This window comes from Phormidesmis sp. 146-20, assembly GCF_052939475.1.
Window position 1 is genome coordinate 1 of sequence record NZ_JBJPHT010000056.1, and the last position, 47,987, is coordinate 47,987.

At 48.1% G+C, this 47,987-nt stretch carries 36 protein-coding genes; 27 read left to right on the forward strand and 9 right to left on the reverse strand.

Translation table 11 applies throughout. The features are described from left to right. Positions 1-132 precede the first annotated feature (132 nt). On the forward strand, positions 133-504 hold the full coding sequence (locus ACKFKH_RS28295; RefSeq protein WP_446861701.1) for a hypothetical protein: 372 nt from the start codon (positions 133-135) through the stop codon (positions 502-504). Between the two features lie 174 nt (positions 505-678). On the opposite strand, the gene ACKFKH_RS28300 is transcribed toward ACKFKH_RS28295, so the two are convergent. Then, on the reverse strand, positions 679-2,928 hold the full coding sequence (locus ACKFKH_RS28300; RefSeq protein ID WP_446861702.1) for an SLC26A/SulP transporter family protein: 2,250 nt from the start codon (positions 2,926-2,928) through the stop codon (positions 679-681). Between the two features lie 590 nt (positions 2,929-3,518). Here ACKFKH_RS28300 and ACKFKH_RS28305 point away from each other — a divergent pair. The 7 genes from ACKFKH_RS28305 to ACKFKH_RS28335 all read left to right on the forward strand — a co-directional run bounded on the left by ACKFKH_RS28305 (position 3,519) and on the right by ACKFKH_RS28335 (position 12,922). Next, the gene (locus ACKFKH_RS28305) at positions 3,519-3,986 is read left to right on the forward strand and encodes a chemotaxis protein CheW (RefSeq protein WP_446861703.1); all 468 of its coding nucleotides are present in this window, start codon (positions 3,519-3,521) and stop codon (positions 3,984-3,986) included. 16 nt (positions 3,987-4,002) lie between these two features. After that, positions 4,003-5,157: a CheR family methyltransferase gene (locus ACKFKH_RS28310; RefSeq protein ID WP_446861704.1), complete on the forward strand. Its 1,155-nt coding sequence runs from the start codon at positions 4,003-4,005 to the stop codon at positions 5,155-5,157. 154 nt (positions 5,158-5,311) lie between these two features. Continuing rightward, entirely contained in the window at positions 5,312-6,952 is a 1,641-nt protein-coding gene (locus ACKFKH_RS28315) for a methyl-accepting chemotaxis protein (protein WP_446861705.1), read from the forward strand. A gap of 4 nt (positions 6,953-6,956) precedes the next feature. After that, positions 6,957-7,631, forward strand: coding sequence for a chemotaxis protein CheW (locus ACKFKH_RS28320; RefSeq protein ID WP_446861706.1), 675 nt, complete (start codon positions 6,957-6,959; stop codon positions 7,629-7,631). Next, positions 7,631-10,435: a hybrid sensor histidine kinase/response regulator gene (locus ACKFKH_RS28325; RefSeq protein ID WP_446861707.1), complete on the forward strand. Its 2,805-nt coding sequence runs from the start codon at positions 7,631-7,633 to the stop codon at positions 10,433-10,435. Before ACKFKH_RS28320 ends, ACKFKH_RS28325 begins: the two co-directional genes overlap by 1 nt. Next, positions 10,432-11,424, forward strand: a complete 993-nt coding sequence (cheB, locus tag ACKFKH_RS28330) for a chemotaxis-specific protein-glutamate methyltransferase CheB (RefSeq protein WP_446861708.1) — start codon at positions 10,432-10,434, stop codon at positions 11,422-11,424. The genes ACKFKH_RS28325 and cheB overlap by 4 nt, the downstream gene beginning before the upstream one ends. A gap of 7 nt (positions 11,425-11,431) precedes the next feature. Beyond that, complete coding sequence (locus ACKFKH_RS28335; protein ID WP_446861709.1) at positions 11,432-12,922, forward strand: adenylate/guanylate cyclase domain-containing protein; 1,491 nt, start codon at positions 11,432-11,434, stop codon at positions 12,920-12,922. A 480-nt stretch (positions 12,923-13,402) separates the two neighbouring features. Here the strand turns inward: ACKFKH_RS28335 and ACKFKH_RS28340 are convergent, their stop codons facing one another. Continuing rightward, positions 13,403-13,903, reverse strand: coding sequence for a single-stranded DNA-binding protein (locus ACKFKH_RS28340; RefSeq protein ID WP_446861710.1), 501 nt, complete (start codon positions 13,901-13,903; stop codon positions 13,403-13,405). A gap of 164 nt (positions 13,904-14,067) precedes the next feature. Beyond that, complete coding sequence (locus tag ACKFKH_RS28345) at positions 14,068-14,508, reverse strand: hypothetical protein (protein ID WP_446861711.1); 441 nt, start codon at positions 14,506-14,508, stop codon at positions 14,068-14,070. Positions 14,509-14,606: 98 nt separating this feature from the next. Between ACKFKH_RS28345 and ACKFKH_RS28350 the strand changes: the two genes are divergently transcribed. The 4 genes from ACKFKH_RS28350 (at position 14,607) to ACKFKH_RS28365 (ending at position 19,812) form a co-directional block, all read left to right on the forward strand. Continuing rightward, positions 14,607-15,572: a M48 family metallopeptidase gene (locus ACKFKH_RS28350; protein WP_446861712.1), complete on the forward strand. Its 966-nt coding sequence runs from the start codon at positions 14,607-14,609 to the stop codon at positions 15,570-15,572. Positions 15,573-15,791: 219 nt separating this feature from the next. Beyond that, the gene (locus ACKFKH_RS28355) at positions 15,792-15,992 is read left to right on the forward strand and encodes a hypothetical protein (RefSeq protein ID WP_446861713.1); all 201 of its coding nucleotides are present in this window, start codon (positions 15,792-15,794) and stop codon (positions 15,990-15,992) included. Between the two features lie 392 nt (positions 15,993-16,384). Next, positions 16,385-17,587, forward strand: a complete 1,203-nt coding sequence (locus tag ACKFKH_RS28360; protein WP_446861714.1) for a glycosyltransferase — start codon at positions 16,385-16,387, stop codon at positions 17,585-17,587. A 62-nt stretch (positions 17,588-17,649) separates the two neighbouring features. Further along, a complete protein-coding gene (locus ACKFKH_RS28365; protein ID WP_446861715.1) occupies positions 17,650-19,812 on the forward strand; it encodes a GumC family protein in 2,163 nt (720 codons plus the stop codon). Between the two features lie 257 nt (positions 19,813-20,069). Here ACKFKH_RS28365 and ACKFKH_RS28370 read toward each other — a convergent pair whose 3' ends face one another. Together ACKFKH_RS28370 and ACKFKH_RS28375 are read right to left on the reverse strand one after the other, a co-directional pair. Next, positions 20,070-20,846, reverse strand: coding sequence for a tryptophan-rich sensory protein (locus tag ACKFKH_RS28370; protein WP_446861716.1), 777 nt, complete (start codon positions 20,844-20,846; stop codon positions 20,070-20,072). A 77-nt stretch (positions 20,847-20,923) separates the two neighbouring features. Next, on the reverse strand, positions 20,924-24,028 hold the full coding sequence (locus ACKFKH_RS28375) for a plasmid replication protein, CyRepA1 family (protein ID WP_446861717.1): 3,105 nt from the start codon (positions 24,026-24,028) through the stop codon (positions 20,924-20,926). An 839-nt stretch (positions 24,029-24,867) separates the two neighbouring features. On the opposite strand from ACKFKH_RS28375, the gene ACKFKH_RS28380 reads away from it, so the two are divergent. From ACKFKH_RS28380 to ACKFKH_RS28405, 6 genes are all read left to right on the forward strand, one after another. Continuing rightward, the gene (locus ACKFKH_RS28380; protein WP_446861718.1) at positions 24,868-25,950 is read left to right on the forward strand and encodes a hypothetical protein; all 1,083 of its coding nucleotides are present in this window, start codon (positions 24,868-24,870) and stop codon (positions 25,948-25,950) included. A 215-nt stretch (positions 25,951-26,165) separates the two neighbouring features. Next, the gene (locus ACKFKH_RS28385; RefSeq protein ID WP_446861719.1) at positions 26,166-27,155 is read left to right on the forward strand and encodes an alpha/beta fold hydrolase; all 990 of its coding nucleotides are present in this window, start codon (positions 26,166-26,168) and stop codon (positions 27,153-27,155) included. 101 nt (positions 27,156-27,256) lie between these two features. Further along, positions 27,257-27,754 (forward strand): HNH endonuclease, encoded by a 498-nt coding sequence (locus ACKFKH_RS28390; RefSeq protein WP_446861720.1) that lies wholly within the window; start codon positions 27,257-27,259, stop codon positions 27,752-27,754. Positions 27,755-28,005: 251 nt separating this feature from the next. Continuing rightward, on the forward strand, positions 28,006-29,301 hold the full coding sequence (locus ACKFKH_RS28395; RefSeq protein ID WP_446861721.1) for a DHH family phosphoesterase: 1,296 nt from the start codon (positions 28,006-28,008) through the stop codon (positions 29,299-29,301). Between the two features lie 154 nt (positions 29,302-29,455). Continuing rightward, entirely contained in the window at positions 29,456-29,956 is a 501-nt protein-coding gene (gene sixA / locus ACKFKH_RS28400) for a phosphohistidine phosphatase SixA (protein ID WP_446861722.1), read from the forward strand. 84 nt (positions 29,957-30,040) lie between these two features. Beyond that, positions 30,041-30,997, forward strand: a complete 957-nt coding sequence (locus ACKFKH_RS28405; RefSeq protein ID WP_446861723.1) for a MarR family winged helix-turn-helix transcriptional regulator — start codon at positions 30,041-30,043, stop codon at positions 30,995-30,997. A 476-nt stretch (positions 30,998-31,473) separates the two neighbouring features. Here the strand turns inward: ACKFKH_RS28405 and ACKFKH_RS28410 are convergent, their stop codons facing one another. Then, a complete protein-coding gene (locus ACKFKH_RS28410; RefSeq protein WP_446861724.1) occupies positions 31,474-33,156 on the reverse strand; it encodes a peptidoglycan DD-metalloendopeptidase family protein in 1,683 nt (560 codons plus the stop codon). 566 nt (positions 33,157-33,722) lie between these two features. On the opposite strand from ACKFKH_RS28410, the gene ACKFKH_RS28415 reads away from it, so the two are divergent. The 4 genes from ACKFKH_RS28415 to ACKFKH_RS28430 all read left to right on the forward strand — a co-directional run bounded on the left by ACKFKH_RS28415 (position 33,723) and on the right by ACKFKH_RS28430 (position 38,774). Next, entirely contained in the window at positions 33,723-35,591 is a 1,869-nt protein-coding gene (locus ACKFKH_RS28415) for a hypothetical protein (protein WP_446861725.1), read from the forward strand. Between the two features lie 70 nt (positions 35,592-35,661). Next, positions 35,662-36,621: a glycosyltransferase family 2 protein gene (locus ACKFKH_RS28420; RefSeq protein ID WP_446861726.1), complete on the forward strand. Its 960-nt coding sequence runs from the start codon at positions 35,662-35,664 to the stop codon at positions 36,619-36,621. Positions 36,622-36,908: 287 nt separating this feature from the next. Then, the gene (locus tag ACKFKH_RS28425; RefSeq protein ID WP_446861727.1) at positions 36,909-37,961 is read left to right on the forward strand and encodes an amino acid ABC transporter substrate-binding protein; all 1,053 of its coding nucleotides are present in this window, start codon (positions 36,909-36,911) and stop codon (positions 37,959-37,961) included. Between the two features lie 90 nt (positions 37,962-38,051). Further along, positions 38,052-38,774, forward strand: a complete 723-nt coding sequence (locus ACKFKH_RS28430) for a Uma2 family endonuclease (protein ID WP_446861728.1) — start codon at positions 38,052-38,054, stop codon at positions 38,772-38,774. Between the two features lie 85 nt (positions 38,775-38,859). Here ACKFKH_RS28430 and ACKFKH_RS28435 read toward each other — a convergent pair whose 3' ends face one another. Continuing rightward, a complete protein-coding gene (locus ACKFKH_RS28435) occupies positions 38,860-39,528 on the reverse strand; it encodes a response regulator transcription factor (protein ID WP_446861729.1) in 669 nt (222 codons plus the stop codon). Continuing rightward, positions 39,525-40,739: a sensor histidine kinase gene (locus ACKFKH_RS28440; protein ID WP_446861730.1), complete on the reverse strand. Its 1,215-nt coding sequence runs from the start codon at positions 40,737-40,739 to the stop codon at positions 39,525-39,527. The genes ACKFKH_RS28435 and ACKFKH_RS28440 overlap by 4 nt, the downstream gene beginning before the upstream one ends. A gap of 219 nt (positions 40,740-40,958) precedes the next feature. On the opposite strand from ACKFKH_RS28440, the gene ACKFKH_RS28445 reads away from it, so the two are divergent. After that, a complete protein-coding gene (locus ACKFKH_RS28445; RefSeq protein ID WP_446861731.1) occupies positions 40,959-41,552 on the forward strand; it encodes a hypothetical protein in 594 nt (197 codons plus the stop codon). 756 nt (positions 41,553-42,308) lie between these two features. Continuing rightward, a complete protein-coding gene (locus ACKFKH_RS28450) occupies positions 42,309-42,668 on the forward strand; it encodes a hypothetical protein (RefSeq protein ID WP_446861732.1) in 360 nt (119 codons plus the stop codon). A 10-nt stretch (positions 42,669-42,678) separates the two neighbouring features. Here ACKFKH_RS28450 and ACKFKH_RS28455 read toward each other — a convergent pair whose 3' ends face one another. Then, positions 42,679-43,002: a formylglycine-generating enzyme family protein gene (locus ACKFKH_RS28455; RefSeq protein WP_446861736.1), complete on the reverse strand. Its 324-nt coding sequence runs from the start codon at positions 43,000-43,002 to the stop codon at positions 42,679-42,681. 293 nt (positions 43,003-43,295) lie between these two features. On the opposite strand from ACKFKH_RS28455, the gene ACKFKH_RS28460 reads away from it, so the two are divergent. Genes ACKFKH_RS28460 through ACKFKH_RS28470 form a run of 3 tightly spaced genes read left to right on the forward strand, consistent with a single transcriptional unit; the run spans position 43,296 to position 47,769 of the window. Continuing rightward, positions 43,296-45,425 carry a GAF domain-containing sensor histidine kinase gene (locus ACKFKH_RS28460; RefSeq protein ID WP_446861733.1) on the forward strand — a complete coding sequence of 710 codons (2,130 nt, stop codon included), beginning with the start codon at positions 43,296-43,298 and terminating at the stop codon, positions 45,423-45,425. Further along, complete coding sequence (locus tag ACKFKH_RS28465; RefSeq protein WP_446861734.1) at positions 45,422-45,859, forward strand: response regulator; 438 nt, start codon at positions 45,422-45,424, stop codon at positions 45,857-45,859. The genes ACKFKH_RS28460 and ACKFKH_RS28465 overlap by 4 nt, the downstream gene beginning before the upstream one ends. A gap of 5 nt (positions 45,860-45,864) precedes the next feature. Continuing rightward, the gene (locus tag ACKFKH_RS28470; RefSeq protein ID WP_446861735.1) at positions 45,865-47,769 is read left to right on the forward strand and encodes a response regulator; all 1,905 of its coding nucleotides are present in this window, start codon (positions 45,865-45,867) and stop codon (positions 47,767-47,769) included. The last annotated feature ends 218 nt before the right edge of the window (positions 47,770-47,987 follow it).

Genomic DNA, 47,987 nt, shown 5'->3' on the forward strand with positions numbered 1-47,987 from the left:
TACTACGTCTGCTTTGCGATGGGATCTTGAAAGGTTGGAATCAAGATCCTGCATATACTTCATACCCTGCGGGAGCGTTTGAAACGTCTGCGCTCCCATCCTCTTTGAACTAAACAGAGAAGACAAAACAACATGGCCGTTAGGAGACACCTTCCTGACTCGGTTTTGTTTAGCTTTGAGTTGCAATGCTCGTTAGTGAGACGATACCAAGTCACCGTTACGTTGGATTTGCAAGAGCGATTGATTTTTATGCCCTCTGGCATTCTCTCAGACGTGAGAGATTGTATTGAAGAGTTTGTTGAACAATTGAGTGAAGTTGCTTCAAATCAACTGGCCTATCTCAAATGGGATGGCACGAGCGATTTGACGACTGAATATCAAGTGATTCGCGTGTTATTGGGCTATCAAGTTCAACGTTCTCTGATGAAGTTCGATATTGTCATGGGCGCTGGTTCACTCATACATTTGGAGGAATTGCACGACAAAAAGACCATTCAACTGTAGAAGATTCAGTCGATCGCAAATGAATATTTCTAGCTGGCTCCAAGCTGTTGGGTTTACTTTAGGGGGGTCGAAATCCGACAATCAACGAAACAATATCAATTTGCGATCGACTGGATCTCTCACTTGTGGAGAATCTAGGGGGCTTTGCGAATTTATCATCTGAGCGAGAACCCTTCACGACGACTGTAATAGATTTTTTAGTTCTTGTTCTCGATGTTCTAGACGCTCGGCTAGTAGGTTGACGACAAATCGATGAATGTTTGAAGCAAGTATAGGATCAGAGGCTTCGATCGTATGGAATGCTTCGGTCGATAAAAAGTAAACAGTGCTGGGTTTGTCTGCGATCACAGAAGCCATGCGATCGGCTTGACGATATAGACCCATTTCACCGATCGTATTGCCGATCGTATAAGTGCGAATGCGTTTTGTTTGTTCACTTTCTAGTTCCAGAACAACGCTCACCTGGCCCGATCCGACAAAGTACAGCCCATCAAAGGGATCACCTTGATGAAACAAATACTCGCCTTCTGCAAACTCACAGACCTTGAGGTACGACATTAAGCGATCGACCTGAGTAGGGTCAACAAACGTCGTTTTGAGGTATTGATGTAGGGTTGTTTCTGGCGAATCTGATCCAAGTTTTTTGAGCCGATGGGTTTTGAGGACTTGTTCTTCGCACCATTCCAACGCGCGATCGACATCGGCAAACACATGACACAATGGGTCGGCTTCATCTAGACAATCGCCCTGCTTTAATCGCTGAGTCGCATCCTTAGATAGGTGTGTAAACAGTAAATGAACTTGCTGCTGCATTGCAAGCTGCTTAAGTTTGGCAAAACTCAGAACGGCTGACGCATCTAGACCACTCACCAGACGAAAATCTAGAATCACATAGCGGATGGGGTCGATCGTGACATCAGTCGTCCGCTGATCCTCAGTGCAATAGAGTTGACTGCGAATCTGGTTGAGTAGCTTAGTAGCAGTGCCAAAAAAGATCACGCCTTGTAGTTCTAAGACATAAATCTGTTCACCTTCTGCGGCGAGAATGTCGAGTTCTTGGGGTGTTCTCAGGACATTGCTGTGATAGTAGGCTCCAGAGCTAATGCGCTTTGTGACCGCAAGCTGACTATAGTTGATCACAAATAGCACGATCGCCGCAATCAGTCCCACACTAATCCCTTGCAGATAACCAACTGTCGCCGTTACCAACACAATCAGCAAAATAATGCAGTAGTCCGATCGAGAAAATTTGAACCAGGCGCGATAGATCCAATCGTAAAAAAATTCAACCCCCAACAACAATGGAATGCCCACCAGGATGAACTTTGGGAAGTATGATAAAACCGCAGCGTTTCCAAAACACATGGTCATACAAATGCCTGCAATCAGCCAGCCCACAAGCCGCCCTGTGCCACCTAGATTTTGTGCCAGCGTTGTTTCTCCGACACTCGAAAATCCGCTCACGCCGCCCCCTGCTCCAGAGACGATCGCGGCGGCTCCTGCGATTTTTAGTTCACGGTTGAGGTCAAAGTCTCGTCCTGCCAGCAGTTCAATCCCGTTTGCATTTAGCAGTAGAGAGAGCGACTCAATCAGCCACAGCGCCGCCAGACTGGGAATCTGCTGAAAGACAACGCCCCAGTTTGCCGATTGAATCGTCGAAATTGTGTTGAAGCGAAACAGTTGACCAGAGGGAATTGTACCCAGTAGCCATTGTTGAGCATTAGCCTGTTCGATCGCGGTTCCTGTGAGAGCCAGTCCGAGGTAGAAGAGCGCGATCGCAACTGCAATAATCCCAGGAAGTAGTAGAAAATGCTCAACAAACCTGGGCAATAGAAACATCGCCGTCGCAAACAAAATCGCTGGCAACCACTGAAACAACACATTGGGCTGCAAAAACATAGAAAACGTCAGGTGGTCATAATCCACGCCATTGAGCGAATTAAAAGCACCCTGCATCAGTAAAACGCCTGTCCCCGCCAGAAAACCGCCTACAACTGGGTAGGGAATAAAGCGAATCAAGCCCCCCAATTTGAACTGACCCAGCGCCATCAACACCGCGCCACCCACGACCGAATTCAATACAATCGCCGCCCCCACCGTCAACAACTTGGCTTCGATCGACGCACCCGGCATCAAATCTACAATCTGACGAGCGACCAGACCCAACACGGGGATCGAGGTATCTGAAACGGTGGCAACGACGCTGGGATAAGAACTTAATGAAGCAACGATCGCGCTAATAATTATTGAGCTAAACAGCAACAATCCCAGACCAAACGGGAGTGCATTCGCCAGATCGCCCGAAAAAATTACCGTCCCAAACGAGGCGCTCGCGACTACGGTCAGGAGTCCCATTGTCCCACCCGCAACCATGTTCAAAAACAATCGATTTTCGCTGTGTTTAGAACGTCCGATAGTAGTCACGATTAGAGTGGTTGGCTGACTGTAACTTGCTGAAAACGCTGCTAGTAGTAACGAGTACATCCATACCGTACCGCAAAATCTACTTCTGAATCATGCTGATGACAACAAAATCCTTCTTTAGATATAAACATTGGTAACGGTGAACCAAATTGTTTGCAAAACAGCGAGTAGAATTTTGGACTTGATTTTTGAAGCTCACTCCAGCTTTTTGTGAAGTGCATGGATCTTAAGGGAGGTTAGAGGGCATCAAAAGAGTGCAGCTTCGAGAAGGGTTAGTATTAGCAAGTAGAATTGGATTCAGTAGACCTCCTGCGCGGATTCGGAGACGCCCCCTAAATCCCCCACAAGTGAGGGACTTTGAGCCAAGACTTGCGGTTTCAAAGTCCCCCAGAATGGGGGATTTAGGGGGCACAAGCCGACCCAAACGGAGCAAGACCTAAGCAGCAGGTGACATCGAAAATTCTATTCATGCAGGATGTCTATTGATAGAAGTTTATGAAAGTAATTTTTCTAAATTTCAGTCCTAAGATAGGTTTCAAATCAGTTTAAAACCGCCTAGGTTCAGAACGATTCTAAAGGCGGTAAAAACAATGCTCATGCTGCTGTTTCAAGCTGGGGAAAACCTGTACGCGATCGACAGTGCTCAAGTGATCGAGGTGATTGCGATCGTCACTTTGAGAAAGCTGGATCGGGTGCCTTCCCATGTGGCAGGTGTGTTTAATTATCGCGGCTCGATCGTGCCTGTGATCGATCTAGGCAGCTTGATAGTCGATACGCCCTGTCGATCGCGTTACAGTACCCGAATCATGATGGTCAAAGATCAGCGCGATCGTCTGCTGGGATTGTTAGCCGAACGAGTCACAGAAACGTTGTCTCAGGCGGATACGGAACTTAGCCCGATCGAGCCGCTTCATCATGCGCCCTATTTGGGTGAAATTTTGATCAATGGAGATAGAATGATTCAACGATTTCATTGGGAAACACTTATTTCTGAAGTTCAACACACCTTTTTGATTGCTGGAGAGAACGCACAAGCTAATGTCACAAACCAGCATTGAAACTAAAATTGAAACGATGCTGAGGCAAAAGATTGGATTAGATGCCGCAAGTATCGGGTCAAACACGATCGCTCGATCAATCAACCAGCGCCGAACCCTGTGTGGATTGTCCGATCTAACAGCTTATTGGTATCGTTTACAGACCTCGCCCCAAGAAGTTGAAGCCTTGATCGAAGCAGTAGTAGTGCCAGAGACGTGGTTTTTTCGCGACCAAGCGCCTTTTGTTTGTCTCAGTCAGTTTGTTAAAACTCAACTTGTTCAAACTTTAGGGAAGCGGCCCTTATTACGAGTTTTATCAGTGCCCTGCTCGACTGGAGAAGAACCTTACTCGATCGCGATCACCCTATTTGAATCAGGACTCACAGCCGCTCAGTTTCAGATTGATGCGATCGACGTTAGCCAACAAGCCTTACAAAAAGCAAACCGCGCGACTTATTCTAAAAAATCTTTTCGAGGCGAGTATTCTATCAATCAGCGCTATTTTCAAGCAGTTAAAGACGGAGTTGAAGTGCGATCGTGGGTGCGAGAGACCGTTCGTTTTAGACAAGGAAATCTTTTAGATTCTGCCTTATTGCTACATCAGTATCACATTGTCTTTTGTCGAAATTTGCTAATTTATCTCGATCAAACTGCCCGAAATCAAGTTCTTGAACACTTAGACCGAGCTTTGATGCAGTCAGGGTTATTGTTTGTAGGTGCTGCCGAGACTTCTCAAATTACTGCAAAATCCTATGTGTCGATGCGTTATCCGTCTGCCTTTGCCTATCAAAAACAAAATCTAGCCACGTTTCAACCTGCCCAAATTAGTGAAAAGCCGACCCCAAACATTGCCCTGCAACCCACTGCAAAACTGCCAGTCCCACCGCCTATTTCAGCGCTTGATCGAGCAAAACAACTCGCCGATCGCGGACAACTGATTGAGGCTGCTAATCTTGCCGAAGCTTGTTTAAGCCACGATCGCAGCAATGCTCACGCCCACCTTTTGTTAGGTGAGATCTATCAAGAACTCAATGACTTGGAACGAGCAGAGCGATCGTTTCAAAGAGCGTTGTATTTAAATTCAAGTTTCTATGAAGCACTCATTCATTTAGCCTTGTTAAAAGAACAACAGGGAGATACGTCAACGGCAATACTTTTGAGGGCAAGAATCCAACGAATTCTTAATCCATAATCTTGTAGTATTTATTTTAATTGAGAGACAAGAGTTCATTTGGTTAAAGCGGGGTCTGAAATGAGAATTTAGCGTGATTTGCTGCCTTACGATGGATTTATTTTTTGAAAAAGAACGATATCCTAGAACTCAATTTTGGTGAGCAGGTTGGTGAATGTTAAATCGCTGGAATATTGGAACTAAAATTGGAGTCGGATTTGCATTGGGCTTGACTGTTTTTGCAACGATCGGGCTAGTTGCCTTTCGCGGAACTCAGGAGCTTATATCAGCCGCTCGTCAAGAAGAACATACTTATCAGGTGTTGAGTGAGCTAGAAGGAATTTTGTCGATGGTCAGAGATGCCGAAACCGGACAGCGGGGCTATTTGTTGACCAATGAAACTCGCTATTTGGCTCCCTACAATCAGGCCCGATCGAACATTCAAAATCGGCTCCAAAGCATTCGGGCATTGATTAAAGACAACCCTAATCAACAGGCCTATCTTCAAACACTGGAGCCTGTGATTACCCAAAAATTATCTGAACTAGAGACGACTATTCAACTGCGACAAACGCGAGGTAGCAATGCTGCTTTGCAAGTCGTGCGATCGGGACAGGGCAAGCAATTAATGGATCAAATTCGCGATCTGACTGGTCGGATGAAAGCAGAAGAACAAGGGTTATTACGAACGCGATCGCAGGCCGCAGACAACTCGGCTCGTCGAACTTTGAATAGCTTACTCTATGGCATTCCTGTAGGAGTTGTGCTGCTGGCGCTAATTGGCGTGATTTTGAACCGTCAGATTACTCAACCAATTGATCGGGTTTCTAAAGTAGCGCAACAGGTCGCAGATGGAGATTTGACACAATCGATCTCTTCGAGTTACCCGCAAGGGGTCGCCGCGCATCAAGATGACACTGAAATCGGACAACTGCTCACCGCGTTTCAAAACATGACAAATAGCCTGAATGCTTTAATTGCTCAAGCACAGCGATCGGGCATCCAAATTAGCACCTCTACCACACAAATCGCAGCCGCCGGACGACAACTAGAAGCGACGGTTAACGAACAGTTTGCCTCCATGAATGAAGTGAATGCAACCGCTCGACAAATTGCGATGACTTCAGGAGATTTAGCCAAGTCGATGGATGATGTGGCAAAAACGGCACAAAACACGACCCTCAGTGCTTCCAACAGTCAAACAAATCTAGATAAAATCCAATCTGCAATGCAGCGATTAGTCTATTCAACGAATTCGATCTCATCAAAGTTAAACGTAATGAACGACAAGGCGAATAACATTAACAACGTGGTGACAACTATTACAAAAGTGGCGGCTCAGACTAATTTACTTTCACTGAATGCGGCGATCGAAGCCGAGAAAGCCGGAGAATACGGAGCCGGATTTGCGGTCGTAGCGCGAGAAATTCGCCGACTAGCAGATCAATCTGCGGTGTCCACGTTAGAAATTGAGCAGATGGTTAAAGAGATGCAGTCATCTGTTTCTACTAGCGTCATGGAGGTAGACAAATTTCGTCAAGAGGTGGGTCAATATGTTGAAGAAGTCGGCACTGTCAGCACTCAGATCGCCAACTTTATCACCGATGTTCAAGGGTTAGCGCCCCGGTTTGAGGTAGTTAGCCAAAGTATGGATGAGCAATATCGAGGCGCAGAACAAATTAGTACCGCGATCGCTCAACTCAGCGAAGCCTCTCAGCAAACAGTTCAATCACTTCAGGAAACCAATTACGCTCTGACTCAGTTGGACGATGCTGCACAAGGCTTACAGCGTGAAATTTCTCAATTTAAGGTGTAGTGTGATGATGGTTCCACAGGATTCAACAAGCACGATCGACTGTTGGAATCACATGGGTGTGGAAGGTGACCGATCGTGCGATCGACTAGCCACCGTTTTACATTGTCGCAACTGTTCGGTGTATTCGATGGCTGGACGCAGCTTACTCGAACGGGAGGTTGCGATCGCAGACATTGCCCAATCTACTCAAACAATTGCGGCTGAATCGACGGTTGATCGTCTCAAGTCTAATGAAGAAACGCTGTCGCTGATTGTGTTTCGGCTAGGTGAGGAGCGGTTTGCTTTTTCGGTGCGATTGCTCCAGGAAGTCATTCATCCGACTGCTATTCATACGCTGCCCCATCGAAGTAATGAGGTTTTTTTGGGGCTGGTGAGCATTCGAGGTGAGATTCTACTGTGTGCCTCTTTGCAGCAGTTTTTGGGCTTAGAAGCAGCGAGTGAAGTCCGTCCTGATGCAGAACGAATGCTCGTTGTCGGCGTTGATCATCGCAAGTGGGTGTTTCCGATCGCAGAAGTAGAGGGGATTTATCGCGTTCCCTTAAGTAACATTCGAGAAGCGCCGATCGTGATTACCAGAGCCAACACTTACACTCAGGGCATTTTGGAATGGAACAATCAACCTGTAAGCTATCTGGATGCCGAACGGTTAATTGATCGGCTCGATCGGGGGCTAGTGTGATGGGCGATTATTCAATGCGCGATGTGTTTCGTCAAGAAACAAAAACTCAAGTTGAAGGTCTAAAACAGGGTCTAACCGCACTCAAACAACACCCGACAAACAGTCAACTTGATGTTGTGATCAGAGCATTACACACGATCGCAGCAGCAGCCTACCTGGTCGAACTTGAGATGGTTGCTCACTTAGCCGAAACCATGAGAGCTAGTTTGATCGCAGCCCAAAATCATTCACTCCAATTAAGTTCTGCGAAGCTGGATTCTCTACAATATGCCAGCAATTTGTTAGAGGAAGTCAGCCAGGTTGAGGATGCTGAGATGACTCAATGGCTATTTCGACATACCGAAGATTTTGTACGCGCTCAAAGTGCGATCGAACTCAATCTACCTCATCCGGCTGAACAGCCTTCTCCAGCTTCTACAACAGTTCTGCCGCCGTCTTCTAGTGAACCTCAGCCTGAGCCAGCAAGTTCTTCGAGTCACCCGCAAGGAGTTGCGCCCATTCTAAGTGATGCGTCCTTAATGGAGTTGTTTCGGCAAGAAGTAGAGGAACAAGCCACTCGACTGAACAATGGTTTGATTGCGATCGAAGCTCAACCTGATTCAACTCAAGAACTCGAAGCTCTGATGCGGTCTGCCCATTCGATCAAGGGGGCGGCTCGGATTGTAGGTTTGAATGCTGCCGTTGAGTTGGCACACGATATGGAAGATTGTTTTGTAGCGGCTCAGAGTCAAGCCTTGACGCTAACGCCCGATCAGATCGATATCCTGTTTCGCGGAGTTGATTTGCTGCAAACACTCAGTCAAACGCCCGAAGCCCAACTTCCTCAATGGCTCGAACAACACAATGCTGAATTTGCAGCCGTTCGATCAGCGCTTAATGCCACCGAAGTTCACTCTGCGCCCATTGTTCAACAGGTCGAAGTTCAACAGATTGAAGCCGTTCCGACTACTCTCAATGTTCTACAATTCAATGTTCCACAGTCTACTGTTCTACAATCGCTCGATCGCTTAGACAACGACAATAATTCTACTACTCCCAATGTTCTAGAACAGTCCGATCAGTCCGACGATAACAATGCGATGCGCGATCGAGTTGTGCGGGTGAGTGCAGAAAACCTGAATCGGATTGTCGGACTCGCTGGAGAATCGATGATTGCAGCAAATTGGCTACAACCTTTTGCAGACTCGCTTCTACAATTAAAATCGCGTCAAGCTGCCTTGTCTAAAACCCTCGAAGCACTTCAACAAAAGACTTTAAACGACGACGTTAATGAACCGTTGCTCGATCGCTCTCGTCGTCAAGAACAAGATTGTCGAGACCTATTAAACAATCGCATTGGAGAACTCGAAGACTATATTCGTCGCACTGATAACTTGTCTGATCGTCTCTATCGCGAAGTGATTCGATCACAGATGCGGCCCTTTGTCGATGGGGTGCAGGGCTTTCCTCGTATGGTGCGCGACCTGGCTCGTCAGCTTGGCAGACAGGTAAAACTAAATGTCTTGGGCGAATCCACTGTAGTCGATCGCGACATTCTCAAACAGCTAGAAGCGCCCCTGACTCACATTTTACGGAATGCGATCGACCACGGATTAGAATCACCCGAAGCCCGAATCTCAGCCCAAAAGCCTCCCGAAGGCACTATTCAACTCGAAGCCTTTCATCGGGGCGGCCTACTGGCGATTACGGTGTCTGACGATGGCAGAGGGATTGATCCGCGTCAAATTCGTCAGCAGGTGATTCGTCGCAATCTTGCCCCGCCAGAAGTTGCCCGTCAGATGAGCGATGCAGAACTGATGGAGTTTCTGTTTTTACCAGGGTTTTCATTGTCCAAACAAGTAACAGAACTCTCCGGGCGCGGAGTCGGATTAGATATTGCCAAAACAATGGCTCAAGAAGTTGGCGGAACGGTTCGGGCGACTTCTCATCTAGGAAAGGGAACTAGCTTTCATTTTCAACTCCCCTTGACGCTCTCAGTTGTGCGGACGCTGCTCGTCGAGATTGCTGGCGAATCCTATGCGTTTCCCTTGTCTCGGATTGATTGCATTGTAGAACTCGATCGCACTTCAATCTCCGTTGCCGAAAACCGCCAATACTTCACCTTCAATGATAAAAACGTCGGCTTAGTGTCCCTGGCTCAAGTTCTCAATTTACCTGCGATTGCTCCTTCTAATACGCTGTGGGTCGTCCTGATCAGCCAACAGTCAGCGACTTATGGATTGATCGTCGATCACTGTCTCGGAGAACAAGAACTAGTCGTTCGTCCACTAGATGCCCGCCTGGGGAAAGTGCAAGATGTCAGCGCGGCGGCCTTGATGGGTGACGGATCGCTAGTCTTGATTTTAGATGTTTCTGATTTAGTGCGATCGACCAACATTCTGCTCGAAGCGGGACAAGTCACCCCTCGCCAAAAGACCACAACCGTTGGGCGCAAAAAAATTCTAGTTGTCGATGACTCAATCACCGTGCGCGAAGTTGAACGCAAACTACTCGAAAATCGGGGTTATCAAGTTGATGTCGCCGTCGATGGCATGGAAGGCTGGAATGCTGTCCGCAGTCACACTTACAATTTAGTCATCAGCGATATTGATATGCCTAGAATGAATGGAATCGAGCTAATCAAACAGATCAAAGCCCATTCTCGACTGCGATCGATTCCCGTGATTGTCGTTTCTTATCGAGATCGCGAAGACGATCGACTTCAAGGATTAGATGCCGGAGCAGATTACTATTTAACCAAGAGTAGTTTTCATGACGATACCTTGATTCAAGCAGTCGTCGATCTGATCGGACAACCATCATGAGAATCGCAATTGTTAACGATACGGTGATCGCGATCGAAGCGCTGCGGCGAGTTTTGTTAAAGGCTCCACATCAGATCGCTTGGATTGCCAAAACAGGAATAGAAGCGGTGGCTCAATGCGCCAAAGACCGTCCTGACTTGATTTTGATGGATCTGATCATGCCTGAAATGGATGGCGTGGAAGCGACTCGTCAAATTATGCAGCGATCGCCCTGTGCCATTCTGATTGTGACTGCCAATGTGCAACAAAGCTCCGCCAAAGTGTTTGAGGCGATGGGACAGGGGGCACTCGATGCGGTGAATACGCCAATTTTGGGCAGCCAAGAACCCCCCGAAGCCGCTCAGACACTCCTACATAAAATTGCCACAATCGAGAAGCTGATCGACAAATCTGATTTTGCGCCCATTTCTTCTCAGGTACGATCGACTTCCGCTTTGATTGCGATCGGAGCCTCAACAGGTGGGCCCAAAGCCCTCGCTACAATTTTGTCTCGCTTGCCGATAAATCTTGCCGCCGCGATCGTGATTGTGCAACATGTAGACGCACAGTTCGCGGTTGGTTTGATCGATTGGCTGAGTCATGAAACGCCGCTTCCGGTCAAAAAAGCAATGGTGGGCGATCGTCCCGAAAGAGGGACTATCCTCGTCGCCTGCACCAACGATCATTTATGTTTGCAGTCTAACGGAACGCTGACTTACACCCAATCTCCCGTTGAATATCCCTATCGTCCCTCGATCGATGTGTTTTTTAACAGCGTGGCGCGCTACTGGACAACCAAAGGCACTGCCATTTTACTGACCGGAATGGGACGCGACGGAGCCACCGGATTGAGTGCTTTGAGACAGCGAGGCTGGTACACCATTGCTCAAAATAAAGAAAGCTGTGTGGTTTATGGAATGCCCAAAGCGGCGATCGAGCTAAAGGCTGCTGTCGATGTCCTAACGCCTGAAGCGATCGCAACGACTCTATCTCGTTCCTATTCGCGTTGACGTTTCTATGAGTGATCCGATTACCGTTCTTTTAATTGACGATCAAGCGATCATTAGCGAAGCGGTGCAGCGAATGCTGGCTCCAGAAAATGACATTGTGTTTCACTATTGCGACAATCCTCTACAAACGATCGCCGTTGCCCAAAAATGCCGTCCCACCGTAATTTTGCAGGATCTGGTCATGCCTCAGATCGACGGCTTGCTGCTGGTGCAGTTTTTGCGATCGCACGATGCCCCCACTTACGACGTGCCGCTGATTGTCCTGTCGAGTAAAGAAGACCCGCTGATCAAAGCCCAAGCGTTTGAACTTGGCGCAAATGATTATTTAGTGAAACTGCCCGATCGCGTCGAGCTAGTCGCCCGGATTCGCTACCATTCCAGAGCCTACAACAATCTACTCAAGCGCCAAGAAGCCGAATCCCTGCTGCGTCAAGAAAATGAGCGACAAGCCCTCTACATTCAACAAGTCGATAAGCTCACCAAAGCAGCCGTCGCAGTCGAACAAAATGCCTTTCAACTAGAGAGTTTGAGTGATGTGAGCGATCGCCCTGACGAACTCGGACAACTGGCCAAAACCTTCACTCAAATGGTCAAAACCATCAACACTCGTGAGCAAGAATTAAAACGGCTCAATCAATCCTTTGCGCGATTTTTTCCAACCGAATATCTGCGATTTTTACGCAAAGAAACTGTAACCGATGTGCAACTCGGCGATTATGTCAGCAAAACAATGGCGGTGATGTTTAGTGACATTCGATCGTTCACCACCATTTCAGAAACCATGACCCCGCAGGAAAATTTCAACTTTGTCAACGCCTACCTCAAGCGCGTCAGTCCCGAAATTCGCAATCACTACGGGATTATCGTCAAATTTCTCGGCGATGGCATGATGGCTGTTTTTCCCGAAGGGGCCGATGATGCCGTAGCTGCCGGAGTTGCCAAACAGCATCGCGTCCAGGAATACAACGAACAGCGCCAAAATCGAGGCGATCAGCCCATCCAAGTTGGCATCGGTATCCACGTCGGCCACATGATGTTAGGCATGGTCGGCGAAGACAATCGAATTCAAGGCGATGCCTTTTCGGATACCGTCAACCTCACCTCTCGTCTAGAAGGACTTACCCGATTTTACGGCGTTTCGATGGTGATCTCAGGGCAAACCCTCGACCATCTCAGCAACTCCGATCGCTATCAAACCCGATTTCTCGATCGCGTCATCGTCAAAGGTCGCAACGAGCCGATCGCCATCTACGAAGTCCTAGACGCTGAAACCAGGGAAGTCCAACATCTCAAACGACAAACACAAGTCCCCTTTGAGCAAGGCATCGACTGTTATCGAAAGGGCGCTTTAGACGATGCAAAATCCAATTTTGAGCAAGTGTTAGCCTTCAATCCTGCCGACCAGACTGCAAGCTTATACCTCGATCGCATCCATCAACTACTCGAACAAGGCATCCCCGAAAACTGGAACGAAGCCTGGACATTCAGCGAAAAATAAGACTTTTAAGACTTTAGACCCTGGTTAACTGACAAAACTTTTTGCTTGGCGGTTAAAATCGCAGCTAACAAAACAAAATTTGCCTTCGCGGATTAACGTCAGTTCGATGAACGCTTCGCTTCGCTTTTAGATCCAGAAACGCCCCCCAAATCCCCCACGAGTGAGGGACTTTGAACCAGAATTCCTCTCTTAAAGTCCCCCAAAATTGGGGGGTTGGGGGGCAGAAGCCGTGAACAACGAAGCGAAAAAACTCTCATCGAATTCACGTCGGATTAATAAAACCTTGAATAAGTTTAGTCTGCGGAGGCAGACTTCGCTCCGCTAGGCGCGTTGCCGAAGGCACTTGCGACGCTAACAGCATTCGCCAGCCTGACAAATAAGAGTTTTAAGGCTTTCTTCAGTCAACCAGCTTTAGGCCTTAGATCCTGGACTAAAAACCTTAACAACTACCTGCCCAACCTCCAAAGCCATCAATTCTCCTTAAAACGGAATATCATCCAACTCTGGCTGATCGATCGGAGCAGGAGCCGCCGGAACTTTAGCTTTCGTTGTCGCTCTAGGAGTCGAAGCAGGCGGAGTCGAAGCAGGTGGAGTCGAAGCAGGTGGAGTCGTCGGAGCCACCCCAGCAGGCTTTGTGGTAGTGCCCATTTCTGCACTAAAAGACGACCCAATCTCAACCCCAACCAGACTGTGAATTCGCTGCACCGTCATCTCAGCCGTCTTTTCCTTAAAGCCCTCCGGACGATCGACCGTATTCATTCCCAGACGACCTTCGATAATCACCCGATCGCCTTCGTGATAATTTGTCTGAATCTCTTGTGCCAGATTGCCCCAGCCGACGACCTTGAGCGTTGCAGGTGGCTCATCCGGACGCAGCCCCGCAATTTGCACGCGCATCTCAGCGATCGGAGTCTGGTTGTCCGACGTATAGCGAAGTTGAGGGTCTTGAATGATTTCGGCCATCAAGATGCAATTATTCATAAATCAGAACAGGTGAAGTGTGAAACAAAATCCCTTCTCCCTACTCTATTTTAAGTGGTCGATCGACGAATCAAAACCCGCCAACAAAAACCCCCCAACATGACTGCCAGAGGGCAACTTTTCCGGGTACAAGGAAACTTGAGCGCTACAACCAACCGCAAACTTTAACGAACAGAAAAGGCTTCTGATTTTTCAGAGGCGCAGCCTTCTCTCGGAATATCTGTCAGCATAAGTTCAGGGTGTTCAAACTCTGGGTGCTTTGTCAACATCTCATCCAGCTTAGTGTCTGGCTTACGACGCGCTTTTTGCACCAGTCCCAACCCTAGAAATCCCGCGATCGCCAACAGTCCTGCTCCCGCAATTTTTAGATCAGTGGGTGACCCAAACGAATTGAGGTTTGCTTGAATCGTGTTGCTGGATGGATTAGAAGGAGTCGATCGACCTAGTTCAGCAGACTTGCCAAACGGAGCAGACGACTTATCTTTGGAGCCAAATCCTGTCGAATTGGCAGTGTGAGAGCAGGCGTTGACAGGGGCACTCAGCAAAACGCCGCCTAAAATAGTAGTGGAAAGAACAATCGCCAAAGACACACGGAGCTTGAGCATGGTCTTGTACGAAGAAACGACTCCGCTATTATAAGGGCGACCCTCCGGCTCAAAACAGACAAATACATTACAAAATTTGCGAAACTAACGCTGACCTTATGCCCACCTACATTGGAATTTCTAGCAGCGCCTTCCGGCATCCTCTCGATAGTCAAGCAGAACAGGCGCTCCGCAGTGTCCCTGGGTTTGATCTAGTGGCTCGCAAATTTGTCGAGTTTGTCTACGAGCGGCCGCGATTTGTCTATCTGATGGGCAACAGCATTGAGGTCGGCCCGCGCCAATACGCCAGCGTTTATCAGATTTTTCGCGAGTGTCTGCGCGATTTAGACATTCATCCAGAGCCAACTCTATTTGTGTCACAAGCGCCGTTGGTGAATGCTTACGCCCTGGGGCAAGAGCGTCCTTGTGTGGTGCTCAATACCGGACTTCTGGATCTCTTGAGCGAAGTCGAACTGCGATCGGTACTCGCCCACGAACTCGGACATCTTAAATGTGGTCACACGACGCTGACACAAATGGGCATCTGGGTGAGCATGGCTTTGTCGGGACTCGCAGACATGACCTTTGGTTTGAGCAGTCTAATCAGTACAGGTCTACTATTAGCTTTTTATGAATGGTCACACAAAGCAGAACTCTCTGCCGATCGCGCCGCCCTGTTAGTGATGGACGACCTCAGACCCGTGCTGCAAACCATGATGAAACTGTCCGGCGGCAGCAGCAAATATGCCAATGAAGTCAGCGTAGATGAATTTATTCGTCAGAGCGATCGCTACCAGGCGCTTGATCAAGACGGTCTCAATCAGGCCTACAAATTCATGCTCTACAACAATGTCTCTGACGGCATTTTTCTCACCCATCCGTTTACCGTTGAGCGAGTGCGCCATCTCCAAGAATGGTCAGTTTCGTCCGCTTTTCAGCAAATTCGTCAGGGCAACTATCCCCGCGCCGGGGCAGAAGGATCAGTCGAAGTTCCCGTCGATCCTGCCAACAACCCAGAAGCCGAAGAACTCCGCCGCCAAATCGAAGAACTCCAAAAAGAAATCGATCGCCTCAAGAAAAACTAGCGCGGTCGAGAAGGTTTGAACCTGAATTCAATGTTAGAGCAGTTATAGAACATGAAAGAGGAATCGGAACTTCAAGCGGTGGCTTGTTGATGATTTCTCTTTTTGGTTTTGTACCTTTCTACACCTGTATTGTAAAGACTATTTCCTACTGTGGAGGGGTGATGTGGGGCGATCGTTCTTCTACTCTGGTTCGTGTCATCTATGTTTTGGAGACCGTTAATGAGTAGCGAACCTACCTCTAAACCGCCTGCCCCCAACCATCAAGAGAAACCAGTCCCAGAAACCGTCAACCCCCAAGATCTCGTCTACGCGGGAGGATTTGTCGGCGATGCCAGAGAAATTGTCGAAAACCCGGCTGTGACTCCCCAAATGTTAAATGAGCCAGGTGATCTGCGAAGCGATGCTTTAGAAGAGGATTAGAACCGCAGAAAGCTGCTCTCTACAATCTCCGTCGATCGGAAGATGAACGCGAAGCCCATCGAAATTAGAGTATGGCGATGAATCGTTATTTTTTAACCGAGTGATTGTGGTGTGATCACAGACGAAAATAGCGCTTGATACCTGATTACTTTTTGATTGCTACAGATTGGGTAAAGGACTTTGAACGCTGGACTTTAGACACATTGTTCAAGTATTGCTTGAGTTTTAAGCCTTTACAGCTCTTGTAGTAATAAGGAATTGGGATTGCCCATGACAAGTGTCTCGTTGCTTTGTCGAAATTGTTTTAAGTGGCTGTTTCAATAGTCCAGGTCAAAAGCTTGTGAGATTGGCTGCCAGTTTAGCGTTAGACAACAAGGTCGATCGACAGATGTTTGAGCAGCCTACAAATTTTGCGGCATCTAAAGTCCTTTGTCTTGCAGCGATCGTTTCGGTTGCCCCCTGCCTATTTTGGCTCTGTTAAAGCCACTGTTTTTATTTCCAATGGAGTCATGAAAGTAGCCCTCGTCCATGACTATTTGACCCAGCGCGGTGGTGCAGAGCGCGTTTTTGAACTGCTTTGTAAGCGTTATCCCGACGCAGATGTGTTTACGTCTTTATATGATCCCCAGCATTCGATCGATTTAGGCGATCGTGTCGTTCACACAACTTATTTACAAAAAGTTCCGAATGCGTCCCGGTATTTTAAGCTGCTCGCGCCCTTGTATTATTCAGCCTTTCGATCGCTGGATCTGCGCGAATATGATTTGATTATCAGCAGTAGTACCACGTTTGCCAAAGGGGTGAGAAAACGTCCAGATGCCAAACATGTTTGTTTTTGCCACAATGTGACCCGATTTCTCTGGGATACCAAAACCTATTTGCGAGAATACACAGCCTATCAGCGCTTTTATCCCTTGCTAGAAGGCGTGTTTCAGTGGATGCGTCAGGCAGATTTGCGCTATTCTCAAGAACCTGATTTATATATTGCCAACTCTAGTATCGTTGCGCGTCGGATCAATAAAGTCTACGGCAAACCTGCTTTGGTGATCAACTACCCGATCGATAGCAATCAATTTACCTTCTCAGATCAGAAAGAAGACTTCTATCTTGCATCGGCTCGACTGTTGAGCTACAAACGCATTGATGTGATTGTCGAAGCCTTTAACTGGCTTGGTTGGTCACTGCTGATCACCGGAGACGGGCCCGAACGGGAGACACTGCAAGCCCGCGCCATGAATAACATTCAATTTTTGGGTCATGTCACAGACGCAACGCGCAAACAACTGATGGCTAAGTCGCGATCGGTGATTGTCACGGCGCTAGAAGATTATGGGTTAGTTCCGATCGAAGCCAACGCCAGCGGAACGCCCGTCATCGCCTATGGAGCAGGAGGCGTGCTCGATACTCAAGTGCCCGGTACGACTGGGGTCTTCTTTAAATCACAAACCCCCGAAGCCCTTCATGCCGCTCTGTTAAACGCTCGCACGATCGCCTGGAACTATCGCAACATTCGTGAACATGCGTTGAGCCATTTTTCAGAGCCAGTGTTTTTTGAGTCGGTCGATCGTGTGATTCAAGGCGTTTTTGGTGATTAGCAATCCCTGTTTTTTAATGAAAGGAGTTCCGAGTCGTGGCTGAGAGCAATTCACACTTATTGATGTCCGAACCTGATCCAGGCTATGGACAACTGCTGGCGGTCTTAGTTCGGCGGCGCTGGTGGGTAATCGGAATCTTGGGAGCGACCGTACTGATATCAGGAGTTTTTACGCTGTTTTCTAAATCGACTTATCGCAGTTCGATGCAGTTGATGATCGAGTCAAACTATCGCAGCCGTAAAACTGACACAGGCACAACCGGAACGCCTTCGTTTGCCGATTCCAATGTCGAAATTGACAACGCGACCCAGCTAAATCTAATGCGATCGTCGCAGCTTTTACAACGAGCGGTCGATCAGCTAGAGCCACGCTACAGAGATATCGAGGTTGATCAGTTAAAAAATAATCTAACGGTCAGTCAGGTTTTAGAACAAAAGGGCAACGACAAAATTGGAACCAGTATTTTTGAAATTGTTTATATCGACAGCGATCGCCAAAAGACACAGGACGTATTACAGGCGATTCAACAGGTTTATCAACAGTACAATTTAGAACAACAAAAGCTGCGGCTCACTAAGGGATTGTCATTTATTAATGATCAAATTCCACAAGTAGAAGCGCGAGTCAATACAGCAGAAGCAGAACTAGAAAAGTTTCGCAAAAAGCAAGATTTAATTGATCCCGAACTGCAATCTAAATCACTGGTAGAAGCGTTGAGTTCTCTGCAAAAAGACCAGCGATTAAATCGAGCCGACCTGAAAGATCTGCAAGCCCGCTATGGAGCACTTCAACAACAGCTTGCCCGATCGCCCCAACAAGCCGCCATTGCTGCCCGACTCAGCCAGTCACCTCGCTATCAGTCCTTGTTAAATGAGATTCAAAAATCTGAGATTGCTATTGTTAAAGAGCGAACGCGATTCAAAGACAAAGCGCCCTTTGTGCAACAGGTCGTCGATCAGCGACAAAAACAATTAGCCCTTTTGCGGCAAGAAGTTCAGCGTATTCTCGGCCCTCAAACTGCTGCCCTTGCACCTTCAGCCGATGGATTAGTCGCCGCCGGACAGCTTGGAGAAAATGACTTGAAGTTTGCCAGTTCTCTAGTCGAGGCTCAGGTAAATTTGGTGGCTGCCCAAGCGCGCGATCGCAGTTTGACTGATAATGAAGCTCAACTTCGGGCTGAGTTAAAACGCTTCCCCAGTCTGCTGGCAGAATACAATCGCCTCCAGCCTAATGTGTTAGTCAATCGTGAAACCCTACAGCAACTTCTCAAAGCGAGACAAGAATTAGGGCTAGAAATCGCCCGCGGTGGCTTTGATTGGCAACTGGTTGAGCCACCTCAATTAGGTAGAAAAACTGGCCCAAGCTGGTTACGGAATCTACTACTGGGATCGGTTGCGGGCTTGATGTTGGGCAGTGTGGCGGCCTTTTTACGAGATGCGGCGGATGATGCTGTTCGTACGTCAGAGGATCTCAAAAAACAGGTGGCGTTTCCACTATTGGGACTGGTGCCAGAAGTGCCCTTGAACGAGATTGCACCTTTCCAGAAATCGCCTTCTCTTACGCCTTCGCCGTTAGAAGTGATTCATTGGGCACCGTTCCGCGAATCGTTGGATTTGATATACAAAAACATTCAGCTATTGACGATCGCCAGTCCCCTCAAGTCGATTGTCATCACGTCAGCATTAGCAGGAGAAGGAAAATCAACGATCGCGTTAGGGTTAGCTATCAGTGCTGCTCGACTGCACCAGCGAGTGTTGTTAATTGATGCCGACCTGCGCCGTCCGGGATTGCACAAACAGCTTGAATTGCCCAATGAACAGGGGCTTTCTAATTTGTTGTCGAGCGATCGGGCCCTGAGTCAAAATGCGATTCAACCCGCCAGCACTTATAGCGATCTTTCAATTTCTGTTTTAACGGCGGGCCCTGCGCCCACTGATCCCGTCAAGTTGCTCAGTTCAAAACGGATGCGTGAGTTAATGTTGATGTTTGAGCAGTCTTACGATCTGGTGATTGTCGATTCGCCTCCCGCGTTGGGAATTGTGGATGCGATGCTGGCGGCTTCTTTTTGTGATGGGGCGTTGTTTGTCGGGCGAATTGGTCAAGTCTCTCGCAATGAAGTCACCCAAGCGGCGGCGGCGATGAGTCGTCTGAATGTCATTGGCATTGTGGCAAACGGGGCCCAAAACACAAGCAATGCTTACTATCGAAGTGCTACTACCGTGTGACTGTAGTTTGAATCAATCAGTTTGAGCAATCTAAAGTTATGTGACTTTCTGAGTTTAATTCGTTAGATTGCATCACTCAACTGAGATTTTTTGGACAACTCTCATTAGGATTTCTGGCGTTGCTGAATCAGGAGATGAATTGCCCGAAAGCGGAGAGAAATCCGATGTTCAAAGTCCCCCATTTTGGGGGATTTAGGGGGCGAAAAGATGGACACTTCTCACAGATTCATCCTTCCAATCAGCAACGCCGAATTTCTCTAGTGCCGCTTTTGGTTTTTGACCTGTGTGAATAGCATGATTAATGCCAGGACGATCGCCAGTCCAATCATTGAGGTCATGATTCCAACTTGACTGCTTTGACGAATAGCGATCGCCACCAATGCCCAAATAATTACGCCGCTAAAGGCAATGTCACGGTATCGAATCGTGATCACCGCTGAGATTACGGTTGCGATCACCGCCATGACCACTGTCCACACAGCCGGAGCAATTCCCCCTCCATCCCAATCGATGGCATAAAGTGCAGACGCAATATTGACGATCGTCGCTACGCTAATCCACCCAAAATAGACGCTCAAGGGAATCTGAACATACCACTTTTCTGAACGAGAGAGAGAATCCTGATGTTGCTGAATCGACAAGAAAGCGACGATCAAGCTAATCAAAATTCCCACCATAAACGCAACAGATAGCCAATAGTTGCGTAACTGGAACTGAAACACCCAGATACTCTGAAAAACAGAAGCCCAAATAATCGGCAGCCTTACTTTTTGAATCAGAGGATGATTACGGCGGTTTACAGACAGTTGATACACGCCAAACGCAATCAACCCAGTGTAGATCAAACCCCAAATTGCAAAGGCATAGTTAGCTGGCGTGATCAAAACATTGGCAAAAATCGTATTAGCGATCGCTCCAATACTCAGCCCATTAATCGGGAAGAAATTAGAGATGCCGTTAATGATGATCGCACCCAAAATCGCCACGATCGTCAAAACTGCCAGAAGTTTATCTTGAGAATCAGAGCGCTGCATACCGTTTCCTTTGAGTCAGATACCTACAGGATAGTGGGAACGCAATCAGGAGTCCTCTATCCAATTCCAGGTTGCGATCAGGCAGACAGTTGCATCCAATCATCCATCTCCGAAAATGAGTCACAGCCTGTCACTTCCATCAAGGTTTGCAGCGTAGAGATATCGCGTTTTTCCCATTCGGCAAAGATAGTTTCTCGATCGTCCGTTGGCGGATAGTATTTGTAAACGCGCACTCCCCCCCGTCGCCCATCGGCCGCTTGATCTCGACCTGTACAAGTAAGCTTCAAACCAATCTTTCCAAGCAATGCCTGCACGATCGCCATCGGCGCTAACTTCTCGGTAATCGTGATATTGAACAGCGTTTTGATATCTTCTTTGTATTGCGTCGCAAATGAGACCACATGCTGCACTTCAGAATCGCTAGCACGAATCTTTTCATCAGGTCTGAGAAAGTCTAAAATCTTGAGCGATCGTAATGCTTCTACCTGCGCCGTTAGCAATCGGAGATCTTGAACTGAAATCTTACCATCCCCACGATCGAGGTGTCCCTGAAGCTCCTGCATGTCGTGTAGTTTGACGAATTCAGGATCATAACTCAGGTAGTAATGTAAGCGAAGTTGAGAGTACCATCCTTCGTCATCTTTGAGTTTTAATTCTGGGGTAATTTCAATTGGATAACGCCGTTGTAGTTCGTGTTTGCGTTTGCTATGTCGCTTGCGTGTCGTTTGTGTAGATTGATCCTTGAGTTCATCGTATTCAGCAGCGCTAAGTTCTGGTGACGCGGAGATGGCGATCGCTTCCGCTTTTTGATTTTGCGTTCTGATTTGGGCGATCGATTGAATGACGCGATCGGTGCCTTCTGCGTCGTGTCGCCAGCCCAAAAATTCAAATCCAGAAATCTGCAAGCTGCCGTCCGCTAACGATCTGAGCATTTCTCCTGTGACAAAGGTTTGTCCAAACAGTTTTGCAACATCGTCGGTTACAACCGTCACTTGATGTCCCTCCATTAATAAACCATTCCGCAATTCTTTGCGATAGCTCCACAGCGAAGCGTTGACACGGGCCGCCATTTTTGCCCAGGTGCGAAGTGAGATCGGATCGCTTTGTTCATCGAGATCAAAATCTACATCTTTGAGCAAAGAAATGTTGTACTTAACGGCTTTGGTCATCGACTGGGCAACTTCTCGATAGTGACAGCTTCCGTTACCAATCTTGCTCGGACTAAAATACGCCGCCCACACATACCGAGGTACCGATTCGCGCACTCGTGCCAGAGCTTGCCGAGATTCAGAATCAGGAGTCACGCCCTGAAAAATGCCAAACACCGCTTTAAAGTGGCCGCGAATGTCGATCGACACCCCCGTTCCGATCGTCGGTGTACTCAATACAATGTCGTAGCTGGGCAAAATTTCGTTAAGGCGATCAACAATTCGGTAAGCAGCATGGTCAGGATCGGCCACACTTTCGCTGTCAATTCTGAGAATTCGCTTGTTTGGAAAACGGCTCTGCAAATAAGTTTCGAGGTTCTTAGAACTCCATTTTCCCTTAACTTTTTGCGAATCCAAACAGACAAATACAGCGCCCGTTTCGATCACGTCTTCCATTCGCGTCATTAAGGGTGCAGCGTTTTTGGTGTCATACAGCGAAACGTTCCAACCTTGTTCGGCTTGCCATTGGTTAACCACAATCCAGGGCGCGATCGCATCGTCTGCCAATCCCTTTAGATAATCAATGCTGACATCTGACAGATCTGCATCCTGAGCGATCAGCAAGCCACCCGTCGAGAAAACCACTTGAGCCAATTCTTGCAGCGTTTCTAAAATTTTGACGCGCTGTTTGTAGCAGGTTGCACTATTCAAAGCGTGCCAGAGTACCTGTTCGACCTCATCGAGAATGACGATCGCGCCTTCCCAATCTTCGGGGTTAAACCGCGCTTTTGAGTGAGGATGCAGCGAGTCAATACACAGCCCATACCCAAACTGACCCTGGGTTTCCGACTCTGGTAATTCCTCGATCCAGTCGATGCCCAACCCTTGACAGATGGCTTTTCCTAACTGAATTCGGTGCGTGATTACGAGAACTTTTCGCCCTTGGGCGATCGCGCCCCTGATCAATTTCTGCAATGCGGTTGTTTTACCCGTTCCTTTGGCGCTCTTGACTCCCACCAAACCAGAAGTCGGATAAGGCAAATCTCTCAGATACGGCTGATCCAGTACGATCGTCGGTGCATAAGTCAGCGACCACAACCGAGAAGCCTGCCAAACTTCTAGACTCGCGGCGGCGGTATAAACGTCCTCAAACGCACGCGATCCCGCAGCTACCACAAAGTCATCTACACCCTTTTGCGGGCCAGGGAGCGAAATCACGTTGACCTCGCAGCCCGATCGCGTCAACAATTGCCCCAATCGAGCCGTCGCCAACACAATATTTTGAATCGTCTTCGGCTTGGTCTCATAGTCAAAGCAAATATGCACCGACCGCCCTTCTGTGGCGAAGTGTGCCAACTCTGCAATCAACTGCCGCGTATCTCGACGATAGCCACTAAAAATTCCCGGTAGCGCGATCGCCGCAAACCCCTGACTCAACAGACAGCCCGCCTTCTTTTCGCCCTCCGTCAGCACGATCGGAATATTATTCTCCCAAACCCACCGCCAAAAAGACCCAGGAGCCTCCTCACCCCCGACACCCGACACCCGACACCCAACACCCGACACCCGACACCCAAACCGATCAGCAACCTTCCGCCAAACATGCCCCGGCACATCCAACAGCACCAATCGACTCGATCCCTTACCCAGACTGGGACTGAGGTATTTAGCTGGCTTTTGTTTGGCGCGATCGAAGACAGGCGTTTCCCCATCGGGCTTAAACCGTCCCCAATCCATCCGCTGCCACTCGGCAAACGGATCAATCCCGCTCACCCACCAGCCCCGAACGTTGGCTCTCGACTGTTGCCCAAAGCGAGTCACAGCCCAGTTGAGATGTTCTGCGATCGGGTAAGACACTTCATGAGTAAACGGGTCGATCGCCGTGTCGTGCAGCGTTTTGACGTTCAGACGAATAATTTCGGGATCAACACCGCTGTCTAACCACTCCTGTTCATGAGATGCGGCCAGATTGGGTAAGAAGATTGGGTTGAGGTCGATCGTGCCCACAGGAGCCGATCTGAGGCTGCTCACCATCAGACTTGCTCCTTTGAGACGAGACGTTTTTCAATCGAGCGTTGACAAATAAGGCGTAACTCTGGCGCAGAATTACGACACCTGATACAATGATTGAGCATAAAAAATTGACTCCCAATTTGCGTTGGGATCACAAGGTTGCATTCAGACCTCTTTGGCAGACTGTGGTAGGGACGCTAAAGAGGTTTTTGCTTGCCGATCCAAATTTGAGTGGTAGGTCAAACTCGAATAGACCCGCGAGATCGGATCAGAGACGCTATCCGTAGTTTCGAGAACTCCCCGAAGACTCCAATGGCGTGAATGAGAGATTAACACTCAAGTCCGGGTTCCTCAAGGGGCAACGATCGTAGATACGCGAGCGTTATAGGCTGACTCGACGCGGGGGTTATGGGACGAAATCAGACGCGAGCGTTACAGCGTTAGGGAACAAAAATCCGCCCGTGTTACACGCTATAATCAGACGCTTGCGTTCTAGAACTTCTGCCCAAAAGCCTGACCAAAGAAACCGATTAGCGATCTTCCCCTCCAGAGATCTGACGCTGAAAGTAAGCTCAAATCATCCGTCCGCGTTACAGGATCGTTCCCTTCAGATCCGTCTGCGTTACAGGTTGAGATCCTCCGCCCGTGTTACAGGATCGGCTGCAAAAATCATACGCGGGCGTTATAGAATGAGATCGAATGTACTCACCACATACAGGGTGAATAGTTTCTTCTCTAACAGAGAGCCGCTAGATATAGCGTAAACTGCTGGACAAATCCCCACGAGTAATGCAGGATATGTAGCGTCATGCGTTCTGTTTGCAACGAGTGACCCCTGACCCATCACGTTTCGCCGATCGATGAAAAAATTAGAGGCAACCTTCCCGGTAGACGGACAACTCATGCGAGTGTTGCCCAGGGCTGCCGCCTCCCTTAGAAATCCAGACATGCAGTTGCCGATCTTGCGCTCTGACGCAGACGGGTACTATCTCGAAATGCGCGTCGAAGCCGATCCCAACGATTCTAGTGAGTTGACGGTGATTCGACGGGTGCCGTTAGAAAATCTCTCAGCCGAAGAGTGGGATGATTTAAAGACGGAATATGCCAATCTTGACCTCAATGTTTGCACCAATCAGGGCGTTGGCAAAGGGCTAGAAAAGATTCAGGATCGCAAGATTCAGCGGCTATTTATGGCGTTGATGACTTTTTTAAATCCTCGACAAGTGTCGATCGTTCTCTATCTTTACAAGCTGGCCGCCGAGCAGGGAAATGGGCCGATCGTTACCTTTCGATCTAATGAGTTGCTGACGATTTTGGGCTACACCCGCACGAGAGATGGAGGTTTTGCGTCAAAGCTGCGATCGCAACTCAATCGAGATTTGGTTGCCCTCCACCGGACTGAGTTAGTGTTAGCTCAATCCTTCAAGAAAGGCAATCAAAACATGGGTGCCAAGGTGATGATCAAAAGTGTTTTAAGAATCAAAGATTATGAAATTGATCATGTGCCGCGTGATTTTGATCTCAGCAAAGCTGCTGACTACACTTACGAATTGGCAGACGTTTATACGATTTCTTTAGAATTTTTTGATGGCCCAGCCCGCACGGGAGACTGTGTTTTATTTGCAAACAGTATTGACATCACTCAAAAAATCGGCAGCAACGCCAAAAGTGATTACAAAACAAAGCTGCTGGTTTATCTAGCAAGCCGGATGAAATGGGATACACCTCAAGAAGGACAGTATGTGATTATTTCTAAGCAATATCTTTTCAAGAACTTAGATTTATTAGGCAGCAATTCTTCTAGAAATAACCAGATTTTTTGGCGGACGGTTGAAGAGTTAAAGCAGGAAGGCTACATTTTGGGGGCACAAGAGCTACCCGGAAAGAACAAGATTGTTGGGGTGCAGTTTCAAATTAATTCAGCCAAATTGAAATGTAGCTAAATTGAGTAAAGGCACCCGATCGCTGAGAAAATAAATGCGATTATCAGTTCGAGAACACTCTGTAAATCCCTGGCGATTGAAGAATTTGAACCAAGATTTTGTCTTAAAGTTTCCTGAAGTTGGAGATTTGGGGGACAGAAGTGCCGGACAACAAAGCAAAAAAGCTCCATCCAACTGACTTTAAAACACGCCATCCGTAAAAGAGGATCAGCAAAATGGTAGAGATTTCCTGGCAGTTAATCTTTTTGTTGATCGCGATCGCTTATCAGTTCCTATCCAGATTTCTCGAAGACAAAACGACAAAACCACCCGGAGAATTCATTGAGCTAAACGGACGGAAGATTCACTATTGGTGTCAGGGAAAGTGCCCTTCAATCAACAGTCCAACGATCGTCTTAGACCATAGTTTGGGTGGGTTAGATGGTTATTTTTTAATTAAAGAACTGGCTAAACTGTCACGGGTTTTTATCTACGATCGCCCCGGCTACGGATGGAGTCAACCCAGCCCAAACCCCCGAACCAGCCAACAAATTGTTAATGAGTTAGATAGATTGCTGACGATCGCCCAAATCAAACCACCCTATCTTTTGATTGGCGATTCTTTTGGCTCTTATAATATGCGCCTTTACGCCCATCGATTTCCTCAAAAAGTAGTGGGTCTGGTACTGACAGATGGACTCCATGAAGACTTAATGCTCAAAATGCCCCTCTTTCTCAACTTCGTCAAAATCTTCCTGACGTTCTCGTTTGGACTTGCTCAACTAGGAGCCTTTTTGGGAATTGTCCGAATTTGTGGAACGATCGGGCTTTTTCATCTGCTCAAACCCACTTTAAGAAACTTTTCTACAGCAGCTCTAAGACCTGTACTGCGATCGTTCTATCGCTCAAATCATTGGAGGGCAATGTGTCGAGAAATGCTGTCGCTCAATACGAGCAGTCGTCAACTTCAACAAGCCCAAAATCTAGGAAACTTGGCCATCGTCAGCATTCAAGCCAAACACTTTCTCAAACCTTCGCTAGGTCTATTTTCGTTTCCGACTCCCTTTGCCGATCGATTACGAGATCAAATGCAGGTCAACCTGAAGAAGCTTTCTACCAGTGTTTCATCGCTCTCTGCGGCTCAAAGCAGCCATTTTGTCTGGGTAGACCAACCCCAACTGATTGTCAAAGCAGTGCAGCAACTTCTTGATAGAGATTCAGCCTAGCTGTTAATTCTCTCGTCAGACCTAAAACTCGTACCCCTTCAGATCTGCCTCTAGCTTTGTGTGTTAGCATTGTCTCAAACATTGTCTTAAGTGATCCATCAATGGGCAAGGTTCTGGTGCTCAACGCCTCCTACGAACCGCTTAATATAACCAGTTGGCGACGAGCGGTCGTTTTATTGATCAAGGGCAAAGCAGAGCAGGTCGAGCATAACGGTAAGTATGTTTATGCCGGATTTCCTCTCCCGACGGTGATCCGCCTGCGCTATTACGTCCGCGTTCCCTACAAAGAAATTCCTCTGACCCGCAAGAATCTGCTGCATCGAGATAGCCATTCTTGTCAATACTGTGGCTATGCGGGCGACGATCTGACGTTGGATCATGTGATCCCGCGATCGCGAGGCGGCGGCGACTCTTGGGAAAATATTGTCACAGCTTGTGTTCGCTGCAACGTCAAGAAAGGCAGCCGCACTCCCAAAGAGGCCAACATGCTCCTCTACAACGCTCCGCGCAAACCCTACAGCAGTCTCTACTTTGAGGTCACAAAACACGTTAAGAACGGCGTAAACCAGGAATGGCGAAAATATGTAATTGGGATCTAACCCCTTACCTGACTGGTGTGGGGTTTTTACTTGTCTAGAGATTCACAAACTTTCAGGTCTGCCATCTGACGTAAACCTGAACCGTTTTGGTCGTTTCTTGAACTTTTTTGCGAAGATCAGAATAGACCTTGAGCGCTTCACTGTTTCAGATTTATTTATCTCAGGTCTAAAATCTCAACTTCTGCCCTTCGATCAGCAGATTCAACCCCCTCCAGGTGTCATCCTGGTCTTATTCCCTGTGCCATCTTGATATGCAATCAGATTCGAGTTCTTCACTCAACAGCTTATTAATTGCAATGGAGCCAGATTCTTTGCCTGGTTCGAGTCTTCCGATCGAGTACCCCACCGTCGAGCCGATTGCAAAGGTGGCCAACGGAAACAGCTACAGTGAGCGACGGGGACGCTTTCCCTACGATGCCGCTCGATCGCCCGAACAAGAGCAAAAAGTTGAAGGCTTTCGGCAGGTGCTAGAACGACATCGCGGCGATCGTCAAATCGTCATCATGCAGGATTTTCCCGATCCCGATGCCCTTTCTTCCGCCTGGACGTATAAATTAATTGCTCAAAAGTACGACATTCAGTGCGATATCGTCTATGCAGGCACCCTCAGCCATCAAGAAAATATTGCCCTCGTCAAGCTAACAGGTCTGCCGCTTCAGCGCTGGACAGCCCAATCCATGAAAGGTAAAGATCTTTCGGCTTACAGAGGCTGCGTCTTTTTGGACAATCAGGGAACCACGACTCAGTTGTTTGCGTCGGTGCAACAGGCTCATGTGCCCATCACGGTTGTCATCGACCATCACAGTATGCAAGACGACATCAAATCAGAGTTTGTTGATATCCGCCCCCACACTCGCGCCACTGCAACGATTTTGACGCAGTATCTCCAATCGGGTCTGCTCAAGCTAGACAACAATATTTCAGAACATGTCAAGTGTGCGACGGCTTTGATGCATGGATTGCGATCGGACACCAATCGTCTGATGCAGGCCCAGGAAGAAGACTTTTTGGCGGCCGCTTATCTGAGTCGATTTTACGATTCTCACTTGCTCAATGCGGTGCTGCAATCGTCTCGATCGAAACAGGTCATGGATGTGATCGAGCGATCGCTCAAAAATCGCATTGTCCAAAACAATTTTTCGATTGCGGGAGTCGGCTATCTGCGCTATGACGATCGCGATGCCATTCCCCAGGCTGCTGACTTTTTGGTGACCGAGGAGAACGTTCATACCGCAGTTGTTTATGGAATTGTCCACGACGAAGACGAAGAGTTGGAGGTCGTCGTCGGATCGTTGAGAACAAACAAAATTACTCTCGATCCCGATGAGTTTATCAAAGAGGCTTTTGGGCAAGATGCTCAGGGGCGCTTTTTTGGAGGGGGACGATCGCAGGCGGGCGGCTTTGAGATTCCCACAGGCTTTTTATCTGGCTTCACCGAAAACAGCGACTACGCCAAAATGAAGTGGAGCGTCTACGATGCTCAAGTCAAACAAAAATTGCTGAGATTGGTCAACCCAGAGCAAAACTATCCCAAAGGAGTCAACTAGCCAAATTGGGGGCGAGTTCTGAGTTTCAGGACTTTAGACTTTAGACTGGGTAGACGCTTCATCTTCGGTCTAACGTCTAGTATCCTTGCTGCGTCTGTCGCGTTAACTTAGAGGATTGGTATCTTCTCTAAACTTGCTGAACTCAACACTCCCCATGTCTACCTTTAATCTTTACCTGATTCGTCACGGACTCGCCGGACAGCACGGTGACTATGAAGACGACACCCAACGGCCCCTCACCGACGAAGGAAGACGGAAAACTCGTCAGGTCGCCAAACGGCTGCACGAATTTGACATTCACTTTGATTTAATCCTGACCAGCCCCCTCGTGCGGGCCAAGCAAACGGCTGACATTCTCAAAGATGCAGGCTTGGGGAAACAGTTAGAAGAGGCTGTCTATCTGGCTCCGGGGGGCGACCTTCAAATCTGGCTCGATTGGCTAGAAGGCTGGAAAGATGTTGATAAATCGCTGGCTCTAGTCGGTCACGAACCCGCACTCAGCACTTGGGCAGAAGTGTTAATCTGGGGCGAACCGCGAGGCAAAATTCTCCTAAAAAAGGCAGGCGCGATCGGGCTAACGGTTCCTTTGTCTGAAACGGCGATCGCCAACTGCCAACTCTTCTGGCTCACGTCTCCCAAGTTTGTGCTTTCCTAAAAACTTCTCATCCACTCGTCAAAAGAATGCATTAGCATTAAATGAAATAATTTATTATTAAGCATACTAAGTATTTAACAATTTATGGTTTCTTCAGAAGTTGGGCAGCCCACGACCCCTTCAAATAACCCGCAATGCAGCGACTCTCAACGTATTTTGGCCCCTCATGGCATCGGGTACCGGATAAAACTGCTCTCACAACTATTAGGGCGCAAGTTTCAAGAACGGCTCGATCGCTTTGGGTTAACGCCCTTTCATTGGGTGGTGCTGTGCTGTCTGTGGGAAGAAGACGGATTAGCCACTTCTCATATCAGCGATCGCCTTCAGCAAGTTGGGGGTACGTTGACGGGAGTGCTGGATCGCATGGCAGAACGTGACCTGATTCGTCGAGAACGCGATGCCCACGATCGCCGCATCTGGCGGATTTGGCTCACCCAAGCTGGGCAACAACTTCAGGATATTTTGCCCCCGATCGGAGTTGAGTTGAGAGAACAGGCCCTTCAAGGAATTGATTACGCTGATCGAGAAGTTTTGTCTGATTTGCTCGATCGTATGATTGCTAACCTCAGTTCCGCCCCCGCTGCGGATCAATCTCGTCGGGGTTGGCAAGAAATTTTAGCGCCTTACAACCTGGGCTATCGGGTCAAGCTACTGTCTCAATTGCTGCTGCGTCACTTTCAAGAAAAGCTCGATTGCTTTGGGCTGACTCCGTTTCATTGGGTAGTGCTGTGCTGTTTGTGGCAAGAAGACGGACTAGCCACTTCTAGCCTCGGTGAAAAACTTCAGCAAGTCGGAGGTACGTTGACGGGAGTGCTGGATCGCATGGCAGAACGTGACCTGATTCGTCGAGAACGCGATGCCCACGATCGCCGCATCTGGCGGATTTGGCTCACTGATGCAGGCAGAGACTTGAGTAATACGCTACCTCCTGTCGCGATCGAGGTATGCCAAAAGGCAATGGTTGACATTTCGACTGCCCAAAAGGAGCAATTCTCTCAGTGGGTCAATCAGTCGATCGCCAATCTCAGCGACCAGGTATGAGAACGATGAAGAATAAATTTAATCACCTTTTGACCATTCAAAAAATGCCTTAAAAACTGTGAATTTAACAAACCAAAACAGTATCTATAGCAATCCTAAATGAGTTATGAACAGATTTTTGTCGCTCCGTTTCAGTCCGCTTCGCCCCCTAAATCTCCCATTCTGGGGGACTTTGAAACTTGGGAATGTCTCTTGAAATCTAGGAAGTCTCTCTGCTCAAATAAATCCCCCAACTTTCAATGCTGCATTTCACGAGTGATTTGGGATTGCTATATCATTAACAATTTTTTGGTTTCAGAGTCCTCTATCGAGAAGGATTTTGGGAGCGTTTTCGGATTAATAATGGGCAATAATGGGCAGCGAAGTCTTTCCTAAAATTCACGATAAATCAGCAAGACAAAAGCGGCAAAGCCCGATGACTTTAAATACCGCTTCTGTCCAGGGTTCAAAGTTTAAAGTCCAGACTCCTTTGTCCCTCATCCTCTCGGCTTTGAGTTTGCCCGCGCACTTGCTAACGCCTGCTCTAACTGCACTTTGGCCACCTGTAACTGCGGGCCCGGATCAGTCGTCACCCAACCCGAAGCAGTCATTTTTCTCGTTTCGTAGTGCAGGTGCGGCCCGGTTGACAATCCTGTGCTGCCGACTCGTCCGATCACCGTTCCCACTTTCACGACTTCACCCGGACGCACAAACATCCCCGAAAGGTGCGCGTAGAGAATGTCTTGCTTGCCTTTGTCAGGTTCGAGCACGATCGCTAGTCCATAGCCACCCATATTATCTGCAACCTTGACCTTCCCAGATTTGGTAGCGAGAACGGGCGTTCCTTGAGGGGCACCGAGATCAACACCTGCGTGAAAGCGCCGATCGCCCCGCACCGGATGCACACGCCACCCATATTTGGAGGTTACAGGTGCAGGCGTGGGTAAAGGATAAAGCATCTGTTCTTTGCCCAGCGTTTCTGGAAGGGTCAAATCACGGTTAAACGCCTGTAGGTTAGGCGGACTGGTTACGCTGTAATCGGGATCGCTGCTCGCAGAAGTCGTCTGGGTCAAACTCTGGATGGGCAGCGGATTGACGGCTCTAGACGGGTAGACAGGAGAACTGCTAACGACCACATTTTGACCCGGTAAGGGGGGCAGACTGGGAATCGATCGCAGTAACTTTTGTTGGCGTTGCTCCATCTGACGCTGTTTGAGGGCAGTTCTAATCGGCTCAGTGGCCTGGGCAACTCCGACTTTACGGCTGTTGACTTCTAGAGAACGAATGGTTTTGGTGACTTCTGCCTGCACCGTCGCCGGAATTTTTGCGTTTTTTAGAGACTGGCGGGCTTGCTTAAAGTTGCCCTGAGATGCAGCTTCGTAAACTCCGGTCACCACACTTTCGCGAAGCTGTGCCTCTTTTTGGGATTTGGACACAATTTCTGCCAGTCGCTTTTCTAAAACTCTTTGGCGCTCCCGAACTCGATCGGAAACAACTGGACGATCAAGCCGGGTGGGTGTCTTTATGTCGGGTGCTGTCGCGGTTGGCACTTCAACTGAAGGCGTGTTTTCTGGTCGATCGACTGTTTCGCTTGTTGTGTTTTTCGATTCTTGCTGAGGTTCATTCTTCTGATCAGCTTGTGTTGTTGGTTGTGCTAAATCAGCAGATGAATTGTTTGATGGTTGCTCAAGGAGTTGGGTTGCACTTTCTATTTTGACTTCTACTGACGGACTGTTGGCGATCGCATTCCCGGTTGATTGACGATTGGATTGAACTAGCTGTAACGGTTGCGGTTCGGCGGTTTGTTTTGATTCGACGACGACTGACGGAATGGGTTTGGGAGGCTGAGAAAGTTTTGTAGTAGTTTCGACGATCGGCTGGGTAGCGTTCGCCTGGGGGGTAGTTTGAATATCGGGTTTAGCAGATCGACTAAATGTAATTTCTCGAAGCGGAACGTTAGGTGAAACCGGGGTGGCAGCAATGGGTTGGGGTGTTGATAGTCTTGCGACGGGCAGGGTTTCTGGGGGAGCAACGCTAGGAGGAGGCGCTATTCCTTGGGGGGCACTCGAAGCGATCGTTGCTTTTTCTGCGACAACTTCTGTCTGATCGGCCTGAACCTCATCGGCGATCGATTGTTTAAAAGTTTGTGCCGCTAGTAAAGAGGGTATGAGTTCTAACATCGTCTTCCTGTCTTCAGGGGTTCATCTAGCTAATACGCTGTTTACCTCTCTCTCCAGGATGAATCTCAGGGTTTATACGAATGTTAGAGGGCTTTTTATAAAACTTTGAGGAGTGTAAAGTCAAGAAAATCGTTGCTGGCTCAAGCTATCAGCCATTACGCTGACTGTTTTGCGATGAGTGGCGATCGCGGTTCGACCAGTTCACTCCTGCCAGAAGACATTAATTCAGCGATTCCAACAGTTTCTCTAGAGGTTAAGTGAGCAAAAGAAGGCGATCGAAAGTACGCCAAATAGAGTTATCTACAGAAAATCGGGATTTTTTTGAACGCAGGTGTATATGTTTGAAGTCAGGGAATATTAGTGTGGGTCGTAGACAATCTAGTGACCTCTTCGAGTTATTTGCAGGGATCATTCCCTCACCTTTTTTACCTCCGGGTTTTAGCTAAACCTACCTCTCTCCATCAAAAATTATGCTTGCTTTATTGCCTCTACTTGCTTTCATTTTTTTATACTTAATCTTTCAGAGACTGATTACAAATTGGCGACTTTCTATCTTATATAGTGCGATGACGTGGAGCTTGGCGATCGCATTTTCAACAGAGCTTCTCAGTTTTTTTAGTTTAATCAAATTTTCCTGGATTACTGGTTTTTGGGCGCTGATAAATTTTGGCTTAGGTCTACTCTATCTTCAAATTTTCAAACGTCAAGAAGAGGTCTTATTTCAGAAAGATCGATTAGCTTCTGACTCCTCACAAGGGGTTAAATCAAAGTTATCAAACCTGCTAATTTTTTTGCTGAGTGGTGTCGCGTTGATTGCCATCGTAATAGGAGTAACCGCGATCGCCGCCCCTCCAAATAATTGGGACTCCATGACTTATCACCTCGCTCGTGCGGCGCATTGGGTGCAAAATCAAACAGTTTCAAACTATCCTACTTTTTACACGCCACAGCTATATCACCCCCCATTCAATAGCTTTGTCTTTACTCATCTACTAATTTTGGGTCAGAGCGATCGCTGGATGAATTTGCTGCAATGGGCGAGCATGGTGGGCAGTGCGATCGGAGTTTCACTAATTGCTCAAAGACTGGGAGCCGACCTGCGAGGTCAAATTTTTGCAGTAGTTTTTTCCCTGACAATTCCAATGGGGATTTTGCAAGGATCTAGCACTCAGAATGATTATATTGTCTGCTTCTGGATTGTTTGTCTAGCTTATTTTGTTGTTGCTTCGACTGAGGGAATCAAACCTAGAAATACGGCAGCGATCGCCGCAAGTTTGAGTCTTGCTTTGTTTACAAAAACCTCTGCCTATTTCTTTGCTTTTCCATTAATGCTGTGGTTTAGTTACCTCTGTATTCGAGAGAAACGTTGGCAAGTCTGGAAACCTCTGGCAGCGATCGGGCTTCTTGTTTTGGCAGTCAATTTAGGTCACTATCTTAGAACCTACGAGTTGTTTGGCTCTCCAATTAGTGGCGGCCCGCCTGAGATGGCTAGAGAATACAAAATGGAGGTTTATAGCGTTCAATCTTTTGTTTCAAATATTATCAGAAACCTGGCAATCCATATCGGTACACAGATTGGCTTGATTAATGGCAAAGTGAATGGTGCAATTACTGTTCTTCACAAGTTTTTGGGATTTGATCCAAGTGATCCTAGAATTACCGTCCCAACTCGAAGATTTGGCGTTTCGGCTCCGTCTTTTAATGAAGATACGGCTGGAAATCCCTACCATTTTTTGTTAATTGGGTTTACGATCGCCATCTTCTTTTTCTCTACTCATCTTAGAAAGCAGCGGCGTTTAGCCATCTACCTTGGGTCAGTGATTGGAGCCTTTCTATTATTCTGCTTTGCGCTCAAATGGCAGCCCTATAGTGCCCGTCATCACCTGACTATTTTTGTTTTATTTTCAGCATTTGTGGGCGTTGTTTTGTCAAATCTTAAAACTCGTCGAGTTGCAAACGCGATCGCACTAATTTTACTTATCCTGTCGTTGCCCTACGCTTTCAACAATAAATATCGACCCATTTTAGGTCGTGAAAGTGTTTTGACAACTCCTCGATTGGAGCAAGTCTTTATTCAACGAAAATGGCTCAAAGCACCGTATCCAAATGCGGCAAGTTTTGTAACGGCCCAACAATGCTCAAAAGTGGGGCTTTATCTGACGGATGATTCGGCTTGGGAATATCCACTGTGGACACTGCTTCACAACAAAAACCTTCGGATTGAGCAAATTGAGCATGTAATCGTTAACAATATCTCAGCCCAAAAATTGAAGGTTGAGCCTTATAAATCCTTTGATCCTTGTGCGATCGTCGTCTACGCCAACAAGAAGACTTTTCAAGCCCAAAAAGATCAGCTACAAGTGCGTGACAAACTGTATACCAAAGCCTGGTCAGAATATCCGATGAGCGTCTTCCTTAAAAAACAGCGCGGATGAAATTATTTGCGCTAGTCTTTGCAGTAGCCAGAGATTTAATCGTACATCGATCAGTGGACTTTTTCAGGTTATGACTCCAACCTATTCTCTAATCATTCCGATCTACAACGAAGAAGCAACGATCGCAGAACTCTATCGTCGAGTCAGTGCCCTGATGGATCGTCTGGATGCACCAGCAGAACTGGTATTAATTAACGATGGCAGCCGGGATCGATCGCTCTACATGATGCGAGAATTACACCAAAAAGATCCACGAGTTTGCTATCTCAGTCTGGCTCGCAACTTTGGACATCAAATCGCCGTTACAGCAGGATTAAATTTTGTGCGGGGGCGCGTTGTCGTTATTCTGGATGCTGATCTACAAGACCCACCCGAATTGATTCCAGACATGCTAGAACTCTGGCGACAGGGCTATCAAGTCATCTACGCCCAACGCACACAACGCAAAAAAGAAGGCTGGTTCAAACGGTTGACGGCTTATGTATTTTATCGATTGCTAAAGCGGCTCGCTGATGTAGATATTCCCACCGATACGGGCGACTTTTGTTTGATGGATCGCCAGGTGGTCGATGTACTCAACTCAATGCCAGAGCGAAATCGATACATTCGAGGGCTGCGATCGTGGGTTGGGTTTAGACAAACTTCGATTAAATTTGAGCGCGATCCTCGGTTTGCTGGAGATGTGAAATATACATTTCGCAAGTCATTCTCTCTAGCAATCAATGGGTTAGTTTCTTTCTCCAAAGTTCCCTTACAGATTTCTACTTATATTGGATTATTCTCAGCATTCGTCGCTCTGATCATGGCAATGCTTGTCTTATATTGGCGTTTCTTTGTTCCCCATTCTCCGCTGACAGGTATCACGGTTATTATTGTTGCTATCTTCTTTTTGGGCGCAGTCCAGCTTGTCAGCATTGGCATTCTTGGTGAGTACATCGGGCGAATCTATGAAGAAGTCAAAAATCGTCCCCTTTACACGTTGGGAGAGGTGGCTGGATTTGAGAAGAGAGGGATGAGGGATGAGGGATGAGGGATGAGGGATGAGGGATGAGCAGGGCTGATTGGGTTCTCGATATTGACTCAGCGCCACTGAGTTTTTGGGCATGGCTGAATTCAGGTGTGAATCGTTGAGATTGAAAGTTTGGAAGTCCCTCAAAATTGGAGCGTTGGGAGTTCAGACCACCGTTCAGCACCACTCAATTTTTGTTGTAAAGTCCAATTCGATCGGACACACCCCAAAACCGATTAAAATAGCCCCGAACCTCAGAAACACTCACAGGTTCATCTCTCATCCCTCATCCCTCATCCCTCATCCCTATGCTCCACTGGCGTACCTGGCTACTGACGATCGCACTTCTCATTCCCCTAACTGCCTGTGGTGGAGAAGCCCCAACTGGACAAGGTGGCGGAACGGTTACAAAAGGACGGTTAGCTACGGTTTTGAGCCGTGGAAAAGTGATTTGTGGCGTGAGCGGCGAACTGCCTGGATTTAGCTTTGTTGAGCAAGATGGCAAATATTCGGGCTTGGATGTGGATGTCTGTCGAGCGATCGCCGCCGCTTTATTCAACAATCCCGATGAGGTCGAGTTTCGCAATCTCAACGCTAAAGAACGGTTTACGGCAGTCCAGACGGGCGAAGTGGATATTCTTAGCCGCAATACAACTTTTACCATGAGCCGCGATACGTCTACTGGGCTAGAATTTGCGCCTGTTGTCTTTTATGACGGTCAAGGCATCATGGTACGCAAAGCCAGCAATATCAAGACGTTGGCTGACCTCAAAGGCAAATCTATCTGCATTCAAACAGGCACCACGACTGAGCAAAATTTGACCGACCAGATGCGAAAGCGAGGCATTCCCTACAAGCCCGTCGTGTTTGAGGATGTCAACACCACCTTTGCCACCTATGCAGAAGGCCGCTGTGAGGGCGTGACAGCCGATCGCTCTGCCCTGAGTTCTCGTCGTACCACGCTGCCCAAGCCAGACGATCATGTAATTCTGGACGAAGCTCTGTCTGAAGAGCCACTCGCCCCTGCGATCGCAGACGGTGACGCGAGTTGGAGTAATGCCGTGCGATGGATTGTCTATGCGCTATTTGAGGCTGAGAAGTTGGGGATTACGTCTCAAAACGTTGATCAGCAGGTGAAGAGCACCGATCCGACTATCAAGCGCTTTTTGGGATCAGAAGGGGATCTGGGTAAAGGGGCTGGAATGGACAATGCTTTTGCAGCCAGAATTATTAAACAAGTGGGCAACTATGGCGAGATCTACGATCGTAACCTCGGCTCCAAAACTCAACTCAATCTACCGCGCGGACAAAACAACCTCTCGACCAAAGGCGGTCTAATTTTCTCTCCTCCGTTTCGATAAGCAGCGCCCTAAAATCTACGTCGCGTAGGAATCTTTGGGAAGTTTCTATACTAAAGTCAGCCGATCGAGTTGCAAGCAAGGATTTTGGCAATGACCCCCCAGCAACCTACCCTCACATCCTCCGAATTGTTTTATCCAGAAAGTGACGGCAAGCCAATGGCGGACAACACAAAGCAGTTCCATTGGATCGTCGTGATCGAACAAAATCTGGAATGGTTGTTTGCCGAAGATGCAACCGTTTTTGTAGCGGGAGATTTGTTATGGTATCCGATCGAGGGCAACAACACCCTTTGTACTGCCCCGGATGCGTTAGTTGTGTTTGGTAGACCCAAGGGCCATCGAGGCTCATATCAACAGTGGAAAGAAGCCAACATACCGCCGCAAGTCGTATTTGAAGTCCTTTCGCCCAGCAATACGCGGCGAGAAATGGATCGTAAACTGCTTTTTTACAACAGCTACGGCGTAGAGGAATACTACGAATATGATCCCGATCGCATTCGTCTCAGAGGTTGGCTGCGATCAGAAGATGGATTGCTGGATGAAATCGAAACGATCGAGGGTTGGGTCAGTCCGCGATTAGGGATTCGATTTGGGCTGGCCGAAGAACTGCAACTTTATCACCCTGACGGAACGCCCTTTTTCTCGTTTACCGAAATCAATCAAAGGTTTGAAACAGAACAAGCGCGAGCAGAACAGGAACGTCAACGAGCCGAACAGGAACGTCAACGAGCCGAACAAGCCGAGCAGCAAAGTCAAGAGATGGCGGTGTTACTTCAGCAGTATCGCGATCGCTTTGGAGAACTCGCTGAATAGGATGCGATTTTAGCAAGGCAGACTTCGTTCTGGTAGGCGCGGTTTGAACCGTTAGACTTGCAGATTGTCGAACGCTCAATCCTTGCTAAAGTTTGGGAGTCTCTGAATCGTTGAGCAGCGACAAAAAAGCACTGGCAAACATCGCAGCCTGAGTTCTGTCGCGCAAGTTGAGCCGACTGAGAATGCTGGTGACATGATTTTTGACCGTTCTCTCAGAAATGTAGAGCGATCGAGCAATCTCTCGGTTGCTGGCTCCGTTAGCGATCAGACATAAAACCTCGCGTTCTCTGGGACTCAGTTGGGCAAGCTCTGGAGGCAGGCTTTTGGCAGACGGAGTAGATTGGGCATAGGCGATCGCTTTTTCAAATAGTCCTGGCCCCATCTGTGTATAGCCCTGATGCACCGCCCGAATTGCCTGCGCCAACTCCTCAGAGCGCGTGTGTTTGAGCAAATAGCCCTTGGCTCCGTACTGCATCGCTTGCGACACATACTCATCGTCGTCAAAGGTCGTCAGCACCAGCACTTTTGTTTTGGGATGGTTTTGAGCAATCATTTTGGTCGCCGCCACTCCATCCATCACGGGCATTCGGATATCCATCAACACCACATCGGGCTGAAGAATCACCACTTGTTCGACGGCCTGCTGTCCGTTTGCGACATCACCAACCACCATCAGATCGGGTTTTGCGTCCAGCAGAGTGCGGAGGCCTTCCCGAATGAGCGCTTGATCGTCTACCAACAAAACTCGAATCATAAAGAAGAAATGGGAATCGAGGCCGTTAAGTGACATCCACATCCGGGCTGGCTGACGAGGGTAAACTGTCCTCCGAGGGCGATCGCTCGTTCGCGCATTCCCCGCAGCCCAAATCCAGTTGTGTTCTGATCGGGGTAAAACCCTCTTCCATTATCCTCGACTCGCAGAATGATCCGGTTGCTACTTTCCTGTAGTTGAAGGGTAACTTGAGTCGCTTCGCTATATTTGCAAATGTTGGTCAAAGCTTCTTGGGCGATGCGGTAGAGGGCGGTTTTGATTTCCGTCGTGGGTCGGTGTGAGAGATGAATGGTGCAGTCTGGGGCAATGCCTGTGGTGTGGTGAAAGTCTTCGACCAGGGTGGCGATCGCTTGCGCTAAAGACTTACCGCCGAGGGGATCAGACCGCAACGCCTGCACCGATTCTTGCACGTCTTGAATAGCTTTGGCGCTGAGTTTTTGGGCTTCGTTGAGAAATCGATCGGCGCGATCGGGCTGGCTTCTCAAAAATAGCTGTGCGTTTTCTAGCTGAATGCTTTGAGCGGTGAGGGTGTGCCCCAGGGAATCGTGCATTTCGCGGGCGATGCGGTTGCGTTCTTGCAGGCTGGCTTGATCTTCGACCAGTTGGGCATATCGTCGAAGTTGGGTGTGAGCGATCGCAAGCTGACTGCGACTCTGACGCTCTGCTAACAACGCATAAACTAACGGGAACGCAAACACCAACGTTAAGCCAAACGACAACGCTGAACTTAATTGATAATTTAATGGGTTGGTGATCAGTTGTTCTAGTTTTGGTTGAATTTGTCCCAGCGATCGACAGGTCATCAAAATCGTCTGACTTCTAAAAAATACACTGTATAGAAACACTAAAAGCGTCAATCCTGCAACCGTCAAGCGACCCCAAAGAGCATAAATTTGACAACCGCGAATAACTGCAATCAGACCCAACAATGGAACAGGTGGAATACGGCTTTCTAACAAATTAGGAATTAAAATAATGGCAAATTCTAAACCTGTATAAATCAGCTTAGAAACCATGCGCGTCGGACGATAAAACCCGATCGCTCCAAACGCTGCAATACTCAAAACTGCAAACACCGAGAATTCTGGAGCCGGATAAACCGCCGCTGTTAGCAAGACATTCAGCGTGATCAGCCCCAGCAAAATCCACTCTAAATAGGGCAAAAGGCGAAAGGATTGGCTCGATGGTTGCATTCAGCGATTTTACAGGAAGGTTTTCTTCTCAGTTTATCTGAGCCATTGTTCGACTTCTACGACCAGATCGCCTAAATCAGGGCCCAACTCAATAGGAAAAACGTCCTAATTTAGATTAGTCCTTTTCTCCTAACAGGACTGGGACATCAGATCGATCTGACAGCTTGCGATCGCTCAGTACCATCAGGCTACAACTTCACACAAATTAGGAGAAGTCCCATGAGCTTTTTGAATCAAAAACTGCAAGCGATCGCGGGCGTTGTCTCCTTGATGGCGGCCTTGAGTGCTCCAGTGATGGCCGCCCCGACTGAGCCGCTCACCGGAGGCAGAACGTCGGTTCAACTCAGCAGTACGTTCGTGGATGCGCTGGTTTCTCTGCAAGTTGCACCGGGCGTTGTGGGCAGAGGTACTTTGGTGGATGGAGTCGTTTCGTTCCCGATTTCTGGCGGCGCGATCGACCTGGGCACCGTCAAAGCCGAAATCATTCACCGGGGCGGTTTGTCGCTCAAAGCAGGTGACACCACGGTTGAACTCACTGATTTCATCATCACCACGCTCGGCGAAAAGCCCGTCTTGACAGGATTGGTCACCGTCAACGATGGTCTGGCATTTCGGGCACCGCTGTTTGATTTGGCTATTTCTGGTGTGACTCCTCCGCTGACTCCGAGCAACGATCGCATTGTTTTGGACAAAGTAGGCGTAACGCTGACCGCCGAAGCAGCCGGGGCACTCAATCAAGTGTTTGGCGTGACTGCCTTTCAGGAAGGGCTGGCGATCGGGACGGCGCGTGTACGGGCGGGTGTTGCTCACTGATTCTCTAGCGCCGACTTAGAAAAGGGGGAAATGGTAACGCCTGAATGTGCGATCGTCCCCCAAAGTTTCTCACTACGATTATCACTCCGGTCACCTTCTAAATTCCTTACCTGTGAGGAACTTTGAACCGAAAATCTTCTCTTAAAGTCCCCCAGATTGGGGGGTTGGGGGGCTGAAGCTTGACATCGAAGCGAAAATCTTGCATCGAATTTACATTCAAATCAGCACTGACTCAAACAATTTGAATCCTCGACTGATGATAGAAATCAGACATCGAGCGTTCAGTTTTGCTTAAGTCGGTGCTGTTTTTGGCGTTGCTGATTGGAGGGATGAATGCGTGGGAAGTGTCCATCTTTTCGCCCCCTAAATCCCCCAAAATTGGGGGACTTTGAACCTTGGGTTTCCCTCCAGTTTGGGGCAATTCATCTCACAATTCAGCAATGCCCTGTTTTTTTGCAGATTTTGGTTGAAACTTACCGCAGTCTCTACTTGACGAGAATCAAAATTCCAGATATTCTCTCAAATCAAGGACATCTTTTCGTCACAGGAAAGTTGTCTGGTCGCCCAAAAAATCTAGTCTGTCGCCGCCCAAAGTTGTTTGCACCAACAGAGGGCAGCTAACCCACGAGACTGATAGAGCAGTCCGGAGGGCTAATGGAGGATTTTATCACTCCTTTGGCCGCTCTGACTTGTTATGACCGTCGGGGCGGCTAGTTTTTTGGGTTTCTTCGGAAACTTAAAATTGGAGTACTCATCATGGCAGAGCGCCTTTTGAACGCTGGCTTTTGGCTGTGCGATTTCGCCTACGCATTTCTAGAATTGATTCAGCGCCGTTTCCTTCCCGATTCCATTCCCCGTTTCACGATTACTTCGCTTCGCATTCCGCTTCAGGATCTTTTACCTGACGTTGCGATTCCTCACTCTGATGAGTTTGAAATCCTGCGGGTGTTAATTATCGGTTCCTCAGACGGTGTGACGGAGACGATTCAAAATCTCCACGTCCGACGATTTGCGAATGCCACAGACTGGAGTCCTTTGCTGCCTGCGCCCTCGTTTGGTGAAGTGATGAGCATTCTGACTCGACAGCGACAAAGGTCAGACGATCGCTCCTCCTAAATCTACGTATCTAACCCCTTCTGACGTTGATTGTCTCCGTACTTGCGATCGCCTCGACACAATTAGTTCGACTGCGATAAAGCTCAATGAGCCGGATAAGTCTTCGGCTTTCGCCTACCAAGCTATCCGGTTCGGTTTTATTTTTGGAGGTTGTTGCCTTCCTCACCGGAACAGGTCTGGACTCTGTTCGGTTCTGACGTGAGAGGAGTGCTGGAAAAACCGAACACACCACCCGAAAACCGACATTGAAGTTGCGATCGGCGGGAGAGTTAGAGTTGCGGTTGGCAGCGCGACAGTTCGACGGAAGGTTGAACCACGAACCGCCCCGTAGTATACGTTGTTCACTAGTTCATACAAAATTTGAGCAGGTTTTGAGTTCACTTAGTGTTGTGTGATCTAATCATACTGGTATTCGTAGTTGTGACTCGTCAGTGATTACAGAGACAAATCATGCTTGTTTAATAGACTTTAGAATTACGGTTTCTGAGAAGAGGATTGCTCAGTTTTTGTGTTTACAAATGTGTCTATCTTGTAGCAATTCATTACGTCCTATTTCCTATTACTACAGTTCATTCATAAACTAAGGGGCATGAGACGAAAGCCCATTCACCTGAAATCCGACGACTCATGGACACTGCATCAGACTCCTCCACGCTTGCCCTTGAGCAGTATCAAATTCTCAATAGTGAAGCTGAATCCTCATTTGATGATCTGGTGAGGTTAGCGGCTCAAGTTTGTCAGGTGCCGATCGCCCTGATCAATTTCATCGATGGCAAGCGGCAGTGGTTCAAATCAAAAATTGGCTTAGACGTGACCGAGCTTCCTGTAGAGGTGGGGTTTTGTCCCTGGTGTGTGCAACAGCGTCAAGTGTTGGTGATTCCTGATGCGCTGGCAGATGAGCGGTGGGTTGACAATGGAGCCGTGGCGTTGGGAGTGCGATCGTATGCTGGAGTGCCGCTGATTACCCCGACGGGAGAAGCGATCGGAACGATCTGTGTGGTGGACGATGTGCCTCGTACTTTTACAACCAGTCAGCTAGAGAGCTTGCAGGCGTTGGGGCGGCAGGTGATCACTCAGCTAGAGTTAAAGCGGCATGTGCAAGTGTTGTCAGACGCGAACGTTGAGCAAAAACGAGTCGAAGCCGCGCTGCGGGAAAGTGAAGCTCGATTTCGGACGATGGCGGACAGTGCGCCTGTGCTGTTGTGGATTGCCGGAGTGGATGCCCGCTGTACGTTTTTTAATCAGTCCTGGCTAGAGTTTACGGGACGATCGCTGGCTCAAGAATGGGGCAATGGCTGGGCGGAGGGCGTTCATCCTGATGATTTGCAGCGGTGTATGGAGACGTTTTTGACGGCTTTTCACGATCGCCGCAGCTTCAAAATGGAGTATCGGCTGAGACGGGCTGACGGAGACTATCGCTGGCTTTTGGATACCGGAACGCCCCGATTTGCGCCAAGTGGAGACTTTTTTGGCTACATCGGTTCTTGCATTGACATCATGGAGCGCAAGCAGGCAGAAGAAGAACTTGAGCGACAAAGTGTGAGTACGCGATTGTTTTCAGAAATTACGCTCAAAATTCGCCAGTCGCTACAGCTTGAAGAGATTCTGCAAATTACGGTGACGGAGATTCAGAAATTATTGCAGTCCGATCGCGTGGTGATCTTTCGACTGTGGGCAGATGGGTCAGGCAAAGTTGTGCAGGAATCCGTGGTTTCGGGCTACCCACTTATGTTGGGGCAAGGCATTCTCAATCCTTGTTTTCAACAAAACTATTGGCATCAATATGAGCAGGGCAGAGTCAGCGCGATCGAGGATATCAAAACCGCCAACATTCATCCCTGTCATCGAGCATTTTTAGAGCAGTTTGCAGTCCAGGCAAATCTGGTTGTCCCAATCCTGTGTAGAGACGCGCTTTGGGGATTGTTGATTACGCACCAATGCAGCGAGACTCGTCAATGGAGCAGTTTTGAAACAGACTTATTACAGCAGTTAGCTAACCAGATTGGTATCGCCATTTCACAAGCAGAACTGCTAGAGCGAGAAACTCGACAACGCCAGGAACTGCTGCGATCGAACACTGAATTAGAACAATTTGCATATGTGGCATCTCACGATTTACAAGAGCCATTACGGATGGTGACAAGCTATTTACAACTGCTGGAGAGACGCTATAAAGATCGAATAGATACTGACGCAAATGAATTCATTGGATATGCGGTCGATGGCGCGATTAGAATGCAAGCGCTAATCCATGATCTGTTGAGTTTGTCTCGTGTCAGTACTCGTGGGCAACCCTTTGAATGGATTGACAGTACCATTTCGCTCAAACAAGCGATCGCCAATCTGCAATTCGTCATTGAGGAAAGTCAAGCGGTTGTGAAGTACGATCGCCTTCCTGACGTGATGGCAGACGCAAGTCAACTGACACAAGTCTTTCAAAATCTGATTGTCAACGCGATCAAGTTTCAGGGAAAAGGCATTGCCAAAATTTTGGTCAAGGCAGAACAGTTGGATCAAGACTGGCTTTTCTCGGTCAGCGACAACGGAATTGGCATTGAGGCGCAATATCACGATCGCATCTTTGTCATCTTTCAGCGGCTCCACTCGCGCGGTCAGTATCCCGGTACAGGAATCGGGTTGGCGATTTGCAAAAAAATTGTAGAACGTCACGGTGGCCGGATTTGGGTCGAGTCAGCCCCCGCAGAGGGATCGACGTTTTGTTTTACACTGCCCGATCGAGGAGAAAAACCGCCATGATCACCACACTGCCGATTCAAGTGCTACTGGTCGAAGACAATCCTGGGGATGCTTACTTGACGAGACTTGCCCTGGCAGACGGCAAAATGCACATCAATCTCAGCATTGTCGAAGATGGAGTCGAAGCGATCGCGTTTCTCCGACGGCAAGACAGTTATGCACAAGCGCCCCACCCAGACTTGATTTTGCTCGATTTAAACTTACCCAAAAAAGATGGTCGAGAAGTGCTGGAAGAAATCAAAGCGGATCAGTTATTAAAGCGAATTCCAGTGGTCATTCTTACGACCTCTCAGGCAGAAGAAGACATCATCAAAGCTTATAACCTCTGTGCAAATTGTTATATCGCTAAACCTGTAGATTTTGATCAATTCATTAAAATTGTTCAATCGATCGAAGATTTTTGGTTCACGATCGTCAAGCTCCCACCAGAGTGAGAATTATGGCAGAACAACCCATTCAAGTGCTCTTGGTCGAAGACAATCCTGCGGACGTTCGGCTGCTACTGGAGATTTTGAAGGAATCTTCTAATCGATTTGTTGTGACTCAGGTGGCTCGATTGGATGAGGCGATCAATCATCTGACGATCGCCAGCTTTGATGTAATTCTTCTCGATCTGACGCTGCCCGATAGCCTGGGGCTAGAAACCTTTCTCAAACTTCATCAACGGGTGTCTGCGATTCCGATCGTCGTTCTCACAGGGTTGGATGATGAAACGTTGACGTTGAAAGCGATGCAGGAAGGGGCACAGGATTATTTGGTCAAAGGAAAAGTCACCGGAGATTTGCTGGCGCGATCGCTACGATATGCCATTGAGAGACAGCGAGCCGAACAAAAAATTCGTGAACAAGCCGCCCTTTTAGAGATCACAACCGATGCAATGCTGGTACGCGATCTACAACACAAAATTGTATTCTGGAACAAAGGCGCAGAACGGCTATTTGGATGGAAAGCGGAAGAAGCGATCGGTCAAAATGTCAACCAATTAATGTATCGCAAAGCGTCATCGCAGCTAAAAGAAGCCGTGAACACTGTTTTAGAAAAAGGTGAATGGATTGGTGAACTAAATAAGATTACTAAATCTGGTCAAGAAGTGATCGTCGAAAGTCGCTGGACGCTAGTACGAGATGATGCCAAGCGACCAAAGTCAATTCTCACAGTTGATACTGATATTACCGAAAAGAAACAACTGGAAGCACAATTCTTTCGCGCACAGCGTTTAGAAAGTATTGGAACACTAGCGAGTGGCATTGCTCACGATTTGAATAATATTCTCACACCCATTCTCGCTGCCTCTCAGCTATTGCCGCTCAAGCTCAAGAATCTGGACGATCGCAGTCAGCTTCTCCTACAGCTTCTCGAAACCAATGCCAAGCGGGGAGCGGATCTGGTCAAACAGGTGTTGTCTTTTACGCGCGGAGTCGAAGGTCGGCGTATGGTCTTGCAAACGAGACATCTGATCGGAGAAATTGAGAGAACGATTCAAGAAACTTTTCCAAAATCAATCACGGTTTGTACCCACATTCCCAAAGATTTGTGGACGGTTTCGGGTGACAGTACTCAACTGCATCAAGTGCTAATGAATCTTTGTGTAAATGCGCGCGATGCGATGCTGTCGGGAGGGCTGCTGACGATTTCTGCTCAAAATCAATGGCTCACCGAAAACGACGCGCGACTGAATTTTGAAGCGCAAGTTGGCCCCTACATTGTGATCAGCGTTGCCGATACGGGAATGGGCATTCCTGAGAGCAATTTAGAGCGAATTTTTGAGCCATTTTTTACAACCAAAGAGTTAGGAAAAGGGACGGGTTTGGGGCTTTCGACGGTGGTCGGAATTGTCAAAAGTCACGGTGGATTTGTAACGGTCAGTAGTCAAGAAGGGAAAGGCACAGAGTTTAAGGTGTTTTTGCCTGCGGTGATGGTTAGGGAGGCGCGATCGCAGGATGATTCAGAGCTTCGCAAAGGGGCATATAGTCTGATTTTGGTGGTGGATGACGAAGCCTCCGTGCGAGACAGTACGCGCATTGCCCTCGAAAGCTATGAGTATCAGGCGTTGACGGCGACGAATGGACGAGAAGCGATCGACCTGTATGCCCGACATTCTCAAGATATTCGGCTGGTTTTGCTCGATTTGATGATGCCTGTGATGGATGGGCCAGAGACGATTGCTATCCTAAAGCGCATGAATCCTGAGATAGAAATTGTGGCGATGAGCGGCTTGTCTTCTAAGAGCATGATCGGGGAAGCGGCGGCGGCGGGAGTGCAGCGTTTTTTGTCAAAGCCATTCACCGTTAGAGAGTTGTTGGGCACGTTGCAAGAGGTGGCGTTGCTGAATGTTGAGCGGTAGAGATTGACCTTGTTTAGCGTGAAGTTTTGGCGTGAATTTGAATGAGTTGTTTTGCTGCATTGCTCAAGTCTTCTGCTCCCCAAACTGCCAATTCTGGGAGACTTCAAAGACAAGAGTTTTGATTCAAAGTCCCTCACTCGTGGGGGATTTAGGGGGCTGCCCGGAGCGATCACCTGGCGAAAGATTTCATCGAATTTACGTTAAGAGAAGGCTTTTAG

Bases quoted from the DNA above. Each gene is read 5' to 3' on its own strand.
- ACKFKH_RS28295 (WP_446861701.1), top strand. From the start codon at position 133: ATGGCCGTTAGGAGACACCTTCCTGACTCGGTTTTGTTTAGCTTTGAG.
- ACKFKH_RS28305 (WP_446861703.1), top strand. From the start codon at position 3,519: ATGCTCATGCTGCTGTTTCAAGCTGGGGAAAACCTGTACGCGATCGAC.
- ACKFKH_RS28310 (WP_446861704.1), top strand. From the start codon at position 4,003: ATGCTGAGGCAAAAGATTGGATTAGATGCCGCAAGTATCGGGTCAAAC.
- ACKFKH_RS28315 (WP_446861705.1), top strand. From the start codon at position 5,312: ATGTTAAATCGCTGGAATATTGGAACTAAAATTGGAGTCGGATTTGCA.
- ACKFKH_RS28320 (WP_446861706.1), top strand. From the start codon at position 6,957: ATGATGGTTCCACAGGATTCAACAAGCACGATCGACTGTTGGAATCAC.
- ACKFKH_RS28325 (WP_446861707.1), top strand. From the start codon at position 7,631: ATGGGCGATTATTCAATGCGCGATGTGTTTCGTCAAGAAACAAAAACT.
- cheB (WP_446861708.1), top strand. From the start codon at position 10,432: ATGAGAATCGCAATTGTTAACGATACGGTGATCGCGATCGAAGCGCTG.
- ACKFKH_RS28335 (WP_446861709.1), top strand. From the start codon at position 11,432: ATGAGTGATCCGATTACCGTTCTTTTAATTGACGATCAAGCGATCATT.
- ACKFKH_RS28340 (WP_446861710.1), bottom strand. From the start codon at position 13,903: ATGAATAATTGCATCTTGATGGCCGAAATCATTCAAGACCCTCAACTT.
- ACKFKH_RS28345 (WP_446861711.1), bottom strand. From the start codon at position 14,508: ATGCTCAAGCTCCGTGTGTCTTTGGCGATTGTTCTTTCCACTACTATT.
- ACKFKH_RS28350 (WP_446861712.1), top strand. From the start codon at position 14,607: ATGCCCACCTACATTGGAATTTCTAGCAGCGCCTTCCGGCATCCTCTC.
- ACKFKH_RS28355 (WP_446861713.1), top strand. From the start codon at position 15,792: ATGAGTAGCGAACCTACCTCTAAACCGCCTGCCCCCAACCATCAAGAG.
- ACKFKH_RS28365 (WP_446861715.1), top strand. From the start codon at position 17,650: ATGTCCGAACCTGATCCAGGCTATGGACAACTGCTGGCGGTCTTAGTT.
- ACKFKH_RS28370 (WP_446861716.1), bottom strand. From the start codon at position 20,846: ATGCAGCGCTCTGATTCTCAAGATAAACTTCTGGCAGTTTTGACGATC.
- ACKFKH_RS28375 (WP_446861717.1), bottom strand. From the start codon at position 24,028: ATGGTGAGCAGCCTCAGATCGGCTCCTGTGGGCACGATCGACCTCAAC.
- ACKFKH_RS28380 (WP_446861718.1), top strand. From the start codon at position 24,868: ATGAAAAAATTAGAGGCAACCTTCCCGGTAGACGGACAACTCATGCGA.
- ACKFKH_RS28385 (WP_446861719.1), top strand. From the start codon at position 26,166: ATGGTAGAGATTTCCTGGCAGTTAATCTTTTTGTTGATCGCGATCGCT.
- ACKFKH_RS28390 (WP_446861720.1), top strand. From the start codon at position 27,257: ATGGGCAAGGTTCTGGTGCTCAACGCCTCCTACGAACCGCTTAATATA.
- ACKFKH_RS28395 (WP_446861721.1), top strand. From the start codon at position 28,006: ATGCAATCAGATTCGAGTTCTTCACTCAACAGCTTATTAATTGCAATG.
- sixA (WP_446861722.1), top strand. From the start codon at position 29,456: ATGTCTACCTTTAATCTTTACCTGATTCGTCACGGACTCGCCGGACAG.
- ACKFKH_RS28405 (WP_446861723.1), top strand. From the start codon at position 30,041: ATGGTTTCTTCAGAAGTTGGGCAGCCCACGACCCCTTCAAATAACCCG.
- ACKFKH_RS28410 (WP_446861724.1), bottom strand. From the start codon at position 33,156: ATGTTAGAACTCATACCCTCTTTACTAGCGGCACAAACTTTTAAACAA.
- ACKFKH_RS28415 (WP_446861725.1), top strand. From the start codon at position 33,723: ATGACGTGGAGCTTGGCGATCGCATTTTCAACAGAGCTTCTCAGTTTT.
- ACKFKH_RS28420 (WP_446861726.1), top strand. From the start codon at position 35,662: ATGACTCCAACCTATTCTCTAATCATTCCGATCTACAACGAAGAAGCA.
- ACKFKH_RS28425 (WP_446861727.1), top strand. From the start codon at position 36,909: ATGCTCCACTGGCGTACCTGGCTACTGACGATCGCACTTCTCATTCCC.
- ACKFKH_RS28430 (WP_446861728.1), top strand. From the start codon at position 38,052: ATGACCCCCCAGCAACCTACCCTCACATCCTCCGAATTGTTTTATCCA.
- ACKFKH_RS28435 (WP_446861729.1), bottom strand. From the start codon at position 39,528: ATGATTCGAGTTTTGTTGGTAGACGATCAAGCGCTCATTCGGGAAGGC.
- ACKFKH_RS28440 (WP_446861730.1), bottom strand. From the start codon at position 40,739: ATGCAACCATCGAGCCAATCCTTTCGCCTTTTGCCCTATTTAGAGTGG.
- ACKFKH_RS28445 (WP_446861731.1), top strand. From the start codon at position 40,959: ATGAGCTTTTTGAATCAAAAACTGCAAGCGATCGCGGGCGTTGTCTCC.
- ACKFKH_RS28450 (WP_446861732.1), top strand. From the start codon at position 42,309: ATGGCAGAGCGCCTTTTGAACGCTGGCTTTTGGCTGTGCGATTTCGCC.
- ACKFKH_RS28460 (WP_446861733.1), top strand. From the start codon at position 43,296: ATGGACACTGCATCAGACTCCTCCACGCTTGCCCTTGAGCAGTATCAA.
- ACKFKH_RS28465 (WP_446861734.1), top strand. From the start codon at position 45,422: ATGATCACCACACTGCCGATTCAAGTGCTACTGGTCGAAGACAATCCT.
- ACKFKH_RS28470 (WP_446861735.1), top strand. From the start codon at position 45,865: ATGGCAGAACAACCCATTCAAGTGCTCTTGGTCGAAGACAATCCTGCG.